Origin of the sequence: Rhodanobacter sp. T12-5 (genome assembly GCF_008329435.1) — a bacterium.
Taxonomy (GTDB): Bacteria; Pseudomonadota; Gammaproteobacteria; order Xanthomonadales; family Rhodanobacteraceae; genus Rhodanobacter.
This window is the reverse complement of the sequence record NZ_NPKN01000002.1, coordinates 1-55,582: the sequence shown is the minus strand read 5'-3', so window position 1 is coordinate 55,582 and position 55,582 is coordinate 1. Positions and strand designations below refer to the sequence as shown.

Annotated in this window: 57 protein-coding genes (1 of these 57 cut by a window edge); 28 read left to right on the top strand and 29 right to left on the bottom strand. The window is 66.6% G+C overall.

Going from position 1 to position 55,582, the window contains the following annotated elements; genetic code table 11:
• The 18 genes from CIW53_RS04335 to CIW53_RS04250 all read right to left on the bottom strand — a co-directional run.
• Nucleotides 1-361: the start of a tetratricopeptide repeat protein gene (locus tag CIW53_RS04335; protein ID WP_149363495.1), read on the bottom strand. 692 nt of this gene lie to the left of the window's left edge; only the first 361 of its 1,053 coding nucleotides appear in the window; the start codon lies at nt 359-361; the stop codon falls past the left edge of the window.
• Complete coding sequence (locus CIW53_RS04330; RefSeq protein WP_172969583.1) at nt 358-900, bottom strand: cytochrome c-type biogenesis protein; 543 nt, start codon at nt 898-900, stop codon at nt 358-360. The genes CIW53_RS04335 and CIW53_RS04330 overlap by 4 nt, the downstream gene beginning before the upstream one ends.
• Entirely contained in the window at nt 900-1,442 is a 543-nt protein-coding gene (locus CIW53_RS04325; protein WP_149363494.1) for a DsbE family thiol:disulfide interchange protein, read from the bottom strand. Before CIW53_RS04325 ends, CIW53_RS04330 begins: the two co-directional genes overlap by 1 nt.
• Nucleotides 1,439-3,406: a heme lyase CcmF/NrfE family subunit gene (locus tag CIW53_RS04320; RefSeq protein WP_149363493.1), complete on the bottom strand. Its 1,968-nt coding sequence runs from the start codon at nt 3,404-3,406 to the stop codon at nt 1,439-1,441. The genes CIW53_RS04325 and CIW53_RS04320 overlap by 4 nt, the downstream gene beginning before the upstream one ends.
• Nucleotides 3,403-3,873, bottom strand: a complete 471-nt coding sequence (gene ccmE, locus CIW53_RS04315; RefSeq protein ID WP_172969582.1) for a cytochrome c maturation protein CcmE — start codon at nt 3,871-3,873, stop codon at nt 3,403-3,405. The genes CIW53_RS04320 and ccmE overlap by 4 nt, the downstream gene beginning before the upstream one ends.
• Nucleotides 3,874-3,898: 25 nt before the next feature.
• The gene (gene ccmD / locus CIW53_RS04310) at nt 3,899-4,096 is read right to left on the bottom strand and encodes a heme exporter protein CcmD (protein ID WP_172969613.1); all 198 of its coding nucleotides are present in this window, start codon (nt 4,094-4,096) and stop codon (nt 3,899-3,901) included.
• Between the two features lie 5 nt (nt 4,097-4,101).
• On the bottom strand, nt 4,102-4,860 hold the full coding sequence (locus CIW53_RS04305; protein ID WP_149363490.1) for a heme ABC transporter permease: 759 nt from the start codon (nt 4,858-4,860) through the stop codon (nt 4,102-4,104).
• The gene (ccmB, locus tag CIW53_RS04300; RefSeq protein WP_149363489.1) at nt 4,860-5,546 is read right to left on the bottom strand and encodes a heme exporter protein CcmB; all 687 of its coding nucleotides are present in this window, start codon (nt 5,544-5,546) and stop codon (nt 4,860-4,862) included. Before ccmB ends, CIW53_RS04305 begins: the two co-directional genes overlap by 1 nt.
• Entirely contained in the window at nt 5,543-6,178 is a 636-nt protein-coding gene (gene ccmA, locus CIW53_RS04295; RefSeq protein ID WP_149363488.1) for a cytochrome c biogenesis heme-transporting ATPase CcmA, read from the bottom strand. Before ccmA ends, ccmB begins: the two co-directional genes overlap by 4 nt.
• A 61-nt stretch (nt 6,179-6,239) precedes the next feature.
• A complete protein-coding gene (locus tag CIW53_RS04290; RefSeq protein WP_149363487.1) occupies nt 6,240-6,647 on the bottom strand; it encodes a DUF3293 domain-containing protein in 408 nt (135 codons plus the stop codon).
• A complete protein-coding gene (locus CIW53_RS04285) occupies nt 6,640-8,040 on the bottom strand; it encodes an NAD(P)/FAD-dependent oxidoreductase (RefSeq protein ID WP_149363486.1) in 1,401 nt (466 codons plus the stop codon). The genes CIW53_RS04290 and CIW53_RS04285 overlap by 8 nt, the downstream gene beginning before the upstream one ends.
• Before the next feature lie 76 nt (nt 8,041-8,116).
• On the bottom strand, nt 8,117-8,878 hold the full coding sequence (gene phbB / locus CIW53_RS04280; protein WP_149363485.1) for an acetoacetyl-CoA reductase: 762 nt from the start codon (nt 8,876-8,878) through the stop codon (nt 8,117-8,119).
• Between the two features lie 113 nt (nt 8,879-8,991).
• Nucleotides 8,992-9,489: a polyhydroxyalkanoate synthesis repressor PhaR gene (phaR, locus tag CIW53_RS04275; protein ID WP_149363484.1), complete on the bottom strand. Its 498-nt coding sequence runs from the start codon at nt 9,487-9,489 to the stop codon at nt 8,992-8,994.
• 71 nt (nt 9,490-9,560) lie between these two features.
• On the bottom strand, nt 9,561-11,126 hold the full coding sequence (locus tag CIW53_RS04270) for a DHA2 family efflux MFS transporter permease subunit (RefSeq protein ID WP_149363483.1): 1,566 nt from the start codon (nt 11,124-11,126) through the stop codon (nt 9,561-9,563).
• Between the two features lie 8 nt (nt 11,127-11,134).
• Nucleotides 11,135-12,343: an HlyD family efflux transporter periplasmic adaptor subunit gene (locus tag CIW53_RS04265; RefSeq protein ID WP_149363482.1), complete on the bottom strand. Its 1,209-nt coding sequence runs from the start codon at nt 12,341-12,343 to the stop codon at nt 11,135-11,137.
• The gene (locus CIW53_RS04260; protein ID WP_149363481.1) at nt 12,330-13,808 is read right to left on the bottom strand and encodes an efflux transporter outer membrane subunit; all 1,479 of its coding nucleotides are present in this window, start codon (nt 13,806-13,808) and stop codon (nt 12,330-12,332) included. The genes CIW53_RS04265 and CIW53_RS04260 overlap by 14 nt, the downstream gene beginning before the upstream one ends.
• Nucleotides 13,809-13,819: 11 nt before the next feature.
• On the bottom strand, nt 13,820-14,344 hold the full coding sequence (locus CIW53_RS04255) for a MarR family transcriptional regulator (protein WP_149363480.1): 525 nt from the start codon (nt 14,342-14,344) through the stop codon (nt 13,820-13,822).
• 161 nt (nt 14,345-14,505) lie between these two features.
• Complete coding sequence (locus CIW53_RS04250; RefSeq protein WP_149363479.1) at nt 14,506-15,288, bottom strand: TatD family hydrolase; 783 nt, start codon at nt 15,286-15,288, stop codon at nt 14,506-14,508.
• A gap of 161 nt (nt 15,289-15,449) precedes the next feature.
• Between CIW53_RS04250 and CIW53_RS04245 the strand changes: the two genes are divergently transcribed.
• Nucleotides 15,450-16,031: a glycine zipper 2TM domain-containing protein gene (locus tag CIW53_RS04245; RefSeq protein WP_149364138.1), complete on the top strand. Its 582-nt coding sequence runs from the start codon at nt 15,450-15,452 to the stop codon at nt 16,029-16,031.
• Between the two features lie 30 nt (nt 16,032-16,061).
• Nucleotides 16,062-16,556 (top strand): glycine zipper 2TM domain-containing protein, encoded by a 495-nt coding sequence (locus CIW53_RS04240; RefSeq protein ID WP_149363478.1) that lies wholly within the window; start codon nt 16,062-16,064, stop codon nt 16,554-16,556.
• Between the two features lie 97 nt (nt 16,557-16,653).
• Here CIW53_RS04240 and CIW53_RS04235 read toward each other — a convergent pair whose 3' ends face one another.
• A complete protein-coding gene (locus CIW53_RS04235; RefSeq protein ID WP_242451767.1) occupies nt 16,654-17,088 on the bottom strand; it encodes a cell wall hydrolase in 435 nt (144 codons plus the stop codon).
• Between the two features lie 472 nt (nt 17,089-17,560).
• A complete protein-coding gene (locus tag CIW53_RS04230) occupies nt 17,561-18,361 on the bottom strand; it encodes a folate-binding protein YgfZ (RefSeq protein WP_149363477.1) in 801 nt (266 codons plus the stop codon).
• A 119-nt stretch (nt 18,362-18,480) separates the two neighbouring features.
• Between CIW53_RS04230 and CIW53_RS04225 the strand changes: the two genes are divergently transcribed.
• The 14 genes from CIW53_RS04225 to lpxK all read left to right on the top strand — a co-directional run bounded on the left by CIW53_RS04225 (nt 18,481) and on the right by lpxK (nt 31,559).
• Complete coding sequence (locus CIW53_RS04225) at nt 18,481-18,648, top strand: DUF1674 domain-containing protein (protein WP_149363476.1); 168 nt, start codon at nt 18,481-18,483, stop codon at nt 18,646-18,648.
• Between the two features lie 85 nt (nt 18,649-18,733).
• Entirely contained in the window at nt 18,734-19,129 is a 396-nt protein-coding gene (gene sdhC, locus CIW53_RS04220; RefSeq protein ID WP_149363475.1) for a succinate dehydrogenase, cytochrome b556 subunit, read from the top strand.
• A complete protein-coding gene (gene sdhD, locus CIW53_RS04215) occupies nt 19,126-19,530 on the top strand; it encodes a succinate dehydrogenase, hydrophobic membrane anchor protein (protein WP_149363474.1) in 405 nt (134 codons plus the stop codon). Before sdhC ends, sdhD begins: the two co-directional genes overlap by 4 nt.
• Nucleotides 19,531-19,570: 40 nt before the next feature.
• On the top strand, nt 19,571-21,358 hold the full coding sequence (gene sdhA, locus CIW53_RS04210; protein ID WP_149364136.1) for a succinate dehydrogenase flavoprotein subunit: 1,788 nt from the start codon (nt 19,571-19,573) through the stop codon (nt 21,356-21,358).
• Between the two features lie 62 nt (nt 21,359-21,420).
• Nucleotides 21,421-22,203 carry a succinate dehydrogenase iron-sulfur subunit gene (locus tag CIW53_RS04205; protein ID WP_149363473.1) on the top strand — a complete coding sequence of 261 codons (783 nt, stop codon included), beginning with the start codon at nt 21,421-21,423 and terminating at the stop codon, nt 22,201-22,203.
• Between the two features lie 103 nt (nt 22,204-22,306).
• The gene (locus CIW53_RS04200) at nt 22,307-22,555 is read left to right on the top strand and encodes a succinate dehydrogenase assembly factor 2 (protein ID WP_149363472.1); all 249 of its coding nucleotides are present in this window, start codon (nt 22,307-22,309) and stop codon (nt 22,553-22,555) included.
• A complete protein-coding gene (locus CIW53_RS04195; RefSeq protein WP_149363471.1) occupies nt 22,527-22,964 on the top strand; it encodes a protein YgfX in 438 nt (145 codons plus the stop codon). Before CIW53_RS04200 ends, CIW53_RS04195 begins: the two co-directional genes overlap by 29 nt.
• A gap of 98 nt (nt 22,965-23,062) precedes the next feature.
• A complete protein-coding gene (locus CIW53_RS04190) occupies nt 23,063-24,307 on the top strand; it encodes a lipoprotein-releasing ABC transporter permease subunit (protein WP_149363470.1) in 1,245 nt (414 codons plus the stop codon).
• 7 nt (nt 24,308-24,314) lie between these two features.
• Nucleotides 24,315-25,013 (top strand): lipoprotein-releasing ABC transporter ATP-binding protein LolD, encoded by a 699-nt coding sequence (lolD, locus tag CIW53_RS04185; RefSeq protein ID WP_149363469.1) that lies wholly within the window; start codon nt 24,315-24,317, stop codon nt 25,011-25,013.
• Between the two features lie 247 nt (nt 25,014-25,260).
• Entirely contained in the window at nt 25,261-27,561 is a 2,301-nt protein-coding gene (locus CIW53_RS04180) for a DNA internalization-related competence protein ComEC/Rec2 (protein WP_149363468.1), read from the top strand.
• 113 nt (nt 27,562-27,674) lie between these two features.
• On the top strand, nt 27,675-28,325 hold the full coding sequence (locus CIW53_RS04175) for a MotA/TolQ/ExbB proton channel family protein (RefSeq protein ID WP_149364135.1): 651 nt from the start codon (nt 27,675-27,677) through the stop codon (nt 28,323-28,325).
• A 10-nt stretch (nt 28,326-28,335) separates the two neighbouring features.
• Nucleotides 28,336-28,767, top strand: coding sequence for a biopolymer transporter ExbD (locus CIW53_RS04170; protein WP_149363467.1), 432 nt, complete (start codon nt 28,336-28,338; stop codon nt 28,765-28,767).
• Entirely contained in the window at nt 28,764-30,548 is a 1,785-nt protein-coding gene (gene msbA / locus CIW53_RS04165; protein WP_149363466.1) for a lipid A export permease/ATP-binding protein MsbA, read from the top strand. Before CIW53_RS04170 ends, msbA begins: the two co-directional genes overlap by 4 nt.
• Before the next feature lie 9 nt (nt 30,549-30,557).
• Nucleotides 30,558-31,559: a tetraacyldisaccharide 4'-kinase gene (gene lpxK, locus CIW53_RS04160; RefSeq protein WP_149363465.1), complete on the top strand. Its 1,002-nt coding sequence runs from the start codon at nt 30,558-30,560 to the stop codon at nt 31,557-31,559.
• Here the strand turns inward: lpxK and hutI are convergent.
• The 3 genes from hutI to CIW53_RS04145 all read right to left on the bottom strand — a co-directional run bounded on the left by hutI (nt 31,496) and on the right by CIW53_RS04145 (nt 35,946).
• Nucleotides 31,496-32,758: an imidazolonepropionase gene (gene hutI / locus CIW53_RS04155; protein ID WP_149363464.1), complete on the bottom strand. Its 1,263-nt coding sequence runs from the start codon at nt 32,756-32,758 to the stop codon at nt 31,496-31,498. The genes lpxK and hutI overlap by 64 nt on opposite strands.
• Before the next feature lie 20 nt (nt 32,759-32,778).
• Entirely contained in the window at nt 32,779-34,272 is a 1,494-nt protein-coding gene (locus tag CIW53_RS04150) for a chloride channel protein (protein WP_149363463.1), read from the bottom strand.
• Nucleotides 34,273-34,386: 114 nt separating this feature from the next.
• Complete coding sequence (locus CIW53_RS04145) at nt 34,387-35,946, bottom strand: bifunctional GNAT family N-acetyltransferase/carbon-nitrogen hydrolase family protein (protein WP_149363462.1); 1,560 nt, start codon at nt 35,944-35,946, stop codon at nt 34,387-34,389.
• 92 nt (nt 35,947-36,038) lie between these two features.
• On the opposite strand from CIW53_RS04145, the gene CIW53_RS04140 reads away from it, so the two are divergent.
• From CIW53_RS04140 to CIW53_RS04100, 9 genes are all read left to right on the top strand, one after another.
• Nucleotides 36,039-37,412: a formimidoylglutamate deiminase gene (locus tag CIW53_RS04140; RefSeq protein ID WP_149363461.1), complete on the top strand. Its 1,374-nt coding sequence runs from the start codon at nt 36,039-36,041 to the stop codon at nt 37,410-37,412.
• A 76-nt stretch (nt 37,413-37,488) separates the two neighbouring features.
• Nucleotides 37,489-38,220 (top strand): ABC transporter ATP-binding protein, encoded by a 732-nt coding sequence (locus CIW53_RS04135; protein ID WP_149363460.1) that lies wholly within the window; start codon nt 37,489-37,491, stop codon nt 38,218-38,220.
• Nucleotides 38,217-40,583, top strand: a complete 2,367-nt coding sequence (locus CIW53_RS04130; protein WP_149363459.1) for an ABC transporter permease — start codon at nt 38,217-38,219, stop codon at nt 40,581-40,583. Before CIW53_RS04135 ends, CIW53_RS04130 begins: the two co-directional genes overlap by 4 nt.
• Nucleotides 40,584-40,593: 10 nt before the next feature.
• Nucleotides 40,594-41,793 (top strand): HlyD family efflux transporter periplasmic adaptor subunit, encoded by a 1,200-nt coding sequence (locus tag CIW53_RS04125; protein WP_149363458.1) that lies wholly within the window; start codon nt 40,594-40,596, stop codon nt 41,791-41,793.
• A 150-nt stretch (nt 41,794-41,943) separates the two neighbouring features.
• Nucleotides 41,944-42,348, top strand: coding sequence for a DoxX family protein (locus tag CIW53_RS04120; protein ID WP_149363457.1), 405 nt, complete (start codon nt 41,944-41,946; stop codon nt 42,346-42,348).
• Between the two features lie 121 nt (nt 42,349-42,469).
• Nucleotides 42,470-42,676: a YXWGXW repeat-containing protein gene (locus CIW53_RS04115; protein WP_149363456.1), complete on the top strand. Its 207-nt coding sequence runs from the start codon at nt 42,470-42,472 to the stop codon at nt 42,674-42,676.
• A gap of 216 nt (nt 42,677-42,892) precedes the next feature.
• Complete coding sequence (locus CIW53_RS04110) at nt 42,893-43,879, top strand: multidrug resistance efflux transporter family protein (RefSeq protein ID WP_149363455.1); 987 nt, start codon at nt 42,893-42,895, stop codon at nt 43,877-43,879.
• Between the two features lie 80 nt (nt 43,880-43,959).
• A complete protein-coding gene (locus tag CIW53_RS04105) occupies nt 43,960-44,421 on the top strand; it encodes a hypothetical protein (protein WP_149363454.1) in 462 nt (153 codons plus the stop codon).
• 34 nt (nt 44,422-44,455) lie between these two features.
• The gene (locus CIW53_RS04100; RefSeq protein WP_149363453.1) at nt 44,456-45,703 is read left to right on the top strand and encodes an MFS transporter; all 1,248 of its coding nucleotides are present in this window, start codon (nt 44,456-44,458) and stop codon (nt 45,701-45,703) included.
• Between the two features lie 164 nt (nt 45,704-45,867).
• On the opposite strand, the gene CIW53_RS04095 is transcribed toward CIW53_RS04100, so the two are convergent.
• A complete protein-coding gene (locus CIW53_RS04095; RefSeq protein WP_149363452.1) occupies nt 45,868-47,142 on the bottom strand; it encodes an ectonucleotide pyrophosphatase/phosphodiesterase in 1,275 nt (424 codons plus the stop codon).
• An 87-nt stretch (nt 47,143-47,229) separates the two neighbouring features.
• Here CIW53_RS04095 and CIW53_RS04090 point away from each other — a divergent pair, with 87 nt between their 5' ends.
• Nucleotides 47,230-47,619 carry a hypothetical protein gene (locus CIW53_RS04090; RefSeq protein WP_242451766.1) on the top strand — a complete coding sequence of 130 codons (390 nt, stop codon included), beginning with the start codon at nt 47,230-47,232 and terminating at the stop codon, nt 47,617-47,619.
• 38 nt (nt 47,620-47,657) lie between these two features.
• Here CIW53_RS04090 and CIW53_RS04085 read toward each other — a convergent pair whose 3' ends face one another.
• The 5 genes from CIW53_RS04085 to CIW53_RS04065 form a co-directional block, all read right to left on the bottom strand.
• On the bottom strand, nt 47,658-48,194 hold the full coding sequence (locus CIW53_RS04085; protein WP_149363450.1) for a methylated-DNA--[protein]-cysteine S-methyltransferase: 537 nt from the start codon (nt 48,192-48,194) through the stop codon (nt 47,658-47,660).
• Nucleotides 48,191-49,696 carry an AlkA N-terminal domain-containing protein gene (locus tag CIW53_RS04080; protein WP_149363449.1) on the bottom strand — a complete coding sequence of 502 codons (1,506 nt, stop codon included), beginning with the start codon at nt 49,694-49,696 and terminating at the stop codon, nt 48,191-48,193. The genes CIW53_RS04085 and CIW53_RS04080 overlap by 4 nt, the downstream gene beginning before the upstream one ends.
• A 160-nt stretch (nt 49,697-49,856) precedes the next feature.
• Entirely contained in the window at nt 49,857-50,420 is a 564-nt protein-coding gene (locus CIW53_RS04075; RefSeq protein WP_149363448.1) for a hypothetical protein, read from the bottom strand.
• A gap of 105 nt (nt 50,421-50,525) precedes the next feature.
• A complete protein-coding gene (locus tag CIW53_RS04070; RefSeq protein WP_149363447.1) occupies nt 50,526-51,068 on the bottom strand; it encodes a cytochrome b in 543 nt (180 codons plus the stop codon).
• Entirely contained in the window at nt 51,065-52,150 is a 1,086-nt protein-coding gene (locus CIW53_RS04065) for a catalase family peroxidase (RefSeq protein ID WP_149363446.1), read from the bottom strand. The genes CIW53_RS04070 and CIW53_RS04065 overlap by 4 nt, the downstream gene beginning before the upstream one ends.
• A gap of 190 nt (nt 52,151-52,340) precedes the next feature.
• On the opposite strand from CIW53_RS04065, the gene hutU reads away from it, so the two are divergent.
• Nucleotides 52,341-54,011, top strand: coding sequence for a urocanate hydratase (hutU, locus tag CIW53_RS04060; RefSeq protein ID WP_149363445.1), 1,671 nt, complete (start codon nt 52,341-52,343; stop codon nt 54,009-54,011).
• An 84-nt stretch (nt 54,012-54,095) separates the two neighbouring features.
• Complete coding sequence (locus CIW53_RS04055; RefSeq protein WP_197736618.1) at nt 54,096-55,313, top strand: hypothetical protein; 1,218 nt, start codon at nt 54,096-54,098, stop codon at nt 55,311-55,313.
• Nucleotides 55,314-55,582: the final 269 nt, after the last annotated feature.

Here is a 55,582-nt window from a genome sequence, read left to right as displayed (position 1 = left end):
GGTCGTACGCATCGCGCGCGTCGGTCGGCCGTTTCAGCATGGCGCTGGTCTGTGCCAGCAGCATCCATGCCGGCAGATCCTCCGGCTGCTGGGTCAGGTGCACGCGCAATTCGGTGATCGCCTGCTGCATGCTGATCGGCGCGCCCGCCTGGGCCGATACGCCCTTGAGTGCGGCAGGCGTGCCGACCAGCAGGTACAGCGCGCCCGCGCTCAACGGCAGCACGAAGGCGATGGCCAGGGTCAGCGCGAAAACACCCGCGCTGCGGCCGGATCGGCGGCCCTGCCGCACCAGCGGCAGCAACAAGGCGGCCAGCGCCACCGAGATCATCACGGCAGCGGCAATGTAGAAAGCAATGATCACCAGTCGTCCCCGTTGTTGCTCGAGCGGCTGTCGATGGTCGGGCTCGCCCTGCCACCGCGGTCGCGTTTTCGTATGGCCATCCAGACCACGCCGGCCCCGCCCATCAGGATCAGCAATGGACCGAACCAGAGCAGCCAGGTGCCCGGGTTCAATGGCGGGTCGTACAGCACATAGTTGGAATAGCGGTCGACCAGATATTGCTTGATCTGCTCGTCGCTCTTGCCCTGCTGCATCATCTGGAAAATCTGGTTGCGCAAATCGCGCGCGATCGGTGCGTTGGAATCGGCCAGCGTCTCGTTCTGGCACATCGGGCAGCGCAACTGGCGGGTGAGATGCTGGAAGCGAAGTTCCTGCGCGTGGCTGGCGAACGGCATCGGCTCGATCGCCTGCGCGTGGACGAGGCCGGTGAAGGCCAGCAACGCGACCAGCAACAGCCGCAGGAGCGCACCCTGTGGGAGCGGTTTCAGACGCGATGCTTTTTGTCGCGGCTCACCGAGAGCGTCGCGGCTGAAGCCGCTCCCACAGGAAGAAAGCCGCATCACGGCGTCTCCTTCAGCATCGCCGCGATCGCCGGCTTCAGTTCTTTCGCCAGCACTTCGGGCGTGATCGGGCCGATGTGCTTGTAGCGGATCACGCCCTTGGCATCGATCAGGAAACTTTCCGGTGCGCCATACACGCCGAAGTCGATCGCGGTGTGACCGGGCTCGTCGGCGACCAGCAGATCGTAGGGATTGCCGTGCTCGCCCAGCCAGCGTTTGGCATCGGCCGGTGCGTCCTTGTAGTTGTAGCCGACCAGCCGCACGCCAAGGCTCGGACCGGCGGCTTCAAGCACCGGATGCTCCACCCCGCACTCGATGCACCAGCTGGCAAACACGTTGAGCAGGTAAGGCTTGCCGAGCAGGTCGGCCTTGCTGACCATCTGCGTGGGTTCGTACAACTTCGGCAGGTTGAACGCCGGCGCCGGCTTGTTCAGCAGCGGCGACGGAATCGCGTTCTGGTCGTGCTGGGTGTTCCACCAGATGCCGAAGCCGAACAAGGCCACCAGCAGCATGAAGGCGATGAACGGCAGCAGACGGTTCATGCGCGGGCCTCCTGCACCAGCACGTCATCGGCGATGGCCGCGGCACGCTTGATGCGGAAGCGCTTGTCGGCGGCGCAGGTGAATCCGCCCAGCATCATCAGCACACCGCCACCCCAGATCCAGCGGATGAACGGCTTGTAGTAAAGCCGCAGCGACCATGCACCCTCGATGTTGCCGGCATCCATCGGCTCGCCCAGCGCCACGTACAGGTCGCGGAAGATGCCGGCATCCACCGCCGACTCGGTCTGCACCTGGCCACGCAGGTAGGTGCGCTTTTGCGGATGCATCACGGTGACCGGCTTGCGGTCGCGGGTGACCGTGACGGTGCCCTGGTCGGCGCGCCAGTTCGGTCCGGTGGTGCGGTGCGCGCCGTCGAAACGGAAGTCGTAACTGCCGATATGCTGAGTCTGCCCTGGAGCCATGCGCACGTCGCTGGTCACGCTGAGCGATTCGGACAACAGCACGCCGACCACGAACACGGCCAGGCCCATGTGCGCCAGCAGCATGCCGGCCATCTCGGCGGGATAACGCCGGCCGCGCGGAACTTCGCGCCAGCGCTTGTAGACGTAGAGCAGCACACCGATCGCGATCCACGTGGCAGCGGCCACGCCGACGATGGCCTTGGGCTGGCCGTCGACGAAGAACGCTGCGACGATCGCGCAAGCGGCAGCGGCGATGGATACGCGCAAGAGCAGGCTTTTCAGCACGGCGGGCTCGCCCTTGCCCCAGCGCAGGAACGGGCCGAATGGCATCAGCAACACGACCGGCAACATCAGCAACGGGAACAGGAAACCGAAATACGGTGGGCCGACCGAGATCCGACCGAGGTTCAGCGCATCGCCGATCAGTGGGAACAGCGTGCCGAGCAGCACCATTGCCGCGGCCACAGCGAACATCAAGTTGCCGATCAGCAGGACCGTTTCACGCGAGACCAGCTTGAACGCCTTGCCGCCGGCCACCTTCGGTGCGCGCAGCGCATACAGCAGCAGCGAGCCGCCGACCACGATGGTCAGAAAGGCCAGGATGAACACGCCGCGGCGCGGATCGGAGGCGAACGCGTGCACCGAGGTGAGCACGCCCGAGCGCACCAGGAAGGTGCCGAGCAGGGAGAGCGAGAACGCGAAGATCGACAACAAGATCGTCCACGCGCGCAGCGAACCTCGCTTCTCGGTGATCGCCTGCGCATGGATCAACCCCAGGCCGACCAGCCACGGCATGAAGCTGGCGTTTTCCACCGGATCCCAGAACCACCAGCCGCCCCAGCCCAGTTCCGCATAAGCCCACCAACTGCCGGCGACGATGCCGAGGGTGAGGAAGGCCCACGCCACATTCGTCCATGGCCGCGCCCAGCGGACCCACGCCTGTTCCAGTTCGCCGCCCAGCAGGCCGGCGATGGCGAAGGCGAACGCCACCGAGAAGCCGACGTAGCCCGTGTACAGCACCGGTGGATGGAAGGTCATGCCCGGATCCTGCAGCACCGGGTTCAGGTCCGCGCCGTCGCCAGGCATCGGCAACAGCCGTCCAAACGGATTGGAGGTGAAGATGATGAAGGCGAGGAAACCCACCGCGATCAACCCCATCACCGCCAACACGCGCGATGCGAATACCTCGGGCAGTTTCTGGCTGAACGCGGCCAGCGCCACCGTCCACACGTTGAGGATAAGAATCCACAGCAGCAGCGAACCTTCGTGCGCACCCCACACCGCGGCGATGCGGTAGTACCACGGCAGCTCCAGGTTCGAATTGTCGGCCACGTACTGCACCGAGAAATCGAAATGCAGGAACGCCCACACCAGGATCGCGAACGCCATCGCCACGAACACCGCCTGTCCGGCAGCGGCCGGCCGCGCCACCGCCATCAGCGCACGGTTGCCGCGCCATGCGCCGATCAACGGCAGGACACCTTGTGCCAATGCCAGCAGCAGGGCCAGGATCAGTGCGAGTTGGCCGAGTTCGGGGGTCATGGCATCTTGTCCTGAGCGGTGGGCGATTCTTCGATCTTCTTGTTCGCATGCGCCTTGGCCATCGCGTCCTTCAGTTCCTTCGGCATGTAGGTCTCGTCATGCTTGGCCAGCACTTCGGTGGCGATGAAGCGGGCGTTGTCCATGTGGCCGGTGGCGATCACCGACTGGTTGTCGCGGAACAGGTCGGGGAGGATGCCGGTGTACTCGACCGGCATCGCACCGCCGGCGTCGACCACGGTGAAGGTGACCTTGAGCGAGTCGCTGGAACGCTGGATCGAGCCGGCCTTGACCATGCCGCCGAGGCGAAACGTCTTGTAGCTGGCTGCTTCGCCCGACTGCACCTGGCTCGGGGTGAGCAGGTAATTCATGTTGTTCTGCAGCGCCAGCACCACCAGCACGGTCGCGACGATGGCGGCAGCGAGGATCGACAGCACGATGGTGAGCCGGCGCTTGCGGGTGGGATTCATGGGCATGATGGTCGAGCCGCCCCGGTCAGGGGGATGGTGAAGTGGAGGTGGATTTGCGTTCCTGGCGGACGCTCTGACGTGCCAGGCGGGCGCGAAGTTCCATGAGCACGCGGCGGCGACGCAGCCGCGGCGCGACGGTGTCGGCGATCAGCACGATGAAGAACACCGCGTAGGCCGGCCACACATAGGCGGCGTAACCGCCCATCGCAAGGAAGGTCTGCAAGGCGTTCATCGGTCGACCTCGTCCTCGGCGATCCTTCGCACCCAGTCCTTGCCGCCTTCCAGCGCCAGCAGGTCGGTGCGTACGCGGCGGAACAGGCTTGCGGCGTAGTAGAACTTGGTCGCCAGGGTCATCGTCAGCAACGGCCACAGCATGTCCCACGACATCTTCGACTGGCCGAACACGTTGACCGTGCTGCCCTGGTGCAAGGTGTTCCACCAGTTCACCGAGAAATGCACGATCGGCACGTTGATGATGCCGATGATGGCGAGGAAGGCGGCGGCGCGCGCCCCCTGGCGGCGATCCTCGAACGCGTGGTACAGCCCGATCACGCCCAGGAACAGGAACAGAAGCACCAGCTCGGAAGTGAGGCGCGCGTCCCACGTCCACCAGGTGCCCCACATCGGCTTGCCCCACAGCGAGCCGGTGACCAGGGTGATGAAGGTGAACGCCGCGCCGATCGGCGCCGATTCCATCGCCACCACCTCGGCCAGCTTGATCCGCCACACCAGCGCGATGAACCCGGCCACGCCCATCACCGCGTAGATGAACATGCTCATCCAGGCGCTGGGCACGTGGATGAAGATGATCCGGTAGGCGTCGCCCTGCTGGTAGTCGGCCGGTGCCAGCACCAGCCCGCCATACAGCGCGACAGCGCCCAGCAGCAGCGCCAGTGTCATCGCCCACGGCTGCAGTGCGCCGGCGAAGCGGTAGAACGTCGGCGGCGAGCCGAGTTTGTGCAACCAGAGTGGGATCCAGTTCGACATCATGCGTCCAGGGCAATGCGAAGGGCGGCGGCGCAGGCCAGCGGTGCCAGCACCACGGCGAGCACCAGTGCGGCACCGAGCCAGCTGACTGGCGCGAGCCACGGCAGCCCTTGTTGGGCGGCCGCCACGGCACCGGCGGCGAAGATCACCGCCGGCACGCACAAAGGCAGCAACATCAAGGCGAGCAGCATACCAGAGCGACGGGTGCCGGCCGTCAATGCCACCAGCACCGCGCCGAGCAGGCTGAGCAGCGGCGTGGCCAGCAACAGCGCCAGCAGCAACACCGGAATCACCGCGCCGGGCAAGTGCAGCATCGCGGCCATCAACGGCGCGATCACGATCAGCGGCAGCGCTGTCGTGATCCAGTGCGCAAGAATTTTCATGCCCAGCATCAGCGCCAGCGGCTGCGGCGCCAGCACCAGTTGTTCGAGCGAGCCATCCTCGATGTCGCTGGCGAACATCGCATCCAGCGCCAGCAGCATGGCCAGCAGCACGGTAACCAGTACGACGCCGCCGGCAATCCGCTGCAGCAGCGTGTCTTCCGGACCCAGCGCGAACGGGAACAGCATGGTCACGATCAGCGCGTACAGCACCGGCATCGCAATGTCGCCACGCCGGCGCCAGGCCAGCGTGAGGTCGCGCCGCAGCATGGCGGAGCAGGCGGTGGCGAGGCTGGGATGGCTCATGCATGCATCCGGATATGCCTGGGCTCGCCACCGTGGAAGCTCACCGTGCCATGACTGGTGACCAGGGCCGCGCCGCCGGCGGCGGTGTGCGTTTCGAGCAGGTCGTTCACCAGTGCGATGCCGATGCGATCGAGGTTCGCGTAGGGCTCGTCGAGCAACCACAGGCTGGCCGGCAGCAACAGCAGCCGGGCCAGCGCGGCGCGCTTCTTCTGGCCAGCGGACAGGCGTCGCACGGGCTCGTCCTCGTATCCACGCAGGCCAATGGCATTGAGCGCCGACGCCACGCTGGCACCGTCACGGCAGCCATGCAGGCCAGCGGCAATGCGCAGGTTCTCGCGCGGGCTGAGATCGGCCTTGAGTCCGAGCTGATGGCCGAGGAACAGGATCTCGCCGGCGCAGTCGTCGCGTTGCAGCGGTTCGCCGCGCCAGTACAGTTCACCTGCACTGAGGTGCAGCAGGCCGGCGAGCATGCGCAGCAGGGTGGTCTTGCCGCTGCCGTTGTCGCCCTCGATCAGGGCGAGTTCGCCTGCGCACAGCTCGAAATCCAGCGGTGCGAACACCGGTTCGTCCTGGCGATGGAAGCTCAAGGCCCGCGCTTCGAGCAGGGGCACGGCGGGATTGGCGGCGGTCATTGCCTCGATTGTCCGCAATGCCGAGGGGGCTTGTCCATGCGGCGTGCTGCCGCTGAGCCGGTCAGTCCAGCCAGCGCAGGCACGCGCAACTGCAGGCTTGACCGTGCACGTAGGCCCGCTGCTGGTAATGCCTGGCCAACGCGTCCAGCGCGCGGGTGTCGGGGCCGATCACGAACAGGCTCGGTTCGCGCCAGTCTGCTGCAACTCCGAGCGCCGGACGGATCACGACGGTACTCGGCAACGCACGCAGCGATTCGATCAACCGGCGCTGTGCCGCGCGATTGTGGTGCCGGTCGCCGAGGCGTGCCCCGGGGTTCCATGCAGTGATGAAGCCCCAGCACCGCTTGTCCGTAGCCGCATGCAATGGGGCAGGCAGCGCTTCGCCAATCCGGATCACGGCCCAGCCGCCGCGCGCCAGGCGCACCCGGTATTCGGTGGCCTCGAAGGCGGCGCGCAGATCGCTATCCACGCAAGGGCGGCAGTGGTGGCAGGCTGCTCTGGAACAGGCTGGCCGCCGCATCGAGGTCGACATCCTCGACCCGTGTCACGTCGCGCAGCAGCTGTTCCAGCAAGGCGTCCTGTGCGCGTCCGCGTTCCAGCGCATAGGCATACGGCACGTGGGTGAAGGTGACCATCCGATAGCGCGCCATGTAGTGCTGCGGCACGCGCAAGGCGAGCAACGCGCCCAGTTCGCGCTTGGCCAGATAATGCGGGTCGGCCACGGAGTCTCGCATTTCGACGTAGTTTTCCAGCGCCATCGCGGCGATCGCGTTGGCGTTCGGCTGGCGCACGCGCTGGAATTCGGCAAACACCTCGGCACCGTCGTTCGGCGCCACGGCCAGCAGGTTGGCCAGCACCACGGTGTCCTCGAAGCCGCAATTCATGCCCTGGCCGTGGAACGGCACGATCGCGTGGGCGGCATCGCCGACCAACAGTGCGCGGCCGTCCAGGTGCCAGCGATCCAGGTACAGCGTGGACAGGGTGCCGACCGGATGGCTGTCGAAATCTTCGTTGAAGCGCGGGATCAACGACAGCAGGCCCGGGAACTGGGTGCTGAAGAAGGCCGCGGCGGTGTCGGCGTCGGGCAGGGTGGCGAAACTCGGCGCAGGGCCTTGCGCCGGCAGGAACAAGGTAACGGTGAAGCTGCCTTCGGTATTCGGCAGCGCGATGCACATGTAGCCGCCGCGAGGCCAGATGTGCAGCGCATGCGGCTCCAGCGCGAACTGGTCGCGACCGCCACTGAGTTGCAGCACGGCTCCCGGCAGTTCGCCGGACGGTGGAATTTCCAGTTCCTTGTAGCCGTGGCCGAGCGACTCGACGCGTTCGCCCAGCGGCGTGTGTGCATTCATCATCGCGCGCGCCGCCGAGCCGGCGCCGTCGGCACCGATCAGCATGCCGATCGGATGTTCGCGTTCGGTGCCTGCTGCATCCGCGAGCCGGATGCGCTGCGCATCGAAGTCGGCGCCCACCAGTGACTGCCCGAAATGGAACTTCACGCCTGCGGCCTCGGCGGCATCCAGCAGCAGCATGTTCAACGCGCCGCGCGAGACCGACCAGATCACCTCGCTGTCGTCGACGCCGTAGCGCTGAAGGCCGCTGCTGCCGTCGCGGGCATGCACCATGCGACCGCGCATCATCACCGCGCGTTGCAGCACATCGTCGGCCAGGCCGGCACTGCGCAGCGCCTGCAGCCCGCGTTCGGCCAGTGCCAGGTTGATCGAACGACCGCCAAGGAAGCCGGCCTGCCGCGGATCGGGCCGTTTCTCGAACACCTCAACCGCAAAGCCGCGTCGAGCCAGTTGCTGCGCCAGCAGCGCGCCGACCAGGCCGCCGCCGATGAGGGTAATGGTTTGCTGCGCCATGCTGCGATCCGTGAGGTGAACCCGCTCACTGTTCCGCAAGCGGCGCGCGACTGCAATGCCGCGCTGCCGGAATTGCTCAGAAACTCATGAAATAGCCGCCGTTGACCGGCAGGTTGGCACCGGTGATGTAGCCGGCATCGTCGGCGGCGAGGAAGCCCACCGCGCGGGCGATATCGGCGGGTGAGCCGAGCCGGCCGACCGGAATGTCGGCGATGATCTGCGCGCGAATCTCCGCCGACACCGCAGCGACCATCGGGGTGTCGCAATAGCCGGGCGAGACGGTGTTGACGGTGACGCCCTTGCGTGCGGTCTCGCGTGCCAGCGCCATGCTGAAGCCGTGCACGCCGGCCTTGGCGGCGGAATAGTTGGTCTGGCCGAACTGACCGGTCTGGCCGTTCACCGAACTGATGTTGACGATGCGGCCGAAGCCGCGCGCTGTCATGCCTTCGACCACGTTGCGGCACATGTTGAAGACACCGTCCAGATTCACCCGCATCAGCTCGTGCCATTGCTGCGGCGTCATCTTGCGCAGGCTGGCGTCGCGGGTGATGCCGGCGGCGTTGACCAGGATGTCGATGCTGCCATGCTGCTGTTCGATGCGTTCGGTGAGTTGCCGGCAGCTGTCGAAGTCGCTGACGTCGGCCGGCTCGAATGCGATGGCATCACCGAAGCTGGCGACCTCGTCGCGGAACGCGGCCACGCGTTCGTTGCGCACGGACAGATCCACCGCGATCACGGTTCGACCGGCTTGCGCCAGCTGGCGGCAGATCTCCGTGCCGAGGCCACCGATGCCGCCGGTGACCAGGGCGATCCGCTTGGGCGGAGCAGGTTGGCTCATGGGGTGTCTCCAAGGCTCGATCATGCCGCAAGGCAGCACGTGTCGTGCTGCAGCGATCGGTTCGTGGGGAATGGACGAACGGCGCGTCGAAGCATGCCGTCGCCGGGTTGGGATCAGCCGGACTTCTTGCCGCCGCGAGTGCCGGCACCTGGCGTCGGAATTGCCTGCGCCGCGGTATCCATCAGGCCGCGCTGCATGGCCTGGAACGCGGCCAGATTGCGCTCGGTCAGGTCAGTCAGCGTGTTCCACGGGGTCTGTCCCATCAGGCTGTTGAGCTGGCTGCGGAACTGGGTCTGCTGGTCGAGGAACACCTGCAGGCTCTGCTCCAGGTAAGGCCCCATGAAGCCCTGCAGCGAATTGCCGTAGAAGCGGATGATCTGGCTGAGCAGCTGCGGCGACAGCATCGGCTGCCCCTTGTCTTCGTGCTCGGAGATGATCTGCAGCAGTACCGAACGGGTCAGGTCTTCGCCGCTCTTGGCGTCGCGGACCTCGAAGTCCTCGTTGTCCAGCACGAGCTGGCGGACTTCTTCCAGCGTGATGTAGCTGGAGATCTCCGTGTCGTACAGACGCCGGTTCGGATACTTCTTGATGGTGCGTTTGGTTTGTGCCATGCGACGAACGCTAGCAGAAGATATTGCGGCGCACCAGTCGTGAGCCGGTGTTTCATGCTGCGCAGCATTCCTCAATGACCGACCGCGCCACCGGCACTGCCGAACGGCGGCCGGGCGAACCACAGGATCGGAATCAGCGCCACGAACAGGATCGCGCAGGCCCAGAACACGTCGTTCACCGCAAGGGTCAGCGCTTCGCGCGTCAGCAACTGGTCGATCAGCCCGAGGCTTTGCGTATGCGACAGCCCCGCATGCGACAGTTGGCCGATGAACCGGGTTGCGGCCGGATGACCGGGGCTGACGTACTCGGTCAGGGTCGCGTGATGGGTCTCGCCGCGGTGCTGCCACATCGTCACCATGATCGCGGTGGACACGCTCGAGCCGATCGTGCGGCAGAAGTTGGACAGGCCCGAGGCGCTGGCGATCTGGTCCACCGGCAGTCCGGACAGGTAGACCTGGTTCAACGGAATGAAGAAGCACGGGATCGCCAGGCCCATCACGAAGCGCGGCACCACTAGGGTGGAGAACGAGGCGGAGCTGTCGAAGGTGGAGAACCAGTACGCGGTGCCGGCGAAGACCAGGAACGCGAACGTCACCACCGCGCGCAGGTCCAGCTTGTGCATGTTCTTGCCCAGGATCGGCGCGATCAGGAACGCCAGCACGCCGACCGGCGCGGTGGCCAGGCCAGCCCAGGTGGCGGTGTAGCCCAGGGTGATCTGCAGCCACAGCGGAAACACCACGTTGATGCCGAAGAACGCGAACATGCCCAGCGACAGGCTGATCACGCCGACGGTGAAGTTGCGTTGCTTGAACAGCGACAGGTCGACCACCGGATGTTTCGCGTGCAGTTCCCACACGATCAGGAAGGTGAGGCAGACCAGCGCGACGAGGCCCAGGGTGAGGATCATCGGCGAGGAGAACCAGTCGTGGTCGTTGCCGTTGTCCAGCATGAACTGCAGCGCACCCACGCCGACCACCAGCAGCACCAGCCCGATCATGTCGATCGGCGCCTTGAAGGTCTTCGTCTCGCGCTTGCGCAGCAGGCCCCAGGTGACCACCGCCGCTGCCAGCCCGACCGGCAGGTTGATGTAGAAGATCCATGGCCACGAGAAATTGTCGGTCAGCCAGCCGCCCAGGATCGGGCCGAAGATCGGTGCCACCACCACGGTCATCGCCCACAGCGCCAGCGCGATGCCCTGTTTCTCTTTCGGGTAGTTCGACAGCAGCAGGGTCAGCGACAGCGCCACCATCGGACCGGAACCGGCGCCCTGCAGCAGGCGGCCGATCACCAGCATCGGCATGCTGGTGGCCAGGCCGCACAGCATCGAGAAGACCACGAACATCAGCACCGAGCCGACGAAGGTCTTCACCTCGCCGAAGCGGCGCGCCAGCCAGCCGGTGAGCGGCTGCATGATCGCGCTGGCCAACGCGTAGGAGCTGATCGTCCAGGTGCCTTCGCTGGGGCTCACGCCGAGGCTGCCGGCGATGTGCGGCACCGCGACGTTGACGATCGTCATGTCCAGCACCTCCATGAAGGTACTGAACGCGACGGCGATGGTGAGCAGCGCCAGCGGGCCGCCGTGCAGCGGCTTCAGCGGGGCGGCTTCGGCGATGGCGTCGTTCGGCGTGGCAGCCATGATCAGGCTCAGTTCGCGGCGGTGGCGTGGGAGAGGTTGGCGCGGATGATCCGTTCCGCTTCCGCATCGGCCTTGCTGGCCATCCGGTCGTAGACGTCGGTCTGCGCGACCGGTTGCTGCGCCGAGGTAGTGGCCAGCACGCTGCCCCGGTCATCGTGGATGTCGACTGTGACGTCGGTGGACAGGCCGATGCGCAGCGGGTGCTTGTCCAGCTCCTTGTTGTCCAGTGCGATGCGCACCGGCACGCGCTGCACCACCTTGATCCAGTTGCCGGTGGCGTTCTGCGCCGGCAGCAGCGAGAAGACGCTGCCGGTGCCGGCGCCCAGGCCGATCACCTTGCCGTGGTACTCCGCGTCGCCGCCATACAGGTCGGACACCACGGTCGCCGGCTGGCCGATGCGGATATGGCGCAGCTGGCTTTCCTTGAAGTTCGCGTCGATCCACAGGTCGTGCAGCGGCACCACGGTCATCAGCTGCTGGCCCGGCTGCACGCTGTTGCCCAGTTGCACGCTGCGCTCGGCCACGTAGCCGGATACCGGCGCATAGATCGTGTTGCGCTGCGCGGCGACCCAGGCGGCGCGAAAGTTCGCGCGGGCCTGCAGCACCACCGGGTTCTGCGCGACGTCGGTGCCTTCGATGGCGGCATGCGCGGCAGCCGACTGCGCCTCGGCGGCGTTCACCGCGGCGCGTGCCTGTTCCACGCCGTTGCGCAGATGCTGCACGATCTCGGGCGATTCGGCGTGCGCGGCGATCAGGGGCAGGCGGCGCTTGAGGTCGGCCTCGGCCTTCTTCAGGTCGAGCTTCGCGGCAACCACCTGCGCATCGGCGCTGCTGGCCGAACTGGTTTGCTGGCGCACGCCGCGCACGGCCTGGGCCAGCGCGCTGCGCGCTTGCGCCAGCCGGGTGTCGGCATCGGTGCCGTCCAGCTTCACCAGCACCTGGCCGGCCTCGACGTGCTGGGTGTCGTCGGCGAGGATCGCCACCACCGTGCCCGGCACCTGCGCCGAGATCGCCACCTGGTTGCCGCCGACGTAGGCGTTGTCGGTCTTCACCCGGGTCGACAACACGAAGAACCACAGCAGGAACCACAGCAGTCCAGCCAGGATGAAGGCGCCGGCCACGATCAGCAGCGCGCGCCGGCGCTTGCCCGGATCCTTCGCGGCCATGCCGCTGTCGTTGGTTTCGACGGACGTCTTGTCGGATTCAGTGGCGCTCATGGGCGGAGGCTCCGGCGGTAACAGAAGGTGATGAGGAGGTCGGCTTGTCGGTGGCCTGGTAGCCACCGCCGAGTGCCTTGATCAGCGAAAGGTCGGTGCTCAATGCCTGCGCCTGCAGTTGCGTCGCGGCATCGCGCTGCTGCAACAACTGCGCCTGCGCCGCGAGGCTCTCGCGGGCGTCGCGCACGCCCTGGCGCGCCCGCGCCTGAGCGCTTGCCAGCAACTGCCGGTCTGCATCGATCTGGGCTTGCTGCTCGCGCTGGCGTGCGGCGATCTGCTCGGCGCTCAGCGCCTGCGTGGCCACCTCGCGTGCGGCGGTCAGCACGGTGCTGTCGTACTGCGCTACTGCGCCGTCGAGTTGGGCCTTGCTCACGCCATAGTTCGCCTCGAGCGTGCCGCCGCTGAAGATCGGCAGATGCAGCGCCGGCGTCAGTGCGAACGTGCGGCTGCCGGCGGTGAGCAGCTTGCCCATGTCGATGCTGGACAGGCCGACCATCGCCTTGATGCTGATGTCGGGGAAGAACTCGGCGCGTGCGGTGTCGGTTTGTTTCAGGGCGGCCTCGACCTGCCAGCGGCTGGCGGCGATGTCGGGTCGCCGGGCGATCAGGTCGAGCCCGGCATCGGCCGGGATGCCACGCTTGATCGTCGGCAACGGCTGCGCCTGGAGTTCCGGCAGCTGCGCCGGTGCGACGCCAAGCAGCGAGGCCAGTGCGGCGCGGCGAATCTTCGCCGAGCCGTCCAGTGCCGCGCGCATTTCGCGCACGGCAGCGAGTTGCGCCCTGGCTTTCTGCGCCTCGTCCGGCAAATCCACGCCCTGACGTACGCGCAGCTCGGCGATGTGGGAGAGCTGCTGCTGCGTGGCGAGCAACTGGTCGGCCAGTTGCAGGCGTGCCTGGTCAGCCTGCCAGCCGAAATACGTATCGGCGACGGCGTACTGGATGGCCAGTGCGGCGGCGCTGCGTTGCGCCTCGGTGGCGTGGGCCTGGTCCAGCGCCGCTTCCACCGTTGCACGCTTCTTGCCCCACCAGTCGAAGTCGTAGTCCAGCTGCACGCCAAGGTCGGCCTGGTTGTACCAGCTGAAACCGAGGAACTTGCTCGGGATCAGTCCGTGGTCGCTCATGCGCTGGCGCGACACCTGCGCGCTGCCGTTGACCGACAGGCCGAGCTGCGCCGCGGCCAGTCGCGCCGATTGCTCGGCGTTCCTCACGCGGCTTTGTGCCAGTGCGAGGTCGGGCGACTGCTGCATTGCGCGGTCGATCAGATCATCCAGCTGCGGATCGTCGTACTGGCGCCACCACTGCGCGGCGGGCCAGCCGGGACGGGCGGGAGCCTGCAGGCCGGCCAGCGGTACGTCGTCACGCAGCGTCGGCGACCCGAGTCTGGCTGGTGCGCTGGCACAGCCGGCCAGCATCAGCACGATCGCGGCAGCCAGCACGGCACGACCGTGGAGCGGGGCATGCTTCATCGGAATCTTCTTCATGGGAGGCGGTTTTCACTCAGCTGATCGAGATTGCCGGCCAATTTGCGCAGCAGGCGATCGAGATGGCGTTTGTCGCTGTCGCTGAAGCCGGCAAACATGGTGGCGACACGGGGAAACATCGGCGGCAGCATCTTCTGCACGAAGCGCCGGCCGGCCGGCGTGATGCGGATCAGCACACGGCGGCGATCCTCCTTGCCGGCACCGCGGGTGATCAGCCCGCGCTTGACCAGTGCGTTCGCGATGCGGGTCATGTTGGTGGCTCCCTGGGTCGCGTACTCGCACAGTTCGCCGGGCGTGGAGCTGCCGTCCGGGCGGCTGTACAGGATCATCAGGGTCAGGAATTCGCTGTGGTTGAGCTTGTGCGATTTCAGCTTGTACTCGAGCTCTTCCTCGAGGCTGCTGCTGACCATCAGCATCAAGCGGCACAACCGTGCCTCGGCTGCCGGCATCTGCGGGATGATCTGGCTCACCCGGCCGATGCCCTCGTCCATCATTACGATGCAATTCGTCAGCCGCGCCATTTCACCAGCTCATATTTCACCAATGAAATAAAAGATAGCAAGTGCATGCGGCGATACGCAAGTGGGCCGCAGCATCCGCCTGTCGCGACGACGAGCAGCCGATTCCGGTGTACGGATGTGGGTCTCTGCGGAAATCGCAGGCTGCGCACGCGGCGGAACGGTCAGCCGCCGTGTCGATGGATGCCGAACAGGCGATGCGCATTGGCGGTGGTTGCGGCGGCCACCACGGCTTCCGGCTCGTCGCGAAGCGCCGCCACGCAGCGCAGCACATCCGCGACCCGGGCCGGCTCGTTGCGCTGGCCGCGATGATCCGCGCCGGGCTGATCGGGCGCATCGCTTTCGAGCAGGAGGAATTCGATCGGCATCGTCGCCACGATTCGGCGCAGACGCTGCGCACGCGGGTAGGTCACCGGGCCGCCGATGCCCAGGTGGAAGCCCAGCTCCCACAGGCGGTGGGCCTGCTGCTCGCTCCCGGAAAAGCTGTGCACGACACCCCGCAGTTGGCCGGTTCGGCGCAGGGTGAGGGTCACTTCTTCGAGTGCGCCCCGCGCATGCACGATCACCGGAAGGCCTCGTTCGCGCGCAAGCCGCAGTTGATGCGCGAAGTAATGCCTTTGAAGGTCACGATCGAGATCATCGACGTGAAAGTCCAGGCCGATCTCGCCGATGGCGACCGCCTCGTTGCCATCGAGCCATGAAGACAGCGCGTCCACATGTGCAGGTGCATGCTGGTGCAGAAAAAGCGGGTGCATGCCGAATGCGGCAAACACCGAGGAGGGGTGTTGTGCACACAGTCCCGTGATCCGCGACCAGCTGGCGGCATCGACGGCCGGCACGATCATCGTGTTCACGCCAGCGTGCCGCGCGCGTACGATCACCTCCCCGCGATCGGCATCAAACACGCTGTCATCAAGGTGCACGTGGCTATCGACGAGTTCGAACATCTGGATCCGTGCGTTGGCAATCGTTTTGTAAACGCCGACGTGAAGACAATGTCACGAGGGCGAGCTAGGTCCGATTCAGTTGTACAACGGTTCAATGACAATGCAGGCTGTACCTACAGGGGGTGCGGATGCGGCAACATCAAACAGAGGAGAGGATTGCAATGAGCAGGTTGATGGTCAATGTACTCAATATCGCTATCGCCGCGGCACTGGCGACGAGCCTGTCGGCCTGTAATCGGAGTGCTGACGCCGGGACTTCCTCGGCTGGTGCCGATGCCGGTGTGAGCGCCGACGCAGGACCCAAGTACGCCAAGGTCGTCGGCGTCGAGCCGGTGCGCTCGACGGTGAACAATCCAAAGCAGGTTTGCCACGATGAAACGGTGACGCAAACGGCACCCCCGAAGGATCAGCACCGGATCGCGGGTACCGCGATCGGTGCAGTGGTCGGTGGCCTCCTCGGCAATCAGGTTGGCGGCGGCAAGGGCAAGACCCTGGCTACCGTGGCCGGTGCCGTCGGTGGCGGGTATGCCGGCAACAGGATCGAGGCCAGTCGCCAGCACGGCCAGGTGACATCGACGGTCGAGCGCAAATGCAGCACGGTCAACAACACCAGCACAAAGATCGTCGGCTATGACGTTCGCTACATCTACAACGGCGTGACCCGCACGGTCCGGATGGATCACGACCCCGGCGATCGCGTGCAGGTGCAGGAGGGCGTGACTGCCGTGTCCGACGCCCGCTGAGCTTCATCCATCCAAACAAAGGAAATGGCCATGAAAGCACTTTCAAGCAAGTTGATTCTGGTGACGGCGATGACGGGCGGTCTCGCCTTGGCGGGTTGCACCACGGCGCCGTACGGCAACAATGGCAACTACGACCGCGGTTACCAGTCTCAGTCGAATGGCTATGGTGATCGCAACGTGCGCTGCCAGACCTGCGGAGTGGTGCAGGATGTGCAGCAGGTTCGTGTCGAGGGCAGCGGTAACGGCGGTACCCTGGGCGCGATCATCGGTGCGGTCGCCGGTGGAGTGCTTGGCAATCAGGTCGGCAAGGGCGACGGACGCAAGGCCGCCACGGTGGCTGGCGCGGTAGCTGGCGGTGTGGTCGGCAACCAGGTCGGCAAGCGTCACGGCGAAGGCGCAGACGCATGGCGAATCGTCGTGCGGCTGGATAATGGTCAGTATGCGACCGTGACCCAGCGCGAGAACCCGGGGATTCGCAACGGCGACTACGTCGAGGTTCGCGGCGATCACGTCTACCCCCGCTGATCGCTTCGAAATGGACGTCCATATGTATGGACGTCCATAACAAAAAAAGGCCATCCGCGTGGATGGCCTTTTTTTTGTCTGCGGTTCGCGTCGTGGATCAGTTCACCGCGTAGAACGCGTGTTCGCCGATGGTGACGCTGGGACGATTGCGCGACCATGCGGGGCTGATTTCGATGGTTGCAAAGTGGTCCGCGCGCGGCACCAGCATCTTTCGTTGCGCCACCGGCAGGCTCCAGTTGTTGATCGACCTGCCGGCAATCAACCAGGCTTTGTGGAAGGCATCGAGATTGGTGATTTCGAACGAGCCGGGCGTGGTGGTCGTGGCGAACTGGTGCGGTGCCGTAACCACCTTGCACACGGTATTGCCCCAGTGACCACGATCGCGGCGACGCAAGGCGACCTCGGCCACGGCGAGCTGGCCGATGACCGGTTCGCTGCGAGCTTCCAGGTAGACCGTGGTGGCCAGGCAGGCCTGGTCGGCGACAGGCTGGGGCATCAGGGATGTCAGCCATAACAGCATGGAAAGTTTCATGTTCTGCCTCCAACGTGCTGTACGCACAAAGCAAACTGCAGCTTTGGGCGCCGTTGCGGTGGACGGGCGGGCAGGCCGTTCCACCTGGATCTATCGCCATGACCGAAACTTGTGGTCAGACGCTTTGCCACGGGATTGTGGCGTTTCGAACGGCTTTCTCTATGCCGATCGGGAGTAGGTGTTGCTGTGGCGTTGCGCGTACCGGTGTCGGCCGTGTTGCCTGCAACTGCTGCTGCGCGCTCGTTGGATGCGAGGCGTTATGCCATCCGACATTGTTCTGCCGGGTCGCGCCGATTCGGACTCTTCCGATTCGTCGCGTATTTCGACACCCCGTGTTCCGGATGTCGCGATATTCGATCGGCGGAGCCTAGTGGCGGATGCCGCCGCTGGCAAGTGCCGGGGCAAGCAAGTTTAACCGGCGCTCATGTGCACGGCGAGTGAGTCATGGATTTTTTTTCGTGGCACGCATGGCTCACGCCGTCCACGACATGACGATGCGCATCGAGAGACCTTTGTCGAGAGAGGGCAGGCGATCCTCGTAGGCGAGCGCCGCAACCTCGTCGGTCATCACCACGAGTGCATCGATGCGATCGTCAGCGACGATCACATCGAGTACGCGAGCGATGTCGCGATCACCACTGCGCACCACGTCGCCGGCACTCGCGGGGTGCGACAATGTGACATGGTGCAGGTGTCGTTTGTGGCCACCACGGAAGTGCAATCGGGCAATGATTTCCTGCCCCGGATAACAGCCTTTGTCGACAGCGACGGCCTGCAGTCGCTGCAACGACAATGCCGCCGGCAGCATGTCATCCAGAGCTTGTGCCGGCAGCCATGGCCAGCCCGCATGCAGTTGCGGCGCGCGCCATGCGTCGTCGCCATGATCGGCCTCGACGATTCGCAGGCTGTGCGTGTCGCAACCGAGCGAAAGCTCTTCAGCGTCGTGGCTGATCACGTGCATCGGTAGTGCCGGGCCGATGGCCAGCGCTCGTGGTGGCAGGGCGGTCAGTGTGATCTTCGATCGGAACACGAAACGCCGCAGAGCGTCGGTCATCGCGCCGGCATGGCCGCCACGCAGCAACAGCAGCAGCGTGTCTTCGGCAATCCGTGCCAGGTGAAAAAGGAAGCGCACGCGCCCTTGCGGATCGAGCCATGCGCTGAATTGCCATTGGCCGATGGCCAGGGCGTCGACCTTGCTGCTGAACTGCGCATGCGCGAACGCCTTCGCGTCGGCGCCTTCGATCAACATGGTTTCGGCAGGATGGGAGGTCATGAGATGTTTCAGTTGGGGGCGCCGGGAAGCGAGAGCAAGTGGTTGCGCCCGGGCGCGGTACACGGTCGATGGTTGTGCTGCTTTGCCGCAAGTATTAACCTTTGACGGCTTACAAAACCATGTCCGATACCTCTTCTCCAGCCGAGTCCTTGCCTGTTTCCGTTCCAGCGGAAACGACTGCCGTGCCTGCGGGCCCGGCGCCGGACAAGCTGCCGTTGGAGCGGCCGGCCCTTGATCCCACGCGCTACGGCGATTGGGAAAAGAACGGACGTTGTATCGACTTCTGAGCGATCGCCACGGTGCTCGTCGCCAGGGGCGGGGCCAGCGGATGACGCGGTACGGACATCAGCGATTCCACACAGGATAGCCGCCATGGCAGACACGAAACGCCCGCTCTCCCCGCATCTTCAGGTCTACAAGTGGCAAGTGCAGATGATGAGTTCGATCATCCACCGCGCCACAGGCATCGCGCTGGCGGTCGGCAGCCTGCTGGTGGTCGCCGGCCTGCTGCACCTGGCTGCGGGTGAAGACAGCTTCAACCACTTCAAGGGAGTCATCGGCAGCCCGATCGGGATGGTGCTGTTGTTCGGCTGGAGCTGGTCGCTGTTCTACCACCTGTGCAACGGCATCCGGCATCTGGTCCAGGATGCCGGCCTCGGTTACGAAATTCCCCAGTTCGTGCGTTCCAGCTGGTTGTCGGTCATCGGCAGCGTCGTGCTTACGGTGCTGGTGTGGGCTTACGTACTGAGCGCGGGAGGTGCGGCATGAACGCGAAGGAGACCGTCGTGAAGGATCGGCGCAACCCGTTGAAGATTGCCCGCGGCCTTGGTTCGTCGCAGTCCGGCGTGGAGCACTGGTGGACCCAGCGGCTGACCGCCGCGGCGCTGGTGCTTCTGGGCATCTGGTTCGTGGTCACCGTGCTTTGCCTGCTGCATGCGGACTACGCCACCGCCCGCGCCAGCGTGGCGAAGCCGTGGAACGCGCTGCTGCTGATCGCGTTCGTGCTGACCATGTTCTGGCACGCCGTGCTCGGGCTGCAGGTGGTGATCGAGGATTACGTGCATACCCGCTGGAAGGAAGTCGTCCTGCTGGTGGCCATCAAATTCCTTGCGGTACTGGGTGCGCTGGCCAGCGTGCTCGCCGTGCTGCGCATTGCGCTGACCCCTTAAGAACAAGACGCGAGGAAAAGGCTTCATGGAAAGCTCCAAGTTGGAATCCTATAAAGTCCAGCAGCACGACTACGACGTGATCGTGGTCGGTGCCGGCGGCGCCGGCCTGCGCGCCACCTTCGGCCTGGCTGAGCAGGGCCTCAAGGCCGCCTGCATCACCAAGGTGTTCCCGACCCGCTCGCACACGGTGGCGGCGCAGGGCGGCATCTCCGCCGCGCTCGGCAACATGGGCGAAGACGATTGGCGCTTCCACTTCTACGACACCGTCAAGGGCGGCGACTGGCTCGGCGACCAGGACGCGATCGAGTACATGTGCAAGAACGCACCGGCGGCGATCATCGAGCTGGAGCACTACGGCGTGCCGTTCTCGCGCACCGACGAGGGCAAGATCTACCAGCGTCCGTTTGGCGGCATGACGACGCACTACGGCAAGGGCACCGCCCAGCGCACCTGCGCCGCGGCCGACCGCACCGGCCACGCGATCCTGCACACGCTGTACCAGCAGGCGCTGGCGCATGACGCCACGTTCTTCATCGAGTACTTCGCGATCGATCTGATCTTCGACGACGAGGGCGTCTGCCGCGGCGTGTTGGCGCTGGACATGAACGAAGGCACTCTGCATTTCTTCCGTGGCCAGGCTGTGGTGCTGGCCACCGGCGGTTACGGCCGCGCCTATTTCAGCGCCACCTCGGCGCACACCTGCACCGGCGACGGCGGCGGCATGGTGCTGCGCGCGGGCCTCGCACTGCAGGACATGGAGTTCGTGCAGTTCCATCCCACCGGCATCTACGGTGCCGGCTGCCTGATCACCGAAGGCGTGCGCGGCGAAGGCGGTTTCCTCACCAACTCCGAAGGCGAGCGTTTCATGGAACGCTATGCGCCCAGCGCGAAGGACCTGGCATCGCGCGACGTGGTCAGCCGCGCGATGACGATCGAGATCCGCGAAGGCCGCGGCGTCGGCGAGCAAAAGGATCACCTGTTCCTGAACCTGATGCACCTCGGCCCGGAAGTGATCCACGAGCGGCTGCCGGGCATCGCCGAGTCGGCGCGCATCTTCGCCGGTGTCGACGTGACCAAGGAACCGATCCCGGTCTTGCCGACCGTGCACTACAACATGGGTGGCATCCCGACCAACTATCACGGCGAAGTCGTGCAGAAGCGCGGCGATGATGTCGACGCGGTGGTGCCGGGCCTGTTCGCGATCGGCGAGGCGGCTTGCGTCTCCGTGCACGGCGGCAACCGGCTCGGTTCCAACTCGCTGCTCGACCTGGTCGTGTTCGGTCGCGCCGTGGCGCATCGCTGCGCCGAGCTGATCCAGCCCGGTGCCGCGCACAAGGATCTGCCGGCGACCGTGCTGGACAAATCGCTGGCCCGCTTCGACGCCTTGCGCAACGCCAATGGCGGCACGCCGACGGCGCAGATCCGCCTGGCGATGCAGCGCACGATGCAGAAGGACGCCGCCGTGTTCCGCACCGGCGAGACCTTGGCCGAAGGCAAGCGGAAGATCGCCGAGGTGTTCGGCATGTTCAAGGACGTCAAGGTCAGCGACCGTTCGATGGTGTGGAACTCCGACCTGATCGAGACGCTGGAACTGTCCAACCTGCTGGCGCAGGCGGTGGCCACGATGGATTCGGCCGAGCAGCGGCTGGAAAGCCGTGGTGCCCAGGCGCGCGAGGATTATCCCGAGCGCGACGACGTCAACTGGATGAAGCACACGCTGGTATGGATCGACGAAGCCGGAAAATCGCGCTTCGATTTCCGGCCGGTGCACATGAATCCGATGACCGACGAGGTCAAGGCCGTGCCGCCGGCAAAGCGGGTCTACTGACCGTATCGAAACGCTGTCGGGGCCACGGCCCCTCCTACACGAAGATTTGAAGGGTTCCGCACATGGCAGAGTTTTCGCTACCGAAGAATTCAAAGATCCAGCCGGGCAAGCATCATCCGGCCAAGGATGCGAAGAAGCCGCGCACCTTCCGCATCTATCGCTGGTCGCCGGACGACGGGCAGAACCCGCGTATCGATACCTACGAGGTCGACCTGGCCGCGTGCGGGCCGATGGTTCTGGACGCGCTGCTGAAGATCAAGAACGAGATCGACCCCACGCTGACCTTGCGCCGTTCCTGCCGCGAGGGCATCTGCGGTTCGTGCGCGATGAACATCGACGGCACCAACACGCTGGCCTGCACCCGCGCGATCGACGAGTGCGCCTCCGGCGACGTGAAGATCTACCCGCTGCCGCACATGCCGGTGGTGAAGGATCTGGTGCCGGACCTGACCCACTTCTACGCGCAGTTCGCTTCGATCAAGCCGTGGATCCGCACGCAGAGTCCTGCTCCCGACAAGGAACGGCTGCAGTCGCCGGAAGAACGCAAGAAGCTCGACGGCCTGTACGAGTGCATCCTGTGCGCCTGCTGCTCGACCAGCTGCCCGAGCTATTGGTGGAACGGTGACAAGTACCTGGGCCCGGCGATCCTGCTGCAGGCGTATCGCTGGATCGTCGACTCGCGCGACGAAGCCACCGGCGAACGCCTGGACGACCTGGAAGATCCGTTCAAGCTGTACCGCTGCCACACCATCATGAACTGCACGCGCACCTGCCCGAAAGGTCTCAATCCCGCCAAGGCGATTGCCGAGATCAAGAAGCTGATGGTGGAACGGCGCTCGGCCTGATCGTGCTTGCACGGTTCGACCTCGACAGGCCGCCGCGTGCGGCCTGTCGCGTTCTGGCGCAACGGCTACACTTGGCATGCATGGATACGACCCGAGCCCCGTGATGGATGAAGCCCGCATCAAGCGCCTGCGCTGGCGCACCCGCCGTGGTACCCGCGAACTGGATGCCTTGTTCGGTGGTTGGCTGGACGAATGTTTTGCCGATGCGGACGAAGCGCAGCAACAGGCGTTCGACGAACTGCTCGACGTGCAGGATCCGGACCTGTGGGACTGGGTGATGGGCCACGCGCGCCCCGAGCGGGCGGACTGGCAGGCGATCATCGATGACATCCGCACCCGCCATCGGCTTTGAGTACCGGCCGTCGCGGTTGTTGCGGCGAGCGCTGATCCTGATCGCCGTCCTGGCCGTGCTTGCCGTGGCGCTGAGCGCGCTGCCGGTGTGGTTGGGGTTGCTGCTGGCGACGGCCGTGTCGCTGGCGGCCTGGCATGCGCTCCGCCGCCTGGCCGCAAGTCCGATCGCGGCGGCCGGCTGGAGTGCCGACGATGCCTGGACGCTGCGCCTGACCGACCACGAGGACGTGCCGGCCACGCTGGCCTCGTTCCGGGTACTCGGCGCGTTCGTGCTGCTGCGCCTGCAGACAGCGGAGCGTGGCGTGCAGGTATTGCTGCTGGCGCCGGACAACAGCGATGCGGACATCCGCCGTCGCCTGCGCATGCGGCTGGCCACGATCCAGCCGGGCGAAGCCGTGCCGCGACTGTGATCGGCCGGCAACTTCGCCAACGCAGCGCGGTCTGACCGAATACCTGATAATGGACGACCGGGCGGCCCGCCCTGCGATCCCCAACAAGCGACCCGCCCATGTTTCGACCGCTCGAACTCTTCATCGGCCTGCGCTACACCCGCGCCAAGCGGCGCAACCAGTTCATCTCGTTCATTTCCACCGTCTCGATCGTGTGCATCGCGATCAGCGTGATCGCGCTGATCACGGTGATGTCGGTGATGAACGGCTTCGACTACCAGATGCGTTCGCGCATCCTCGGCGCGGTGTCGCACGCCACCATCATCAGCATCGACGGCGGCGTGCACGACGTGCCGCGCGCACTGCAGATCGCCGAGGCAAACCCGCACGTGCTTGGCGCCGCCCCCTATGTCGAGAAAGAGGCGTACCTGACCAGCGGCCGCGGCTCCAGCGGCGTGATGGTGCGCGGCATCGATCCGGCGCAGGAACCGAAGGTCGTCGACATCGGCAAGCACATGCTCGACGGCAAACTCGACGAGTTGACCCCGAACAGCTGGAACATCGTGCTGGGCCGCGACCTGGCCAGTACGCTTGGGGTCGGCGTGGGCGATCGAATCACCATGGCGGTGGGCGAAGTGCGTGCCACGCCGATGGGCGGTGTGCCGCGGATGCGCAGCTTCCATGTGGTCGGCACGTTCCAGCTCGGCATGGAGCAGTTCGACTCCGGCCTGGCGCTGGTCAACATGGGCGATGCCGAGAAGCTCAATGACCTGGACGGCCCCACCGGCATCCGCCTGAAGCTCGACGACCTGTTCAACGCGCGGCCGGTGGCGCACGAACTGGTCGACCAGCTCGGCCAGCTTTACGGCGTGCGCACATGGATGGACACCAACGCGAACCTGTTCGCCGCGCTGTCGATGGAAAAGATGGTGATGTTCGTGATCCTGTCGCTGATCATCCTGGTCGCGGTGATCAACCTGATCTCGATGCTGATGATGCTGGTCACCGACAAGCAGGCCGACATCGCGATCCTGCGCACGCTCGGCGCGACACCGCGCAGCATCATGGGCACCTTCATGGTGCAGGGCGTGCTGGTGGGCTTCGTGGGCATCGGCTTCGGCGTGGGCTTCGGCTCGCTGCTGTCGTGGAAGCTGCCGGGCATCATCAAGTGGATCGAGCACACCTTCCACGTCACCTTCCTGTCGCCGGACGTCTACTACATCAGCGAAGTGCCGAGCCGACTGGACTGGCACGACGTGGGCTGGACCGCACTGCTGACCTTCACGTTCTCGCTGCTGGCCACCCTCTACCCCGCGTGGCGCGCCTCGCGCACCCAGCCGGCGCAGGCGCTGCGCTATGAATAAGGCCGTCATGAATCCCACGAACGAAAACGTGCTGCGTGCCAGCCATGTCGCCAAGACCTATGCCGAAGGCGGCCTGCGCACCGACGTGCTGAGCGACGTCAGCTTCACCCTGAAACGTGGCGAGACGATGGCGATCGTCGGTGCCTCAGGCTCGGGCAAGAGCACCTTGCTGCATATCATCGGTGGACTCGACACGCTGACCGCCGGCGAAGTGGAAGTGGACGGCCGCGTGCTGTCGAAGCTGTCCGATGCCGAGCGCGGCCGCGTGCGCAATCGTTCGCTTGGTTTCATCTACCAGTTCCATCATCTGCTGCCCGAGTTCACCGCGCTGGAGAACGTGTGCATGCCGCTGCTGATCCGCGGCACCGCGATCGCCGAGGCGCAGACGCAGGCCACTGCCCTGCTGGAGCGGGTTGGGCTCGGTGGTCGCACGCACCACAAGCCGTCCGAGTTGTCCGGTGGCGAGCGCCAGCGCTGCGCGGTGGCGCGCGCGCTGGTGACCAGGCCGGCCTGCGTGCTCGGCGACGAGCCCACCGGCAACCTCGACGAAGGCAATGCCGCGCAGGTCTACGCGCTGATGCTGGAACTCAACCGGGAGATCGGCACCAGCTTCATCCTGGTCACCCACGACACCCGCCTCGCCGCACGGATGGATCGCACGCTGGTGCTGCACAACGGCGTGTTGCAGGAAAGCCCGAAGGTCTGAACAGTTGCATGGCCTTTCCGCTGTGGGAGCGACTTCAGTCGCGATGCTTTTGAGCTAGCCGCCGCAGGCGCCAGGGCGCATCGTGACTGAAGTCGCTCCCATAGCGCCTGCGAGGCTTCCTTGCGAACAAGGAGCCGCATTCGGCACGCCGTAAACATGCCGGCGTGCACCTACGCATCTTTCATCCACGTCGCCGCACCCGCCGCGCTAGGCTCGGACTCTTCCAGGAAGGAATGGGGCAGGCGGCATGGCGCAACTGTCGGCGATCAAGCTGGCTGCGGGACTGCTGGCCGGTGTATTGCTGGTGCAGTGGTGGCCACAGTTGCCGCCGCGCTGGTGCATCGGTTTGCTGCTGTCGGTGGCGGCTTTGCTGGCTTGGCGTTGTCCGCACTGGCGGTGGCTGGCCTGTGTGATGTTCGGCATCGTCTGGGCGGTGTGGCGCGGCGGACTGGCGATGGAAGCGCGCCTGCCGCGGGCACTGGAAGGCCGCGATTTCGCGGTGACCGGCACAATGGTCGATCTGCCGCTGGCCCGCACGGATGCCAGCCGCTTCACCTTGCGCGTGGGTCACGCGCTGCTGGATGGCCAGCCGATCGACCTGCATGGGCGCATCACGGTGTCGTGGTACGACGGCGCGCCAGCGTTGCAGCCGTGTACCCGCTGGCATCTGCTGCTGCGCCTGAAACGGCCGCGCGGGCTGCTCGATCCCGGCGGCGCAGACAGCGAGCGTTCGGCGCTGGAGCGCGGCATCGTCGCCACCGGTTATGTGCGTGACGATCCCGACAACGTGCCGCTGGCCGGCTCACGCTGGTGTGTCGACGGTATACGCGATGCGGTGGCGCGCGGCATCGCGGCGCGGGTGCGCGACCGGCATGATGCGGCGCTGCTGCAGGCGTTTTCGGTCGGCGACACGCGCGGACTGACCCAGCACGACTGGGCGGTGGCACGTGCCAACGGGGTGTCGCATCTGATCGCGATCTCCGGTTTTCACGTCGGCGTGGCCGCGGTGTTCGGTGTCTGGCTGGCGCTGCTGGCCTACGCGCTGTGGCCGCGCCTGGGCTTGTGGCTGCCGCGGCCACAGGCGCAAGCCGCAGCCGCGCTGTTGGTGGCGGGAATGTACAGCGCGCTGGCCGGCTTCGGCCTGCCCACGGTGCGTACCTTGTTGATGATCGCAGTGGTGGCGCTGGCGCGTTGCAGCCGACGCGGCAGCAGCGGCGCGCAATCGCTGGCGCTGGCGATGATCGCGATCCTGCTGGTCGATCCGCTGGCCGTGCTGGCGGCCGGCTTCTGGCTGTCGTTCGTCGGCGTGGGATTCCTGATGCTGTGCCTGCAGGCGCACGGCCGCGGGCTGCGCGCCTTTTTGCATGAGCTGTCAGCCGGGCAGCTGGTGATGACGGTGTCCCTGCTGCCGCTGACCCTGTGGTTCTTCGGCCAGGCTTCGCTGGTCGGCGCGCTGTCCAACCTGATCGCGGTACCGCTGGTGAGTTTCGTCATCGTGCCGTGTGCGCTGTTGGGCATGCTGATGCTGGGGCTGTGCCCGCCTCTGGCCACGCCGGTGTTGTGGCTGGCCGCGCGGATGGCGCATGCGCAATGGTGGTTGCTGGAACACATGGCGACGTGGCCCGGCGCGCACTGGTACCTGCCTGAGGTGCAGCCGCATGCATTGCTGCTGGCCTTGCTCGGCGCGCTGTGGCTGTTCCTGCCGCGCGGGGTGCCGCTGCGCTGGTTCGGCTTGTTGCTGTTCCTGCCGTTGCTGTGGCCACCGCTGCGAATGCCGGCGGCGGGCGCGTTCCAGGTGTGGGTGCTGGATGTGGGCCAGGGCCTGTCGGTGCTGTTGCGCACCAGCGACCATGCGCTGGTGTACGACGCGGGCGCGCGCTATCCGTCGGGGTTCGACCTGGGCGAGGCGGTGGTGTTGCCGTCGATCCATGCGTTGGGCATCGACCGGCTCGACGTGCTGATGATCAGCCATGGCGACAACGATCACGCCGGCGGTGCCGAAGCGGTGGCGAACGCGTTCCCGCAGGCACGGCGATATGCCGGTGAGCCAGCGCGCATGCGGATGCCGATGCAGCAGTGCGTGGCCGGGCAGTCCTGGCAATGGGACGGCGTTCGTTTTCGCGTGCTCAGCCCCGCTCGCGGCGAGGGCGATCGGGACAACGACAGTTCCTGCGTGCTGCTGGTCGAGGGCCGTGGCGGACGGCTGTTGCTCCCCGGCGACATCAGTTCGAAAGTCGAGCCGCAGGTGGCGGCCGCACTCGGGCCCGGACCACGGCCGTTCATGCTGGTGCCGCACCACGGCAGCAAGACCTCGTCCGGCGCGGCTTTCATCGCCGCCGTTCAGCCGCCGCTGGCGCTGGTATCGGCGGGCTGGCGCAACCGGTTCGGTCACCCGAAACCGGAAGTGCTGGCGCGTTATGCTGCCGCTGGCGTGCCGGTGTTCAATACGGCGGTGCAGGGCGCGATACCACTGGACTTTCCCGTCAATGCTCCGCCACGGCGGCTTCGTGGCTGGCGTCGGCGGCAGCCACGCTACTGGCGCGAGTAGCGCCGGGCGAAGCGGGGGAATGCCACCGGTGCCGCAGTACATCCGGACGGGACTGCTATCATGCGCGCTTCTTGAAGGCAGTACGGCGGGGACGAAAAGTGCTGGAAATTCTGATGGCGGGTGGCTGGGCGATGGTGCCCATCCTGATCTGTTCGGCGATCGCGCTGGCGATCGTGCTGGAGCGGTGCTGGACGCTTCGCCGCAAGTCGGTGTTGCCGCCGGGCCTGGGCGAGGAGGTCCGCCAATGGGCGCGCTCCGGCAAGCTCGACCCGGGCCATCTGGAGACGCTGTCGGAGGGCTCGCCGCTGGGCGAGCTGCTGGCCGCCGCGCTGGCCGTGCGCAGCCAGTCGCGCGATGTGATCAAGGAGCGCATCGAGGACACCGGGCGGCACGTGATCCATCGCATGGAACGCTACCTCAACACACTGGGAACGATCGCACTGATCGGCCCCCTGCTGGGCCTGTTCGGCACCGTGATCGGCCTGATCCGCATGTTCATGGAAGTGATGGCCGGCGGCATCGGCGATCCGGCCAAGATGGCCGGCGGCATCGGCGAGGCGCTGATCTGCACCGCCTCGGGGCTGACCGTGGCGATCCCGGCGTATGTGCTGCATCGCTACTTCCGCTCGCGCGTGGCCGGCTATTGCGTGGAGATGGAGAAGCAGGCGACGGCCTTGCTCGACGACTTGACGCTGACCAACACGGCGGCGACACCGGCGCGGCCGCGGCGTGCACCGACGCCTTCCGCATCGGGCGCAGGCTGAGCACGCACCGATGCGCATCAGCAACAATCGCCGCGGGGACGACTTCGAGATCAACGTGATTCCGTTGATCGACGTGCTGCTGACCCTGCTGATGTTCTTCGTGCTGACCAGCACGTTCGTGCAGCATTCGCGCCTGCAGGTGACCCTGCCGCAAGCCAGCACGCAGGATCGCGACATGAACGCGCCGGCATTGACCGTCATGATCGACCGCGATGGTCGTTTCTACGTAGGCAGCGACGAGGTGCTGGGCGAGGGCATCGAGGTGCTCAAGCAGGCCATCGCGCGTCATGCCGGCGACGATCGCGAGCGCCAGGTGACTATCCGTGCGGATGCGAATACGCCGCACCAGGACGTGGTCACCGCGATGGACGCGCTGGGTCAGCTGGGTTTCACCCGGTTGTCGATCGCCACCACCCCGAGCAAGCCGGGCGCCGCTCAATGAACGCGGCCAAGGCCGACGCGCCGGATACCGGGAGCTGGCCCACCTACAAGCGTCTGCTCGGCTACACGCGCGGCTACTGGGCGATCGGCCTGGTCGCCTTCGTCGGCATGCTGGCCGACGGTGGCGGCCTGGCCTTGTTCACCGGCTTGCTCAAGCCGATGATCGACAACCTGTTCGCGCTGAAAGACCCCTACCTGATCTTCTGGATGCCGATCTGGATCATCGCGATCTTCTCGGTGCGTTCGCTGGGTACCTTCGCCAGCGACTACGGTGTCTCCTATATCGGCCGGCACGTCGTGCAGGCGATGCAGCATGAAGTTTTCTCCGTCTACCTGAAGCTGCCCGCTCCGTATTTCGGCAGCGAACCTTCGGGCCAGCAGGTTTCGCGCATCACCTATACCAGCGAACAGGTCGCCGCGGCCTCCAGCAGCGCCGCGAAGATCGCGATCACCGACGGTTTCACGGTGATCGCGATGCTGTTCGTGATGCTCTATTACAGTCCCTACCTCACGCTTTCGCTGCTGGTGATGGTGCCGGCGATCGCACTGGTGGCGACCGTGGTTGCCCGCCGCTACCGGCAGATCAGCCGGCGCATCCAGGGCAGCATGGGTTCGGTCACGAGCACGGTGGAAGAATCGGTGGGGGCGCATCGCGAAGTGCGCGTGTATGGCGGCCAGGCGCACGAGGCATCCCGGTTCGACCAGATCACCCGGCATACGCGGCGGCTGAACCTGAAGATTGCGGCCACCAATGCGGCGTCCAGTTCGACCGTGCAACTGGTTGCGGCCAGCGCACTGGCTGCCCTGATCTATCTCGGCACGCGGCCGGCGGTGCTGACCAGCATGACACCCGGCGTGTTCTTTTCCGTGCTCACGGCGATGGGCACCATGCTGCCGTCGCTCAAGCGACTGACCAATGTGCAGGCGAACATCCAGCGCGGCCTGTCGGCGGCCGAGGATATCTTCGCGGTGATCGATCTGCCGCCGGAACGGGACAACGGCAAGATCGAGCTGCAGCGAACGCGAGGCGAGCTGCGTTTCGTCGGGGTGAGCCTGGTCTATCCGCGCAACGAGGCCGAGGCCTTGCGCGCGGTCGATCTCGATTGCGCACCGGGCACGGTCACGGCACTGGTCGGTCGCTCGGGCAGCGGCAAGAGCAGCCTCGTCAGCCTGCTGCCGCGCTTCAACGAACCCAGCGCCGGTCGCATCGTGCTGGATGGCACGGATTACGAAAACTACACGCTGGCGTCGCTGCGGCGGCAGATCGCCTGGGTGGGGCAGAGCGTGATGCTGTTCGACGACACGGTCGCGAACAACATCGCCTACGGCGAACTGGCCGGAGCCAGCGAGGCGGATATCGTCACTGCGGCCGAGGCGGCGAACGCCATGGAATTCATCGCGGCGCTGCCTCAGGGCATCCACACGCAAGTCGGGCAGGGCGGCAACACCTTGTCCGGTGGCCAGCGCCAGCGCATCGCGATCGCCCGCGCGATTCTCAAGAACGCGCCCATCCTGGTGCTGGACGAAGCCACCAGCGCGCTCGATACCGAATCCGAACGCCTGATCCAGCAGGCATTGCAGCGGTTGATGAAGGACCGCACCACCCTCGTGATCGCGCACCGGCTGTCGACCATCGAGCATGCCGAGCAGATCGCGGTGATGGATCACGGCCGCGTCATCGAACGCGGCACGCACGCGGAACTGATCGCGCTGGGCGGGCAATACGCCACGCTGCACCGGATGCAGTTCCACGATCATGCGGCCGATCAAGGCAGCGACTGAGGACGGCCCATGGCGCTGATCGACACGCTCGAATCAGCCTGGTACGGCGACGGTCGCGCGCCGTGGTGGACGCGCCCGCTGGCCGCGCTTTACGGCAGCGCGATTCGCCTGCGCCGTCGGCTTTACCGGATCGGCTGGCTGCGCAGCGTTCGCCTGCCGGTACCCGTGCTGGTGATCGGCAACCTCAGCGTGGGCGGCACCGGCAAGACGCCGTTGACGATCGCGGTGGTCGCCAGCCTGCGCGAGCGCGGTTACCGCCCCGGCGTGGTCAGTCGCGGCTACGGCGGCAGCCAGCGCGAACCGTTGCTGCTGGGCGATGCGCCGGACCCGCTGCAAGTTGGCGACGAACCCTGCCTGATCCACGCCAGCGGCGTGCCGGTGGCGGTCGGGCGTGATCGTCCGGCAGCGGCGCGACTGCTGCTCGATGCCGGTTGCGACGTGGTGGTCGCCGACGATGGCCTGCAGCATTACGCACTGGCGCGCGACGTGGAGATCTGCGTGATCGACGGCACGCGCCGCTTCGGCAATCGCCGGCTGTTGCCGGCGGGGCCGCTGCGCGAGCCAATGGATCGATTGCGGCAGGTGGATCTGCGCGTGTGCAACGGCGGCACCGCCGAGGTGGGTGAATACCCGATGCAATTGTGCGGTGGCGATGTCGTGGCGTTGAACGGCGGCCAGCGACGAACCCTGGCCAGCTTCAACAACCAACCGGTGCATGCGGTGGCGGCGATCGGCAATCCGCAACGCTTTTTCGACAGCCTGCGTGCGGCAGGCATCGAGGTGATCGAGCATGCGTTTGCCGATCACCATCAGTTCGTTCCGACCGAGCTGGCCTTTGCGGATGACCTGCCGGTGCTGATGACCGACAAGGACGCGGTGAAGTGCCGGCCGTTCGCGCAGCCGCACTGGTGGCGGGTACCGGTACAGGCGAGCCTGCCACAGGCATTTCACGAAGCGCTGGGCGGGCGCCTGGAAGGTTTGCGCCGCGAGACGAGTTCGCCAGCCACATAGACGTTGCGGGCCAGGCCGCCGCCGATCCAGTAGCACAGCTCGGCAGGCTGGCGTGCGTTCCACACCACCAGGTCGGCGCGCTGGCCCTGCATCAGCGTGCCGCGATCGGACAGGCCCAACGCGCGGGCCGCATTCACGGTAACGCCGCGCAGCGCTTCTTCCGGCGTCAGCCGGAACAGCGTGCAAGCCATGCTGGCGGCCAGCCGCAGCGACAGCAGTGGCGAGGTGCCGGGATTGCAATCGGTGGCGATCGCGATGGCTACGCGGTGTTCGCGCAATGCCGCGATCGGCGGCAGTTTCGTTTCGCGCAGCGCGTAGAACGCGCCGGGCAGCAGCACCGCGACGGTGCCGGCAGCTGCCATCGCCCGGATGCCGGTTTCGCTCAGGTGCTCCAGGTGATCGGCCGACAATCCACCGAACTCGGCGACCAGCGCGGCGCCATCCAGGTCGGACAACTGCTCGGCATGCAGCTTCACCGGCAGCCCGAGTTGCTGCGCGCGCTCGAATACGCGGCGGGTCTCATCGCGGCTGAAGCCGATGCCTTCGCAGAACGCGTCGACCGCGTCGACCAGACCTTCGGTGGCCAGCGCCGGCAACATGTCGTCGCAGACCAGAGTGACGTAGTCGTCGCGCCGATCCGCGTATTCCGGCGGCAGCGCATGCAGGCCGAGAAAACTGGTGCGCACGCCAATGCCGAGCTCGCGGCCAAGATGTCGCGCCACGCGCAGCATGCGGCGTTCGGTATCCAGATCCAGCCCGTACCCGGATTTGATCTCCAGCGTGGTCACGCCATCGGCAAGCAGCGCCCGGGCACGCAGCAGCGATTGCTCGAACAGCTGCTCCTCGCTGGCGGCGCGGGTCGCGTTGACGCTGGAGACGATGCCGCCGCCGGCGCGGGCGATTTCCTCGTAGCTGGCCCCGTTCAGGCGTAGGGCGAATTCGTGCGCGCGATCGCCGCCGAACACCAGATGGGTATGGCAATCGATCAGCCCCGGCGTGACCAGCGCACCATCGAGCGACTCGACCGCGAAGGCGAGCGTGTCCGGTGCGTCCGGCAACGCGTCCATGCGGCCAACCCAGGCGATGCGGCCGTGGTGCAGCGCGATCGCGCCGCGCTCGATCAAGCCGTACGGCGCGTCACCGGCAAAGGTCGCCAGTGTGGCATTCAGCAGCAGTCGATCCCAGCGTGATGCGTTCATGCGGACTTCCTGGTGGCGATCTATGAGTGGTTGGCCAGGGTGGCATTGCGGGTCACGCCGGCGCCCGGCCCGGCCGGTTCGTCGAACGCGCTGGTGTGACCGGCCGGTGGCGATGATGCATCCTCGTCGACAAGCGCGTCCGTCGGATCGACAGCCCTGCTGCGGGCTGCCTGCTGCCGTTCGAAATCCTGCACCATGCGCTCGGCGAAATCGCGGTAGACCGGCGTCGGGCAGAACAGCGATGCTGCCGCGCGGGCGAGCAGGCAGGCGGCCATGATCGGGATCACCATGTCCTGGTTGTCGGTCAGCTCCATCGCGATCACCGCCGAGGTCAGCGGTGCGCCGGTGACGCCGGACAGGTAGGCGCTCATGCCCAGCAGCACCACCGCCGCGGCGGGTGCGCCGGGAAGGAAGTGCGCGATGTTCTGACCCAGGCCGGCGCCGACCGCCAGCGCCGGCGAGAAGATGCCGCCGGGAATGCCGGCCCAGTACGAGACCACGTTGGCCAGCAGTTTTTCGATGCCGAAACCCGGCCCCGGCATCGTGGCGGCCGCCTGCACGATCCCGCGGGCCTGGTCGTAACCGGTGCCGTAGATGCTGTTGTTCGAGAACAATCCCAGCAGTGCCAGGGCCAGCCCGCAACCAGTCGCGAACAGCACCGGTCGATGCGCGCGCAGGCGGCCGACATAGGCCAGCGGCCCGCGCCGACTGAGCAGGATCAGGCGCGCGAACAGTCCTCCGAGCAATCCGCAGACGACGCCGGTCAGCAGCACCGCCAGCCACGCATGGCCCAGCGGCAGGCTGGCCTGTACTTCGCCGAAGTAGGAGTAATTGCCCATGATGCCCAGCGAGACCACGCCGCCGATGAACACCGCCGTCAGCAGCAGGCCGCTGAAGCGGTGTTCGAATGTTCCGGCCAGTTCCTCGATCGCGAAGATGACGCCGGCCAGCGGTGTGTTGAACGCCGCCGCGATGCCGGCTGCGCCGCCGGCGAGGATGAAGCGGGAGGCGGCCTTCGGGTCATCGAAGCCGAACCGCCGGCCGATCGAATAGAACAGCGCGGCACCGACATGCACGGTCGGGCCCTCGCGGCCGATCGAGGCGCCGACAGCCAGCGAGATCAGGGTCAGCAAGAGCTTGCCGGCAGCGATCGGCAGCGACAGCATGCGCGCACGAAAGCCATCGTCTTCGATATGCAAGGTGCCGATCACCTGCGGGATGCCGCTGCCGCGGGTGGCGCGCAGACGCCCTTCGGTGGCCCAGGAAAGCAGGCCGAACACCACCGGGGTGAGGATCAGCGGAATCCAGACGCCGTAGCCGAGGATGTGCAGGAAAAGGCGATACGACCAGACGCTGGCCTTGGCGAACAGGATCGCCGCCAGCGCCACCAGCACCGCGCCGAACCACAGTACCAGCCGACGCCTCCAGTGGTGCGGGGCGAAGAATTCGTGCCCGAGCAGCGCCTGCAGGCGCGGGTTGGATGATTTCGATACGGGTTCGGTTGAGTCGGGCATGGTGCGATTATCGCAGACGTTGCCGCCACCATTGTGGGAGCGACTTCAGTCGCGAGCTTCTGCTTTTCAGGAGCAAGAGCATCGCGACTGAAGTCGCTCCCGCAGTGAGGCCGTTCAGCGCGGTCGCCAACGCGTCTCGTACAGATCGTAACGACGGTCCTTGAGGTTGGTCACCGCCCCCGCATTGCGCGCACGGGCCAGGCTTTCCAGTCGCAGGTCGGCGAACAGCACGGTCTCGATGTTCGGGGTCGAATCGGCCGCGACGCCGTCGCGGGCGAAGCCGAAATCGCTCGGGGTGAGGATGCAGCTCTGGCCGTACTGGATGTCGAAATTGTTGACGCCGGGCAGGTTGCCGACGTTGCCCGACAGCACCACGTAGCACTGGTTCTCGATCGCCCGCGCCTGCGAACAGTAGCGCACGCGCAGGTAGCCCTCGCGCACGTCGGTGCAGAACGGCACGAACAGGATCAGCGCGCCCTGGTCGACCAGGTGCCGCGCCACTTCGGGAAACTCCGAGTCGTAGCAGATCATCACGCCGATCGGGCCGCAGTCGGTGAGCACGGTCGCCGCGCTGTCGCCACCGATGATGTTCCACACGTTGCGCTCGCTCGGCGTCGGGTGCAGCTTCTCGCGCTCGTGGATCGAGCCGTCGCGCAGGCACACGTAGCAGACGTTGTGGATGTCGCCGTTGGCCTGCTCGGTGGGATGCGTGCCGGCGATGATGTTGATGTTGTAGTGCACGGCCAGTCGGCTGAAGAGTTCCTTCACCTGCGGCGTGTACTGGCTCAGCTTGCGAATCGATTCCACCGGCGACAACTCGGTGTTCTCGATCGACAGCAGTTGCAGCGTGATCAGTTCGGGGAAGGTGACGAAGTCGGCGCTGTAGTCGGCGGCGATGTCGGTGAAGTATTCGACCTGGGTGGCGAACTCCTCGAACGAGGTGATCCGCCGCTGCTGGTATTGCACCGAGGCCACGCGCACCGAATCGGGCAGCAGCCGCGCCGAGGTGATCGGCGGGATGTCCGGCTGGTCGAGCAGTTGCGGGTTGCGCCAGACCAGGTGTACCGCGTAACCCAGCGACTCGTGATCGGACGGCACGTAGCCGCGCAGGACGCCGATCACCTCGAAATCGTTCGACAGCTGGAAGCTCAGCGTGAGGTCGCGCCGCTTGCCTTCCACCACCGCCTGCACGTAGGCCTCGGCGCTGCCGTAGCGCGCCATGTTCTTCGCCAGCCCGGGGATGCGCCCGCCGAACACGATGCCGCGCAGCTTCAGGTCCATGCATAACCGCTTGCGCGCCTGGTACAGCCGCTGGCCGATGCGCATGCCGCGGTAGTCCGGATGCACCACCACTTCCATGCCGTACAGCCAGTTGCCGTCGGGCTTGTGGCGCGAACCCATGCCGCCGCCGGTGATCTGCATCCAGGTATGCGGCGCCAGCGCGGTGGCTTCATCGATGCGGAACGTGGCGCAGTAGCCCACGATCACGCCTTCGTACTCGACCACGAACTGGCCTTCGGGGAAATGCGTCTGCTGCGAACGCAGCATCTCCACCGAGTGGCCCCATTCCTCCGAGTAGATCCGGGCGGTAAGGTCGGCGAGCTGGGGTACGTCGTCGAGGACTGCCTGTCGCAGCAGCAGCTTCGGGGTATTTTCGTGGGTCTTCTTGGCCATCGAACCATTATGCCTTGGGCGTAAGGCGTCAAAGTGAAGGTGACTCATTCGCCCGGTTACACTGCGCGGCATCGTCCACGGGAGTCGCCTGCATGAGCATCCACGCCGCCGTTCGGCAATTTCGGGCAGGCCAACTGTGGCGCGCCGATGGCTGGCATGCGTCCGCGGCGCTGGCCGTGGACGCGGACGGCCGCTTGCGCGAGCCGGACGATCGCGCCGATGGCGAGATGATCGGCGCCTGGGTGCTGCCGGGCATGCCGAACCTGCATTCGCATGCGTTCCAGCGCGCGATGGCCGGCCTGGCCGAACGCAAGGGCAGGGCCGACGACAGTTTCTGGAGCTGGCGCGAGACGATGTATGCGTTCGCCGCCACGGTCGGCCCGGACGAGCTGCAGGCGATCGCCGCCCAGCTCTACGTCGAGATGCTCAAGGCCGGCTACACCCACGTCTGCGAATTCCACTACTTGCACCATCAGCCGGACGGCACCCCGTACGAGCAGCCGGAGGCGATGTCGCTGGCGCTGATCGAGGCTGCGCGCGAGGCCGGCATTGCGCTGACGCTGATGCCGGTGCTGTACATCAGCGGCGGCTTCGACGGCCGCGCGCTCACTGCGCGGCAACGCCGTTTCGGGCATGACGTGGCCGCGTATCTGCGCCTGCTCGACACGCTGCGCAAGCATGAGAGCGACAACCTGCGCATCGGCATCGCGCTGCATTCCCTGCGCGCTGTGCCGGAGCAGGCAATGCGCGATGTGCTTGCAAGCGATCTTGCGAAAGCCTGCCCGATCCATATCCACATTGCCGAGCAGATCGGCGAAGTGCAGGACTGCCTCGCCACGCGCGGCGCGCGGCCGGTGGAGTGGCTGTTCGAGCATGCCGACGTCGATGCCCGCTGGTGTCTGGTCCACGCGACCCATCTCACCGCGGCGGAAACGGCGCAGCTCGCGCGCAGTGGCGCCGTAGCCGGGTTGTGTCCCACCACCGAGGCGAATCTCGGCGATGGCCTGTTTCCGCTGGCGGCGTTTCAGGACGCCGGTGGCACGCTCGGCATCGGTTCGGATTCGCATATCTCGATCTCGCCGGTGGAGGAGCTGCGCTGGCTGGAATACGGTCAGCGCCTGACCAGCGGCCATCGCAATATCGCGGCGCGCGCGCAGGGTGTCAGCGTGGGCGAAACGTTGTGGCGCGCGGCGTTGCACGGTGGCGCGCAGGCTTCCGGCCTGCCGGTCGGCGAACTGCGCAGCGGTGCGCGTGCCGACCTGATCGTGCTGGATGAAAACTCGCCGCTGCTGGCCGCGCGCGATGCCCGCTCCATGCTTGACAGCTTCCTGTTTGCCGGCAACACGCCGCTGGTGCGCGACGTGATGTGCGGCGGTGAATGGGCGGTGCGCGATTTTCGCCATCGTGACGAGGAGCGCATTGCGACGCGCTACCGCACCGCCGTCAAGACGATCGGAGTTGCCTAAGATCATCTAGCGATGCCTCCGATGCCGTTAGCCTGAGTTCCGTTGCCGCCCCCTGGCGGCCCCGAACGGAGCGCGCATGGCCCTGGCCACGCCTTTGCCCGCCGCGGAGGCGGTATTCCGCGCCCGCGGCCTCACCAAGACCTACCGCATGGGCGAGGTCGAGGTGCCGGCGCTGCGCGGGGTGGACCTGGACCTGTACCGCGGCGAGTTCGTGGTGCTGCTCGGGCCCTCGGGCAGCGGCAAGTCGACCCTGCTGAACATCCTGGGCGGGCTCGACGTGCCCACCGCCGGCGAGGTCTGGTACGAGGGGCATCACCTCACCGGCGCCAGCGAGCGCGAACTCACGCTGTTCCGCCGCGAGCACGTCGGCTTCGTGTTCCAGTTCTACAACCTCATTCCCAGCCTTACCGCGCGCGAGAACGTGGCGATCGTGACCGAGCTGGCCGGGCAGCCGATGACGCCGGAGGAGGCGCTGGCGCGGGTGGATCTCGCCGACCGCATGGACCACTTTCCCGCGCAGCTGTCCGGCGGCCAGCAGCAGCGGGTGGCGATCGCCCGCGCGATCGCCAAGCGGCCGGCGGTGCTGCTGTGCGACGAGCCCACCGGCGCGCTCGATTCGGCCACCGGCGTGCGCGTGCTGGAAGCGCTGGAGCGGGTCAACGCGGAGCTCGGCACCACCACGGTGGTGATCACCCACAACGCCGACATCGCGCGCATGGCCCATCGCGTGCTGTACCTGGGCGACGGCCGCATCGTGCGCGAGGTGCGCAATGCGCAGCGCATGCCGGCAGCGGAGCTGCACTGGTGAGCGCGCTGAGCCGCAAGGCGGTGCGCGACCTGTGGCACCTGCGCGGACAGGCGCTGGCGATCGCGCTGGTGATCGCCGGCGGCGTCGCCACGCTGGTGATGTCGCAGTCCACCTATGAGTCGCTCACCGCCACGCGCGAGCAGTTCTACCGGCAGGGTGCGCTGGCCGACCTGTGGGCGCCGCTCAAGCGCGCGCCCGACACGCTGCTGCCGCAACTGGCCGCGATTCCCGGCGTGCAGACCGCGCAGGCCCGGCTGCTGGCGCTGGGCACGCTGGGCGTGCCGGGCTTCAACGAGCCGGTGCGCGCCGAGGTGGTATCGCTGCCGCTGGACGGCGGCCAGCCGCTGCTCAACCGGGTGCAACTGCGCAGCGGGCGGCTGCCCGATCCGGAGCGCGACAACGAAGTGGTGGTGGGCGAGGCCTTTGCGGCGGCGCACGCGCTGCGCGCCGGCGACACGCTGCGGCTGACCCTGCGCGGGCGCCAGCGCTGGCTGCAGGTAGTGGGGGTGGGCACCTCGCCGGAGTACGTCTACCAGAGCCCGCCGGGCGCGGTGTTTCCCGACTTCAAGCGCTATGCGGTGTTGTGGATGAACCGTCACGCGATGGAAAAGGCGCTGAACATGGACGGCGCGTTCGACAACGTGACGCTGCGCCTGCTGCCCGGTGCGCGTGCCGCCGCGGTGATCGCCGAACTCGACCGCCTGCTGGCGCGCTACGGCGGCGTCGGCGCCTACGGCCGCCACGAGCAGACCTCGGCGCGCTACCTGGAGGAGGAGATGCGCCAGCTGCAGACGATGGCGCGGCTGTTCCCGGCGATCTTCCTGGGCGTGGCCGCGTTCCTGCTGCACGTGGTGCTGATGCGCCTGGTCGGCACCCAGCGCGACCAGATCGGCGTGCTCAAGGCATTCGGCTACAGCCATCGCGCGCTGGCGCTGCATTACCTGGGCATGGCCGCGGCGATCGCGCTGCTCGGCGCGGCGCTCGGCATCGCGCTGGGCGGCGGGCTGGGGCGCTGGCTGGCGCATGTCTACCAAGGCATCTACCGCTTTCCGTTCCTGGCCTATCAGCTGAGCATCCAGGCGGTTGCCACCGGCGTGGCGGTGAGCCTGGCGGCCGCGGCTGCCGGTGCGCTGATGGCGCTGCGTGCGGCGGCCAGCCTGCCGCCGGCCGAGGCGATGCGCGCGCCGGCGCCGGCGCGCTTCGGGCCCACCGTGATCGAGCGGCTGGGCCTGCAGCGCTGGCTGTCGCAACCGGCGCGGATGGCGCTGCGCGACCTGGAGCGCCGTCCCGGTCGCGCGGCGTTCACCGTGCTGGGGCTGGCGCTGGCCTGCGCGGTGACCATGGTGGGTCGCTTCCAGGGCGATGCGATCGACTACATGGTCGACACCCAGCTCAGCATCGCGCAGCACCACGATCTGGCGGTGAGCTTCATCGAACCGGCGCCGCGGCGGGTGCTGTTCGAGCTGGCCGCGCTGCCGGGCGTGCGCACGGCCGAGCCGGTGCGGATGGCGCCGGTTCGGCTGGCGCACGGCCACCGCAGCTATCGCACCACGATCGAGGGGCTGACGCCGGATGCGCGCCTGCGCCGGCCGCTGGATGCGCAATTGCGACCGATCACGCCGTCCGCCGATGGCGTGCTGCTGACCGACTACCTGCAGGACATGCTGGCGCTGGCGCCTGGCGACGAGATCGAGGTGCAGGCGCTGGAAGGCCATCGCCGCGTGCGCCGCGTACGCGTGGCCGGCTTCGTCCACGAGTCGATCGGCGCGCAGGGCTACATGGATCTGGATGCATTGAACCGGCTGCTGGGCGACGGCGACGTGGTCTCCGGCGTGCTGCTGGGCGTGCTGCCGGGCGCAGAGCCTGACCTCTACGCGCGACTGGACCGGCGCCCGTGGGTCGCCGGCATCAGTTCGCGGCTGGCCTCGGTGCGCAGCTTCTACGCCACCATGGGCGAGAGCCTGCTGGTGTTCTCCCTGGTGGCGGCGCTGCTGGGCGGGGTGATCAACTTCGGACTGGTCTACAACGCGGCGCGGATCAGCCTGTCCGAGCGCGGCCGCGAGCTGGCCAGCCTGCGCGTGCTGGGCATGACCGAGGGCGAGGTGAGCGCGCTGCTGCTGGGCCAGCTGGGCCTGCTGGTGGTGGTGTCGCTGCCGTTCGGCTTTGCCGCGGGCTGGGGGTTGTGCTGGCTGATGGTGCAGGGCTTCCAGTCCGAGCTGTTCCGCATACCGATCCGGCTGACCACCGCCACCTACGCGTTCGCCGGCCTGATGGTGCTGGGCGCCAGCGTGGTCTCCGCGCTGCTGGTGCGCCGGCGCATCGCGCGACTGGACCTGATCGCCGTGTTGAAGACCCGTGAATGAGGACCGCCCGATGAGCATGAAACGCCGCCACTGGATTGTTGCTGCCGCCGCGACGATCGCCGTCGCGGTCGTTGTGTGGTGGGCGCTGCAGACCGCGCCGCGCACGCTCGAGGTGGCGCAGGTCACGCGCGGTCCGCTGGTGCAGCGCTTCGAGGAAGAGGGCCGCACCGAGTTGCCGCGACGCTGGGTGCTGTCGGCGCCGATCGCCGGCACGCTGCGGCGAATCGACCTGCTGCAGGGCGATGCGGTCAAGGCCGGCCAGGTGGTGGCGACGATCGAGCCGCTGCAGGGCGCGTTGCTGGATCCGGCCAACCGGGCGCGGCTGCTGGCCGAGGAGCAGGCCGCACAGGCGTCCATGCAGGCGGCGCAGCAACGCCTCACCGCGGCGCAGGCGGACGCCCGGCTGGCCTCGCGCGACGTGGACCGCATGCGCACGCTGGGCGCGTCGGGCGTGGTCAGCGTGGCTACGCTCGACGAGGCCGAAGCGCGCGTGGCCCGGGCGCAGGCGGCAGCCGCCGCGGCGCTGGCCGAACAGCGCGCCGCCGGGCAGCAGCGCGCGGCGCTGGCTGCGCTGCTGCAGGGACAGGGCCGTAGTGGCGGGCAGCAAATCGAATTGCGCGCGCCGATCGACGGTGTGGTGCTGCATCGTTACCAGGAGAGCGCCATGCCGGTGCAGGCGGCTCAGCCCTTGCTGGAGTTCGGCGACCTGGGCCGGTTGCAGGTGATGGTGCAGGCGCTGTCGCAACAGGCGATCGCGCTGCGGCCGGGTTCCTCGGCGCGGATCCTGCGCTGGGGCGGCGAAGGCGCGCTGCCGGCGCGGGTGACGCGGATCGAGCCGGGCGGCTTCACCAAGGTATCGGCGCTGGGCGTGGAGGAGCAGCGCACGCAGGTCTGGCTGGAGATCACCGCGCCGCGCGCGCAGTGGGCTCAACTGGGCGATGGCTACCGTGTCGAGGTGGAGTTCGAGCTGGCGCGTCGACCTGACGTGCTGCAGGTGCCGTCCAGCGCGCTGTTCCGCGACGGCCGGCGCTGGGTGGTATATCGCGTGGAAGGCGGTCGCGCGCGCCTGACCGCGGTCAGCCCGGGCATGCAGGGCGATGGTTCGACGGAGATCCTGTCAGGGTTGCGCCAGGGCGAGCGGGTGATCGCCTATCCGGACGACCGCCTGGCCGATGGCCTGCGCGTGCGCCCGCTGGCCGCGTCGCCGTGACCGCTGGCATTCGCCGCGCTGGCGACGCGGCAGCAGCAGGCGCAGCCGTCAAGGCATCGACCGATGCGGCGGCCGGGCAATCGGTTTAGCCTGTACCCGCGTTGCGCGCCGTCGACGACGGATTTCCGAAACGACCAAGGGGAGAGTTCCATGCAAGGTTCCAACGATCTGGGCAAGCTGGTGCTTCGTGTCGTGCTGGGTGTGTTGATCCTGTTCCATGGCGTGTCCAAGCTGATCCACGGGCCGGGCTACGTCATCGGCGTGGTGACCGGGGCCGGCCTGCCGTCGTTCCTGGCCTACGGGGTGTACGTGGGCGAGGTGCTGGCGCCGCTCCTGTTGCTGCTCGGTTACTGGACGCGGGTGGGCGCGCTGATCATCGTGATCAACATGCTGGTGGCGATCGGGCTGGTGCACCTGGGCCAGTTCGCCACGCTGGCCGATACCGGCGGCTGGGCGCTGGAGCTGCAGGGCATGTTCTTCGGCACCGCGCTGGCGATCATGCTGCTCGGCGCCGGTCGCTACAGCCTGGGTGGCAGCAACGGGCGCTGGAACTGAGCGGTACCCGGTCCAGACCACGGTGATCGAGCTGAACGCCAGCCGTCATCGGCTGGTGTTCGCGTCATCGCCACCCGCGGGAACGCGTTTGCGGAGACACATCCACGGCAAGGAGTGTCCCATGCATCGCATCACGTCCCGTCTCGCCATCGCCCCACTGTCGCTGGTCGGCAGCATCTTACTTTCCGGTTGCATCGTGGCGGCGCCACGCCCGGTCCGTCACGTGCGCGTGGTGACGCCGGTGCAGGTCGAACGTGCGCGCGTATGGGTGCCGGCCTACTGGGGCCCGCGGCATGTCTGGGTCGAGGGTCATTGGCGCTATCGCTGATCGCCCTCAGGCTGACGGTTCCAACCGCTCGCGCAGGAAGTCGATGAACGCGCGCAGCTTCGGCCAGGACGCGCGGGTCGCCGCCGCCGGTGCTGCTGCGCTGGCCGGCTGCTAGCCGGTATCGCGCCACTGTGGCCACACCAACAGGGGTGCCGTCGGGTGGTACGCAAGCGTGGAGTGATTTGCCACACTCGGCTCTTTCGCCGATGGGTCGCGATGCGCTCGAACGCTCTTGCCGCGGTTGGACTGGCGTTGTGCTCGGCGCTGTTCTTCACGCTCACCTACGTGCTCAACCGCAGCCTCGTCGCCGGTGGCGGGCATTGGGCGTGGGCGGTGATCCTGCGTTACCTGCTGACCTTGCCGATGCTCGCGCTGGTGCTGCCGCTGCAGGGCGGGTTCGGCGAATTGCCGGGCGAGCTGCGCCGGCATGCGCGGCCGTGGCTGCTGTGGAGCGGCGTGGGTTTCGTGTTGTTCGGCATTCCCCTGACCTGGGCGGCCAGCAGCGGGCCGTCGTGGCTGATCGCCGGCAGTTTCCAGACCACCGTGCTGGCCGGGCCGCTGCTGGCGCCGCTGATCTATCGCGACGGGCGGCGCCGGCTGGCCTGGCGCACGCTGGCGCTCGGCGCGCTGATCGTGGCCGGCGTGTTCGCGCTGCAATGGGGTCATGCGCAGGGCCGGCTGCATGCCGGCGACTGGCTCGCGATCGGCGCGGTGGTGCTGTCCGCATTTGCCTATCCGCTGGGCAACCGCAAGGTGCTGCTGCACCTCGAACACTGCGGCAGCCGGCTCAACGCCGTGCAGCGCGTGTTCGGCATGACGCTGTGCAGCTGGCCGCTGTGGCTGCTGTTCGCGGCGGTCGCGTGGTTCACGGTCGGTCCGCCGACGTGGCGCGAGGCGCTGCTGGCCGGCGGCGTGGCGCTGTCCTCGGGCACCATCGCCACCATCCTGTTCTTCCGCGCCACCGACATGGTGCGCAGCGAGCCGGCCGCGCTGGCCGCGGTCGAGGCGATGCAGGCGGCGGAGCTGCTGTTCGCCACGCTGCTCGGCGTGCTGTTTCTCGGCGAGGCATGGCCGCATGGCTACGCGCTGTTCGGTGCGCTGGCCATCGTCGTCGGCATCGCGCTGTTCGGCTGGTTCAGCGGGCGCGGTGCGGCGGGGCATGACGAGGAAGTGCGCGCGCTGCGCGGCGACCGCAGCGCCTGAAAGTGCATGACTGCTGGCACGTGCAGGCGCGGATGAAGCGGCGTATCCCGGAGCGTTCCGAATGACCTGCAGAGAAGCCCATGCCCACAACTGTCCGTACCACGCCATGGCGTGCCGTCCTTTACGGCGGCTTTGTCGCCGGCTCGCTCGACGTTCTTGCCGCCGCGCTGATCAACCGGATCAATCCGCTGATCATCCTGCGTGCGATCGCCAGCGGCCTGCTGGGTCGCGAGGCGTTCCAGGGTGGCATGCCGGTCGCGTGGCTGGGGCTGGGGCTGCAGTGGGCGATGTCGTTGCTGATTGCCGCGATCTTCGTGCTGGCTGCGCGCAGGATGTCGTGGCTGACGCGGCGGTGGATCGCTGCCGGCGTGCTGTATGGCGCGGTGGTGTTCGTGGTGATGGAGTACGTGGTCGTGCCGCGCTCGGCGGCGGGGAAGCCGCACTTCACCGCGCTGTCGCTGGCCGAGAACCTGCTGGCGATGTTCGTGTTCGGCTTGATCGTGGCGTTCTTCGCCCGCCGTGTCGGAGCGGGCTCCCACTGATATACGCTGCCCCGGCGCTTGAACGGAGCATGCGATGACGGCCGAACCCCTGCCTGCGATTCACCACGGTACACCCGCGTTCCGGCGTACCAACCTGGCGCTGTTTGCGGCCGGCTTCGCCACGTTCGGCTTGTTGTATTGCGTGCAGCCGCTGATGCCGGAGTTCAGCCACGACTACGGCGTGAGCGAGGCGGGGGCGGCGATGTCGCTGTCGCTGACCACCGGCGTGCTGGCGTTCGCGATGTTGTTCGCCGGCGCGCTGTCGGATGCGTGGGGGCGCAAGTCGGTGATGGTGGTGTCGCTGCTGTCGTCGGCCGTGCTGGTGCTGGTGACCGCGGTGATGCCGGACTGGACCGCGCTGCTGCTGGTACGCGCGCTGCTGGGGCTGACCCTGAGCGGGTTGCCGGCGGTGGCGATGACGTACCTCGGCGAGGAAATGCACGTCGAGTCGATCGGCCTCGGCATGGGCCTGTACATCAGCGGCAGCGCGGTTGGCGGCATGGGCGGGCGCTTGATCACCGGCGTGATGACCGATTTCTTCGGCTGGCGCATCGGCGTGGCGGTGGTTGGCGTGATCGGCGTGCTGGCCGCGCTGATCTTCTGGCGCGCACTGCCCGCGTCACGACATTTCGTGGCGCAGCCGTTGCGTTGGCGAACCGTGCTGGGGCGCTTCAACGGCATGTTCCGCGACCGCGGCCTGCCGTGGCTGTTCGTCGAGGGCTTCCTGCTGCTCGGCGCATTCGTCACCGTCTACAACTACATCGGCTACCGCCTGCTGGCGCCGCCGTACGACCTCAGCCAGACGGTGGTCGGCCTGATCTTCGGCATCTATCTGGTCGGCACGTTCAGCTCGGCGTGGATGGGCCATCTGGCCGGCAAGCTGGGGCGGCGCAAGGTGCTGTGGACGGCGTTCGCGCTGATGCTGGTCGGCGTGGCGCTGACGATGACGCAACCTCTGCTGTCGGTCATGCTCGGCATTGTGGCGGTGACGTTCGGCTTCTTCGGCGGCCACTCCATCGTCAGCAGCTGGGTCGGGCGCCGCGCCGGCGCGGCCAAGGCGCAGGCCTCGTCGGTGTACCTGTTCTGCTACTACATGGGATCGAGCATCGCCGGTGCCAGCGGCGGATTGTTCTACGCCTCGCACGGCTGGACCGGCGTGGCGCTGTTCGTCGGTGCACTGGTGCTGGCCGGCCTGCTGATCGCGTTGCGCCTGTTCAAGTTGCCGCCCCTGGTCAACGTGGCGACACCGCCGACGCCGATGAGCAAAGGTGCGATGCCGTAGGTGGAGCGGGGAACGGGGAACGGGGAACGGGGAACGGGGGATGAGCATCGAGACTCCGGATCTGAATCCATGTCCCTGTGTCTTCATGAGGCGCAGTAACAGCCCACGACAGCAAACTCGATGTTCCCCGTTCCCCGTTCCCCGTTCCCCGTTCCCCGCGAATCTCACCGCGCGCCCGGTTTCAGCATGCCCTCCACCGCGTCGTAGTCGCCATCGTTCGCGGCGGCGGGAATGCCGAGCAGGTGGGTCATCAGCGGATAGACGTCCACGTTCGGGAATGCCGGGACCTTGGCGCCGACGCGGAAGGCCGGGCCGTGTGCGACGAACAGTGCCTGCATCGACGGATCGGCATTGTCGTAGCCGTGTTGGCCGAGACTGATCTTTCCCTTGTGGCTGTCGACATGGGCGGTGGTGGTGATGCGCCAGCCGACATCGGCCAGGCACAGCAGTTGCGGTATCCGGGGGTTGCTGCCGTAGTGGAATCGCGCCGGCACCCGCGTCTTGTCCCAGCAGCGCATGTGCGACTGCGGCTGCTCCAGCGTGTGTTCGATCGCGGCAAAATCCCGATGTGCCCGTGTGCTGGCGTCCTTCGGATTGAAGCCGGCGAGGACGCCCAGGCTGACGGTCTGCAGTCGATCGAGCGGAACCAGCCGGTCGATCATCACGCTGTTTTGCAGCAGCGCGCCGGCCATGCCGTGATCGGCCAGCACGATCATGTTGATCCGGTCGAACAGCCTGCGGTGCCTGAGTCCGCGCACCAGCCGCGCCAACGCCGCGTCGGTTTCGCGCAACGCGGCGTCCACTTGCGGCGTGTCGGGGCCATAGGTATGTCCGGCGTGATCGACCGCATCGAAATACAGGGTGAGGAAGGTCGGTCGCTGGCCGGCAGGAAGATCCAGCCATGCCAGTATCTGGTCGACGCGCTGGTCGACGCTCACGCTGCCGTCGTACGGCTTCCAGTAGTCCGGGTGATGGCCGTGGATGTCGGCCTCGGAGCCGGGCCAGAACATCGTCGCGGTACGCAGCCCATGCTGGTCGGCGGTTTCCCAGATCGGCGTGCCCTCGTCCCACCAGCGGCCATCGCTGACCGCCTTGCGGTTGCCCAGTGAAAATTTGCCCAGCCGCGGATCGAACATCGTGTTGTTGACGATGCCATGGTGGTTCGGGCGCAGGCCGGTGACGATCGTGTAGTGGTTCGGAAACGTCAGCGACGGGAACGACGGCTGCATCGAGGCGGCTTGCACGCCGTGTCTGGCCAGCATCGCCAGCGTCGGGCTGAAGCCGCGCTCGATGTAGTCGTAACGGTAGGCATCGATCGATACCAGCAGCAGCGGCGTGCGTGCGCTGGCCTCTGCAGTGGCGGGCGTCGCGCGCTGTGCTGCGCAACCGACGCACAAAACGACCCACGCGTCCAGCAGCAGGCGGAACACTATTTTCATGGATGGACTCTTACGATGGCTGTAACTGTCCAGACATGATCGCGCATGGCCATGACTATTTCATGTTCTCTCCGGCACTCGCTCGCGATGCACCGATGGCTGCTTGGCATCGCCGTCGCGCTGCTGCCGTTCGGCAACGCCTTTGCGTGGCAGTCCACCCGGCAGCCGCCGGTACCGGTGGTGATCGCGCCGCCGCCGGCCGTGCAGTTCCAGCAGACCGTGCAACAGCAGCAGGTGCGCGACCAGTTGCAAAAGAGCCAGCTGCAACAGCAACTGCACCAGGGCGTCACCGACAACGCGAAGCGGCCCACCACGCGCGACACGCGCAGCCAGCAGCAACTCGATCAGGCCGATCGTGCGCAACGGCAGCGCGATCGCGCGAACCAGCAGGACTTGCTCGATCGGCAGCGCGATGCTTCCACGTTGCCGCGCGTCATACCGCAAGGCCGTCCCGCGGAGGCCGGCAGCGGCGGCTGATCCGGTCCGCTGGCACCGCGGCTCCTGCACGTTTCGAATCAGCCGAACAGGTCGCCGCGGGCGATGCGATCTTCCATGGTCAGCAGGTAGCGTTTCGTCGGCAGGCCGCCGCCGAAACCGGTGAGGCTGCCGTCTGCACCGATCACCCGATGGCACGGCAGCACGATCGGCAGCGGGTTGCGGCCATTCGCGGCGCCGACCGCACGAACCGCCAGCGGCTTCTCGATGCGTCGCGCCAGTTCGCCGTAGCTGATCGTGACGCCGTACGGAATCCGCCCCAGCTCGTGCCATACCTGCAACTGGAACGGTGTGCCGACCGGATGCAGCGGCAGGTCGAAGTGCTGGCGCATGCCGGCGAAATATTCCTCCAGCTGCACGCGTGCCGCCGCCAGAGGTGCGGACGCGAGCGGGTCGGTAGCGCGGACCCAGGTCGGGTCGGCCTTCTTCGGATGGCGCTCGCGCTCGAACCAGATTCCGCGCAGGCCGTGGCCGTCCGCGACCAGACGCAGCGTGCCGACCGGGCTGTCCATCTCGTCGTAGTGGATCGTGCCGAAGTGAGTCGTGTCGTCGGTCATGCGATTTTCTCCTGTTTCCGACCGCGCGGGAGCGGCAGCGCATCCGACGCCGCACGCCACAAATGGATCACCGCGTAGGCGCGCCACGGCCGCCATGCCTGTGCGCGCGCGGTCAGCGCCTTCGTGCTGAGCGGCACGGCATCCGTCGTCGCCTCGCGGCGCAGGATCAGGTCCGCCGCCGGAAACGCATCCGGATCGCCGAGCGTGCGCATCGCGATGTAATGCGCAGTCCATTCGCCGATGCCGGGCAGTGCGATCCAGCTCGCCACGAACGCATCCAGCGATTGCTCCGCGCGAAACGTCACGCGACCATCCAGCAGCGCCTGCGCCATCCCGCTGATCGTTGTCGCGCGGGTCGTGGTCAGGCCGATCTCGCGCAAGTCCGCGCGTGCGAGCGCGGCCGGCGTCGGGAACAGGCGTTCCAGCCCCGGCATCGGGGCACTCGGCAACGCTTCGCCCCAGCGCTGCACGATGCGGGTTGCCAGCGTGCGCGCCGCGGCCACGCTGATCTGCTGGCCGAGGATCGCGCGCACCGCGATCTCGAAGCCGTCCCAGCCGCCGGGCAGGCGCAGGCCGGGACGACGCGCCAGCAGCGGGCCGAGGATCGCATCGTGCCGGAACGTGTCCGCGATCGCCTGCGGGTTCGCGTCCAGGTCGAACATCCGCCGCAGCGTCGTCACCACGCCGAGCAGTCTCGCCGGTTGCGGGCAATGCAACTGCAGCTGCAGTGCTTGCTCGCCGCCTGGCCAAGCACTCAGGCGCAACCAGCCGGGCGCATCGGCCGGGCCGAACACGCGCGCGTAACTGTGCTCGTCGACCGACTCCACGCCGGGCAATGCGCGCGTACGCAAAAACGCGAGCAATGCCTCGAACGCATACGGCGGCCGATAGCCAAGCCGCAGTACCAGCGCCGCACCGGCTGCGGCCCGCGGATGTCGGCGCAGTTCGCGCGGCGCGATCCGGTTCGCCTGCGCAAACGCCGCATTGAAACGGCGCAGGCTGCGAAAGCCGGATGCGAGCGCGACTTCGGTGACCGGCAACGCGGTTTCCGTCAGCAACTGCTTCGCGAACAGCAGGCGGCGCGTCGTGTGCACGCTGATCGGCGGCGCGCCGATGCGTTCGACGAACAACCGGCGCAACTGCCGCGCGCCGATGCCGACGCGCGTCGCGAGTTCGTCCAGCGACTGCTCCGCCAGTGCGCCGGCCTCGATCAGTTTCAACGCGCGCGCGACCACGTGATCGCCGCGCTGCCACTGTTCATTGCCGGGCGCGAGCTCCGGCCGGCAGCGCAGGCACGGCCGGAATCCGGCCGCTTCCGCTGCCGCCGCATTCGCGTAATAGCGGATGTTCTCGCGCTTCGGCGACGGCGCCGGGCACACCGGGCGGCAGTAGATGCCGGTGCTGCTGACGGCGGTGAAGAACAACCCGTCGAAGCGCGCGTCGCGGCTGAGTCGGGCCTGTTCGCAGATGTGCGGATCGGGCAGGGCGGGCAATTCGGTCATGGCAGCAGGCTAGCATCGCCCGGCCTGGCTGACTCGCCGTTTTCGGACATCAATGCCGCACGCCGAACGGACCGGTCGGCGGCGCCGCCGACAACCGGTCCGGGGCATCAGTTCGCGTGATCGATCCACGCCAGCTTGGCAGCTCCTCCGCGTCGGCGCCTCACTTGATCGGCGCCATCAGGTGCTCGTACGGCGTGCCGGCCCACATCACGTACGGCACGGCGGTGTCGGGGTCCGGGCTCTTCGGGTAGCTGTCGTAGAACGCCGGGTCCGCGCCGACGATCATCAGATGCGGCCCGGTCTTGATCCAGTGATTGCCGCTGGCCGGTTTCTGCGCGTAAGGATCCGTGTTGCTCGCATCCGTGCCGCCGGCCAGCATGTACATCAAGCCGAGCTTGCCGGCCGGTGGATGCTCGTGCGCCATCAGCGCGCTCGCCCACGCCAGCGCGTTCTGGTCCATGCACATCGGATCCGGCCCGGGTGTCGCCGTGTTGTCCGGCATGCAGGTGAACGCGTTGCTGCCCTTGCGCAGCGTGCGCATCTTTCCGTCTGCACCCATTGCGACGATCGTCGCATCCTTCGCCACGCGCGCCGGTGCCGCCTTCATCGCGCTCGCGATCATGTGTGCGTCGCTCGGCACCTTGGTGCCCGCCGCCTGCACGGCGGTCACGGCGACGAGCATGCTGGCGACAATGGTGAACCGCTTCAAGCCTGGACTATTCATGACAGCCTCCCGTAGTGACTGATGACGGTCACGCCCGGCTTCCCGCCAACAGTCTGTGCCGCTGTCAAATCCCGGTCAATCGGCCATCGCCGACCATCGCCGTCTTCAGGTCGACCGCCGCCCGACCATGCTCGACAACACCCCATCGCGGCGGATCAAACCGTGGTACAGCGCCGCGCCCATGTGGGCGAGGAACGTCAGGAACAGCAGCATCGCGAACCATTCGTGCAGATGGCGCAGCACGGCGAACGCGACGGCGCTGGTCGGAAAGATCGGCGGCAGCCGCAGCGACGTGCCGAGCATCACCGGATAGCCGCCGGCCGACAGCATCGCCCAGCCGATCAGCGGCATCGCCAGCATCAGGAAGTACAGCAGCCAGTGCGACGCCAGCGCTGCCAGCTTCTGCAGCGCGGGCAGATCCGCCGGCAGCGGCGGTGGCGGATGGCGCAGGCGCACCGCCAACCGCACGATCGCCAGCAGCAGGATCGCGATGCCCAGCGGCTTGTGGATGGCCAGCAGCCACTCGTGCCGCTCCGATACCGACTCCACCATGCCGACGCCGATGAACAGCATCGCCACGATCAGGAGGGCCATCAGCCAGTGCAGCACGCGGGCGGGCAGGGTGAAGGTGCCGGTGGCGGGCGTCATGGCTGCTTCTCCGTGTGCGCCGCGGCGGTGCCGGGCAGGTGCGCTTCCTCGCTGGTGCGGCGCAGGTAGGAGTCGGCATAGGCGGCCGACCGCGCCGGCAGCAAGGGATCGTCGGAAGCGACGATGCCGGCGGGCAGCACCAGCGGGTCGTAGTTGATGTCGCGGCATTCACCGTTTTGTTGTGGCGTGGTCGCGTCGATCACCAGCGTGCCGGCGTCGATCGTGCGTCGGTCGCTCGGCCAGGTCTTGGTCGCGTCGTTGGTCGGGTCGCCTGGATTCGCCAGCGTGATCTGCAACTGCCAGCGCAGCGGCCCGTGCGCCAGGCGTGCGGCCAGGTCCGCCGCCAGATAGTCCACGTCGCCGGCCTTGCCCGCGCCGCCGCCGCCATCGGTGGCCTGCGGCAGCATGCGCCAGCGCACCGGCTGGCGTTTGCCGTACGCGTCGACGAACACGAACGCGTTGAGGCTCTCGTAGCTTTCCGTCGCGAAGCTGGCCGACGGTCTGGCCGTCTTCGCCCACGCGCGGAACGCCGCCGTCTCCGGATGCGCCGCGAAGAACGCAGCCACCTTCGCCGGGTCCGGCTTGCCGGTCGCCGGGTCTGGCTGCTGCGCCTGCAATTGCGCATAGAACGCCTGCGGCGTGGCGACCGGAAACACCGGCATGCTGTTCATGCCGGTGCGCCACTGCTGGCCGTTCGGCTGGGCGAAGCGCAGCGCCATGCTGCGGATCGGTACGCTGCCGTCCGGCGCATACGGGTTGCTGCCTGGGATCGCAAAGCGCCCCACCACCGGCGTGCGCCCGGGCGCAAACACCTGCGCGGTGGAGTACGCCAGCGCCTGGCCATTGCTGTCGAAATACCCCGCCACGCACACGCCCTTGGCGTGGTTGCGCCGGTAGCCCGCGAACGTGCCGGCATTGTGCTGGAACTGGTCGATGAGCTTCTCGGGTGTGAGCCGGTGCGGCGCCAGCCAGCCGCCGACATAGCCGAACGCGGCCACGGTGACCGCCACCACGGCGCCGATCAGCGCCCACGACCCCGCGTTGCCTTTGCGCCGTGCGGGTACGGAAAGTTCTTCTTGCATGCTGCGACTCCTGGAGATGCACGCCGGCTTTGGCACCGATCGTGACGCCGGATTTCCCGCCGATGCAGATCCTTCGCCCGGTCGCGGCGAGCGGTTACACGCCGCCTTCGTGGCACGGGCAGACCCGACCGGATGCCCGCTACCCCGGCGTTATACTCCGGGAAGTCATTACCAGCCGAGCCTTGTCACCATGACCGCACCCACCCGCATCGACACCACCCGCACCATCCGCGCGCCGCGCGGCACCGAGCTTTCCTGCAAGAGCTGGCTCAGCGAGGCGCCGTTCCGCATGCTGCAGAACAACCTCGACCCCGAGGTGGCGGAGAACCCTGCCGAGCTGGTGGTGTACGGCGGCATCGGCCGCGCCGCGCGCAACTGGGAGTGCTTCGACGCCATCCTCAAGTCGCTGCGCGAATTGAATGACGACGAGACGCTGCTGGTGCAGTCCGGCAAGCCGGTCGGCGTGTTCCGCACCCATGCCGACGCGCCGCGCGTGCTCATCGCCAACTCCAACCTGGTGCCGCACTGGGCCACCTGGGAGCACTTCAACGAGTTGGATAAAAAGGGCTTGATGATGTACGGCCAGATGACCGCCGGCTCGTGGATCTACATCGGCTCGCAGGGCATCATCCAGGGCACGTACGAAACCTTCGTCGAGATGGGCCGCCAGCACTACGGCGGCAACCTCAAAGGGAAGTGGCTGCTCACCGCCGGCCTCGGCGGCATGGGGGCCGCGCAGCCGCTGGCCGCCTCGCTGGCCGGCATGTGCAGCCTCAACATCGAATGCCAGCAGAGCCGCATCGACTTCCGCCTGAAGACCCGCTACGTCGACGAGCAGGCCAGCAACCTCGACGACGCGCTGGCGCGCATCGAGAATTACACCAAGGCCGGCGCAGCGAAATCCATCGCGCTGCTCGGCAACGCCGCCGACATTCTGCCGGAGCTGGTCAAGCGCGGCGTGCGCCCCGACGCGGTCACCGACCAGACCAGCGCGCACGACCCGGTCAACGGCTACCTGCCGCAGGGCTGGACCGTGGAGCAGTGGTTCGAGCGCCGCAAGAGCGATCCCGAAGGCACCCGCGACGCCGCCAAGCACTCCATGCGCACCCACGTCGAAGCGATGCTCGCGTTCCACGCGCAAGGCATCCCCACCTTCGACTACGGCAACAACATCCGCCAGATGGCGAAAGACGTCGGCTGCGAAAACGCATTCGCGTTTCCGGGCTTCGTGCCTGCCTATGTGCGGCCGTTGTTCTGTCGTGGGATCGGGCCGTTCCGCTGGGTGGCGCTGTCCGGCGATCCGGAAGACATCTACAAGACCGACCAGAAAGTGAAGGAGCTGATCCCCGACGACGCCCACCTGCACAACTGGCTGGACATGGCGAAGGAGCGGATCAGCTTCCAGGGCTTGCCGGCGCGCATCTGCTGGGTGGGGCTGGGGTTGCGCGACAAGCTTGGCCTCGCGTTCAACGAGATGGTGCGCAATGGGGAGTTGAAGGCGCCGGTGGTGATCGGGCGCGACCACCTAGATTCCGGGTCGGTCGCGTCACCGAACCGGGAGACCGAGGCGATGAAGGATGGCAGCGATGCGGTGTCCGACTGGCCGTTGCTCAATGCGATGTTGAATGTGGCTGGTGGGGCGACATGGGTGTCGTTGCATCATGGGGGTGGGGTGGGGATGGGGTATTCGCAGCATTCGGGCATCGTGATCGTGTGCGACGGCACCGAAGCGGCGGACAAGCGGATTGCGCGGGTACTGTGGAACGATCCGGGGACCGGCGTGATGCGGCATGCGGATGCGGGGTATGAGGTTGCGGTGGAGTGTGCGAAGGAGTCGGGGTTGAGGTTGCCGATGGTTTGATATGAATCGTTGCGAATGAATTGTTTTCGCTTATCCGCGCAGCTTAAATAAGCAGCATCTCACGACGTTTTCCAGGGGGACGACATGGCTCGTAGATCAATTGACAAGGAAGAAAAAGGACAGTCCGATGAAAATGGCGGTTCTCAGTCCCATGCAGATCGCGTAGATGCAGCTGTGGAACAGAGGCGGACACGCACACAGCGTCCATTTCCAGCATGTGCGTTTGAAGATGCCCTTGAATTTGCTAAGTCCATAATGGAATTTGGCAGTGGTCAGCAGGTTAGACGCGTAACTTTGTTCGACCATTTACAGAAGTCGCCGGAGAGCAGTGCGAGTAGGCAACTAATTACAAATACTGGTAAGTATGGCCTTACCGAAGGAAGCTACAAAGCTGAGTTTCTTAAGTTAACGGCAAATGGAGCGAAAGCAGTCGACGAGGAAATTCCAGAGCGAGAAAGAGCCCGTGCTCGTATAGCGCTAGCAATCGAAGGTGTGGATGCCTTCAATGCGCTTTATAAAAAATTCTTGGGAAACAAGTTGCCACCAAGGGCTTCACTCGTGGATGCAGTAAAGGATGCCTCCATTCCTGAGGAGCTTGCAGAAGAGGCTGTTGATACCTTTGTGTTGAACCTCCGATTCGTAGGCCTTTTACAGACCCTGTCAGGGGCAGAGCGGATCGTTACGATTGAACATTATTTAGACTCGCTGAAAGGCATGCTTCCGCCTGGGTCGAATCCAAATTTGAATAAGCCAGCCGCGGAGTCGAAGCAGTATGAAGGAGGCTCTCTTGTCACCGCGGCCCGGGCCGAGTTTGATACAACATGCTTCTACATAACTGCAATCGGTGAGGAAGGGAGCGAGCAACGGAAGCACTCCGATTTGTTCGTAAGTGCAATTGTCGAACCCGCATTAGAACCCTTCGGCTTGCGGCTTGTACGGGCGGACGCTATAGACAAACCAGGAACGATCACGCGGCAGATTATTGACTACATCCTTCAGTCGCGTCTTGTGATCGCAGACTTATCTTTCCACAACCCCAATGTGTTTTACGAACTCGCAATACGCCACGCGGCTCGTCTGCCGGTTGTACAGATAGCTAGAACTCTCGAGAGACTGCCATTTGATGTAAATCAGATGCGGACTGTTCGTATTGATACAACCGATATTTACACGCTGGTTCCAAAAATGGAAACCCATAGAGCGGAGATTAGTAGTCAGGTTCGGAGAGCGATTGAGGATCCTGACTCAGTGGACAATCCGATCACAGTTTTTTATCCCTCGCTAAAAATGACGCTTCAGTAAATCACATCGATGAAGCGTCAGGAGGAAACCGGGATGAAGGAAGTTGAATGACTTCGTGCGTGACGCTGTGTTCAACGTCCCCCGTGCGATTTAAAGGGGACGTGGCTAATTAAACCAGGTAGAGCAAAAACAGGGGTCAGAATCTGAGGTTTCCCCACGTTTTTCATGTCGGAACCCCCAGCTGATCCAGTAGCTGTGGACTGGGGTGTCGCAGCTGACTGATCAGCTCGCTCAAGCGCGTGCTCGACCATCGTCGCACAAGTGCTTCG

Excerpts from the sequence above, each read along its gene's own strand:
- CIW53_RS04330 (WP_172969583.1), bottom strand. The coding sequence starts at position 900 with ATGCGGCTTTCTTCCTGTGGGAGCGGCTTCAGCCGCGACGCTCTCGGT.
- CIW53_RS04325 (WP_149363494.1), bottom strand. The coding sequence starts at position 1,442 with ATGAACCGTCTGCTGCCGTTCATCGCCTTCATGCTGCTGGTGGCCTTG.
- CIW53_RS04320 (WP_149363493.1), bottom strand. The coding sequence starts at position 3,406 with ATGACCCCCGAACTCGGCCAACTCGCACTGATCCTGGCCCTGCTGCTG.
- ccmE (WP_172969582.1), bottom strand. The coding sequence starts at position 3,873 with ATGAATCCCACCCGCAAGCGCCGGCTCACCATCGTGCTGTCGATCCTC.
- CIW53_RS04305 (WP_149363490.1), bottom strand. The coding sequence starts at position 4,860 with ATGTCGAACTGGATCCCACTCTGGTTGCACAAACTCGGCTCGCCGCCG.
- ccmB (WP_149363489.1), bottom strand. The coding sequence starts at position 5,546 with ATGAGCCATCCCAGCCTCGCCACCGCCTGCTCCGCCATGCTGCGGCGC.
- ccmA (WP_149363488.1), bottom strand. The coding sequence starts at position 6,178 with ATGACCGCCGCCAATCCCGCCGTGCCCCTGCTCGAAGCGCGGGCCTTG.
- CIW53_RS04285 (WP_149363486.1), bottom strand. The coding sequence starts at position 8,040 with ATGGCGCAGCAAACCATTACCCTCATCGGCGGCGGCCTGGTCGGCGCG.
- phbB (WP_149363485.1), bottom strand. The coding sequence starts at position 8,878 with ATGAGCCAACCTGCTCCGCCCAAGCGGATCGCCCTGGTCACCGGCGGC.
- phaR (WP_149363484.1), bottom strand. The coding sequence starts at position 9,489 with ATGGCACAAACCAAACGCACCATCAAGAAGTATCCGAACCGGCGTCTG.
- CIW53_RS04270 (WP_149363483.1), bottom strand. The coding sequence starts at position 11,126 with ATGGCTGCCACGCCGAACGACGCCATCGCCGAAGCCGCCCCGCTGAAG.
- CIW53_RS04265 (WP_149363482.1), bottom strand. The coding sequence starts at position 12,343 with ATGAGCGCCACTGAATCCGACAAGACGTCCGTCGAAACCAACGACAGC.
- CIW53_RS04260 (WP_149363481.1), bottom strand. The coding sequence starts at position 13,808 with ATGAAGCATGCCCCGCTCCACGGTCGTGCCGTGCTGGCTGCCGCGATC.
- CIW53_RS04255 (WP_149363480.1), bottom strand. The coding sequence starts at position 14,344 with ATGGCGCGGCTGACGAATTGCATCGTAATGATGGACGAGGGCATCGGC.
- CIW53_RS04250 (WP_149363479.1), bottom strand. The coding sequence starts at position 15,288 with ATGTTCGAACTCGTCGATAGCCACGTGCACCTTGATGACAGCGTGTTT.
- CIW53_RS04245 (WP_149364138.1), top strand. The coding sequence starts at position 15,450 with ATGAGCAGGTTGATGGTCAATGTACTCAATATCGCTATCGCCGCGGCA.
- CIW53_RS04240 (WP_149363478.1), top strand. The coding sequence starts at position 16,062 with ATGAAAGCACTTTCAAGCAAGTTGATTCTGGTGACGGCGATGACGGGC.
- CIW53_RS04235 (WP_242451767.1), bottom strand. The coding sequence starts at position 17,088 with ATGAAACTTTCCATGCTGTTATGGCTGACATCCCTGATGCCCCAGCCT.
- CIW53_RS04230 (WP_149363477.1), bottom strand. The coding sequence starts at position 18,361 with ATGACCTCCCATCCTGCCGAAACCATGTTGATCGAAGGCGCCGACGCG.
- CIW53_RS04225 (WP_149363476.1), top strand. The coding sequence starts at position 18,481 with ATGTCCGATACCTCTTCTCCAGCCGAGTCCTTGCCTGTTTCCGTTCCA.
- sdhC (WP_149363475.1), top strand. The coding sequence starts at position 18,734 with ATGGCAGACACGAAACGCCCGCTCTCCCCGCATCTTCAGGTCTACAAG.
- sdhD (WP_149363474.1), top strand. The coding sequence starts at position 19,126 with ATGAACGCGAAGGAGACCGTCGTGAAGGATCGGCGCAACCCGTTGAAG.
- CIW53_RS04205 (WP_149363473.1), top strand. The coding sequence starts at position 21,421 with ATGGCAGAGTTTTCGCTACCGAAGAATTCAAAGATCCAGCCGGGCAAG.
- CIW53_RS04200 (WP_149363472.1), top strand. The coding sequence starts at position 22,307 with ATGGATGAAGCCCGCATCAAGCGCCTGCGCTGGCGCACCCGCCGTGGT.
- CIW53_RS04195 (WP_149363471.1), top strand. The coding sequence starts at position 22,527 with ATGACATCCGCACCCGCCATCGGCTTTGAGTACCGGCCGTCGCGGTTG.
- CIW53_RS04190 (WP_149363470.1), top strand. The coding sequence starts at position 23,063 with ATGTTTCGACCGCTCGAACTCTTCATCGGCCTGCGCTACACCCGCGCC.
- lolD (WP_149363469.1), top strand. The coding sequence starts at position 24,315 with ATGAATCCCACGAACGAAAACGTGCTGCGTGCCAGCCATGTCGCCAAG.
- CIW53_RS04180 (WP_149363468.1), top strand. The coding sequence starts at position 25,261 with ATGGCGCAACTGTCGGCGATCAAGCTGGCTGCGGGACTGCTGGCCGGT.
- CIW53_RS04175 (WP_149364135.1), top strand. The coding sequence starts at position 27,675 with ATGGCGGGTGGCTGGGCGATGGTGCCCATCCTGATCTGTTCGGCGATC.
- CIW53_RS04170 (WP_149363467.1), top strand. The coding sequence starts at position 28,336 with ATGCGCATCAGCAACAATCGCCGCGGGGACGACTTCGAGATCAACGTG.
- msbA (WP_149363466.1), top strand. The coding sequence starts at position 28,764 with ATGAACGCGGCCAAGGCCGACGCGCCGGATACCGGGAGCTGGCCCACC.
- lpxK (WP_149363465.1), top strand. The coding sequence starts at position 30,558 with ATGGCGCTGATCGACACGCTCGAATCAGCCTGGTACGGCGACGGTCGC.
- hutI (WP_149363464.1), bottom strand. The coding sequence starts at position 32,758 with ATGAACGCATCACGCTGGGATCGACTGCTGCTGAATGCCACACTGGCG.
- CIW53_RS04150 (WP_149363463.1), bottom strand. The coding sequence starts at position 34,272 with ATGCCCGACTCAACCGAACCCGTATCGAAATCATCCAACCCGCGCCTG.
- CIW53_RS04145 (WP_149363462.1), bottom strand. The coding sequence starts at position 35,946 with ATGGCCAAGAAGACCCACGAAAATACCCCGAAGCTGCTGCTGCGACAG.
- CIW53_RS04140 (WP_149363461.1), top strand. The coding sequence starts at position 36,039 with ATGAGCATCCACGCCGCCGTTCGGCAATTTCGGGCAGGCCAACTGTGG.
- CIW53_RS04135 (WP_149363460.1), top strand. The coding sequence starts at position 37,489 with ATGGCCCTGGCCACGCCTTTGCCCGCCGCGGAGGCGGTATTCCGCGCC.
- CIW53_RS04125 (WP_149363458.1), top strand. The coding sequence starts at position 40,594 with ATGAGCATGAAACGCCGCCACTGGATTGTTGCTGCCGCCGCGACGATC.
- CIW53_RS04120 (WP_149363457.1), top strand. The coding sequence starts at position 41,944 with ATGCAAGGTTCCAACGATCTGGGCAAGCTGGTGCTTCGTGTCGTGCTG.
- CIW53_RS04115 (WP_149363456.1), top strand. The coding sequence starts at position 42,470 with ATGCATCGCATCACGTCCCGTCTCGCCATCGCCCCACTGTCGCTGGTC.
- CIW53_RS04110 (WP_149363455.1), top strand. The coding sequence starts at position 42,893 with ATGCGCTCGAACGCTCTTGCCGCGGTTGGACTGGCGTTGTGCTCGGCG.
- CIW53_RS04105 (WP_149363454.1), top strand. The coding sequence starts at position 43,960 with ATGCCCACAACTGTCCGTACCACGCCATGGCGTGCCGTCCTTTACGGC.
- CIW53_RS04100 (WP_149363453.1), top strand. The coding sequence starts at position 44,456 with ATGACGGCCGAACCCCTGCCTGCGATTCACCACGGTACACCCGCGTTC.
- CIW53_RS04095 (WP_149363452.1), bottom strand. The coding sequence starts at position 47,142 with ATGAAAATAGTGTTCCGCCTGCTGCTGGACGCGTGGGTCGTTTTGTGC.
- CIW53_RS04090 (WP_242451766.1), top strand. The coding sequence starts at position 47,230 with ATGCACCGATGGCTGCTTGGCATCGCCGTCGCGCTGCTGCCGTTCGGC.
- CIW53_RS04085 (WP_149363450.1), bottom strand. The coding sequence starts at position 48,194 with ATGACCGACGACACGACTCACTTCGGCACGATCCACTACGACGAGATG.
- CIW53_RS04080 (WP_149363449.1), bottom strand. The coding sequence starts at position 49,696 with ATGACCGAATTGCCCGCCCTGCCCGATCCGCACATCTGCGAACAGGCC.
- CIW53_RS04075 (WP_149363448.1), bottom strand. The coding sequence starts at position 50,420 with ATGAATAGTCCAGGCTTGAAGCGGTTCACCATTGTCGCCAGCATGCTC.
- CIW53_RS04070 (WP_149363447.1), bottom strand. The coding sequence starts at position 51,068 with ATGACGCCCGCCACCGGCACCTTCACCCTGCCCGCCCGCGTGCTGCAC.
- CIW53_RS04065 (WP_149363446.1), bottom strand. The coding sequence starts at position 52,150 with ATGCAAGAAGAACTTTCCGTACCCGCACGGCGCAAAGGCAACGCGGGG.
- hutU (WP_149363445.1), top strand. The coding sequence starts at position 52,341 with ATGACCGCACCCACCCGCATCGACACCACCCGCACCATCCGCGCGCCG.
- CIW53_RS04055 (WP_197736618.1), top strand. The coding sequence starts at position 54,096 with ATGGCTCGTAGATCAATTGACAAGGAAGAAAAAGGACAGTCCGATGAA.